This window comes from Streptomyces sp. BK340, from assembly GCF_007827595.1.
Lineage (GTDB): Bacteria > Actinomycetota > Actinomycetes > Streptomycetales > Streptomycetaceae > Streptomyces.
In genome coordinates, this window is the sequence record NZ_VISR01000012.1 from 114,012 (window position 1) to 170,579 (window position 56,568).

General features: G+C 71.8%; 52 protein-coding genes and 1 pseudogene (2 of these 53 running past the window's edge). 31 read left to right on the forward strand and 22 right to left on the reverse strand.

All coding sequences use genetic code 11. The annotated features are described in order from the left end of the window. Positions 1 to 172, reverse strand: the start of a protein-coding gene (locus FB157_RS21970) for a Zn-ribbon domain-containing OB-fold protein (RefSeq protein WP_145882257.1). 248 nt of this gene lie to the left of the window's left edge; the window shows 172 of its 420 coding nt (coding positions 1-172); it begins with the start codon at positions 170 to 172; its stop codon lies off the left edge, out of view. 183 nt (positions 173 to 355) lie between these two features. After that, positions 356 to 1,147, reverse strand: coding sequence for a TetR family transcriptional regulator (locus FB157_RS21975; RefSeq protein ID WP_145882259.1), 792 nt, complete (start codon positions 1,145 to 1,147; stop codon positions 356 to 358). A gap of 256 nt (positions 1,148 to 1,403) precedes the next feature. On the opposite strand from FB157_RS21975, the gene FB157_RS21985 reads away from it, so the two are divergent. Beyond that, entirely contained in the window at positions 1,404 to 2,867 is a 1,464-nt protein-coding gene (locus FB157_RS21985; protein WP_145882261.1) for an HAD-IA family hydrolase, read from the forward strand. A gap of 12 nt (positions 2,868 to 2,879) precedes the next feature. Here FB157_RS21985 and FB157_RS21990 read toward each other — a convergent pair whose 3' ends face one another. Together FB157_RS21990 and FB157_RS21995 are read right to left on the reverse strand one after the other, a co-directional pair. Continuing rightward, entirely contained in the window at positions 2,880 to 4,166 is a 1,287-nt protein-coding gene (locus tag FB157_RS21990) for a cytochrome P450 (RefSeq protein WP_145882263.1), read from the reverse strand. Between the two features lie 16 nt (positions 4,167 to 4,182). Next, positions 4,183 to 5,532, reverse strand: a complete 1,350-nt coding sequence (locus tag FB157_RS21995; protein WP_145882265.1) for a glutamine synthetase family protein — start codon at positions 5,530 to 5,532, stop codon at positions 4,183 to 4,185. A 369-nt stretch (positions 5,533 to 5,901) separates the two neighbouring features. On the opposite strand from FB157_RS21995, the gene FB157_RS22000 reads away from it, so the two are divergent. The 10 genes from FB157_RS22000 (at position 5,902) to FB157_RS22045 (ending at position 16,042) form a co-directional block, all read left to right on the forward strand. After that, positions 5,902 to 6,090 carry a ferredoxin gene (locus tag FB157_RS22000; RefSeq protein ID WP_145882267.1) on the forward strand — a complete coding sequence of 63 codons (189 nt, stop codon included), beginning with the start codon at positions 5,902 to 5,904 and terminating at the stop codon, positions 6,088 to 6,090. Positions 6,091 to 6,093: 3 nt separating this feature from the next. Then, entirely contained in the window at positions 6,094 to 7,302 is a 1,209-nt protein-coding gene (locus FB157_RS22005) for an NAD(P)/FAD-dependent oxidoreductase (RefSeq protein WP_145882269.1), read from the forward strand. A 10-nt stretch (positions 7,303 to 7,312) separates the two neighbouring features. Then, entirely contained in the window at positions 7,313 to 8,125 is an 813-nt protein-coding gene (locus FB157_RS22010; RefSeq protein ID WP_145882271.1) for an acetoacetate decarboxylase family protein, read from the forward strand. Between the two features lie 97 nt (positions 8,126 to 8,222). Next, positions 8,223 to 9,683: an aldehyde dehydrogenase gene (locus FB157_RS22015; protein ID WP_145882273.1), complete on the forward strand. Its 1,461-nt coding sequence runs from the start codon at positions 8,223 to 8,225 to the stop codon at positions 9,681 to 9,683. Beyond that, entirely contained in the window at positions 9,676 to 10,620 is a 945-nt protein-coding gene (locus FB157_RS22020; protein ID WP_145882275.1) for a 3,4-dihydroxyphenylacetate 2,3-dioxygenase, read from the forward strand. Before FB157_RS22015 ends, FB157_RS22020 begins: the two co-directional genes overlap by 8 nt. 10 nt (positions 10,621 to 10,630) lie before the next feature. After that, positions 10,631 to 11,476: a fumarylacetoacetate hydrolase family protein gene (locus FB157_RS22025; protein ID WP_145882277.1), complete on the forward strand. Its 846-nt coding sequence runs from the start codon at positions 10,631 to 10,633 to the stop codon at positions 11,474 to 11,476. 44 nt (positions 11,477 to 11,520) lie between these two features. Beyond that, the gene (locus tag FB157_RS22030; protein WP_145882278.1) at positions 11,521 to 12,144 is read left to right on the forward strand and encodes a TetR/AcrR family transcriptional regulator; all 624 of its coding nucleotides are present in this window, start codon (positions 11,521 to 11,523) and stop codon (positions 12,142 to 12,144) included. 185 nt (positions 12,145 to 12,329) lie between these two features. Then, positions 12,330 to 13,790, forward strand: coding sequence for an APC family permease (locus FB157_RS22035; RefSeq protein ID WP_391333488.1), 1,461 nt, complete (start codon positions 12,330 to 12,332; stop codon positions 13,788 to 13,790). Between the two features lie 60 nt (positions 13,791 to 13,850). After that, entirely contained in the window at positions 13,851 to 15,341 is a 1,491-nt protein-coding gene (locus FB157_RS22040) for an aldehyde dehydrogenase (RefSeq protein WP_145882282.1), read from the forward strand. Next, positions 15,338 to 16,042: a gamma-glutamyl-gamma-aminobutyrate hydrolase family protein gene (locus tag FB157_RS22045; RefSeq protein WP_145882284.1), complete on the forward strand. Its 705-nt coding sequence runs from the start codon at positions 15,338 to 15,340 to the stop codon at positions 16,040 to 16,042. The genes FB157_RS22040 and FB157_RS22045 overlap by 4 nt, the downstream gene beginning before the upstream one ends. Before the next feature lie 5 nt (positions 16,043 to 16,047). On the opposite strand, the gene FB157_RS22050 is transcribed toward FB157_RS22045, so the two are convergent. Next, positions 16,048 to 16,620, reverse strand: coding sequence for a MarR family winged helix-turn-helix transcriptional regulator (locus tag FB157_RS22050; protein ID WP_145882286.1), 573 nt, complete (start codon positions 16,618 to 16,620; stop codon positions 16,048 to 16,050). 155 nt (positions 16,621 to 16,775) lie between these two features. On the opposite strand from FB157_RS22050, the gene FB157_RS22055 reads away from it, so the two are divergent. Then, positions 16,776 to 17,618 carry a hypothetical protein gene (locus tag FB157_RS22055; protein WP_145882288.1) on the forward strand — a complete coding sequence of 281 codons (843 nt, stop codon included), beginning with the start codon at positions 16,776 to 16,778 and terminating at the stop codon, positions 17,616 to 17,618. 259 nt (positions 17,619 to 17,877) lie between these two features. Next, the gene (locus FB157_RS22060) at positions 17,878 to 18,585 is read left to right on the forward strand and encodes a peptidoglycan-binding protein (protein WP_145882289.1); all 708 of its coding nucleotides are present in this window, start codon (positions 17,878 to 17,880) and stop codon (positions 18,583 to 18,585) included. Between the two features lie 294 nt (positions 18,586 to 18,879). Here FB157_RS22060 and FB157_RS22065 read toward each other — a convergent pair whose 3' ends face one another. The 5 genes from FB157_RS22065 to FB157_RS22085 form a co-directional block, all read right to left on the reverse strand. Beyond that, the gene (locus FB157_RS22065; RefSeq protein ID WP_186581630.1) at positions 18,880 to 19,257 is read right to left on the reverse strand and encodes a hypothetical protein; all 378 of its coding nucleotides are present in this window, start codon (positions 19,255 to 19,257) and stop codon (positions 18,880 to 18,882) included. A 458-nt stretch (positions 19,258 to 19,715) separates the two neighbouring features. Next, positions 19,716 to 20,633, reverse strand: coding sequence for a MurR/RpiR family transcriptional regulator (locus tag FB157_RS22070; RefSeq protein WP_145882294.1), 918 nt, complete (start codon positions 20,631 to 20,633; stop codon positions 19,716 to 19,718). Between the two features lie 82 nt (positions 20,634 to 20,715). After that, entirely contained in the window at positions 20,716 to 22,422 is a 1,707-nt protein-coding gene (locus FB157_RS22075) for a glycosyltransferase family 39 protein (RefSeq protein ID WP_145882295.1), read from the reverse strand. 107 nt (positions 22,423 to 22,529) lie between these two features. Further along, on the reverse strand, positions 22,530 to 24,455 hold the full coding sequence (locus FB157_RS22080; protein ID WP_145882297.1) for a phosphatase PAP2 family protein: 1,926 nt from the start codon (positions 24,453 to 24,455) through the stop codon (positions 22,530 to 22,532). A 220-nt stretch (positions 24,456 to 24,675) separates the two neighbouring features. Further along, positions 24,676 to 25,578 (reverse strand): N-acetylglucosamine kinase, encoded by a 903-nt coding sequence (locus tag FB157_RS22085; protein ID WP_145882299.1) that lies wholly within the window; start codon positions 25,576 to 25,578, stop codon positions 24,676 to 24,678. A gap of 260 nt (positions 25,579 to 25,838) precedes the next feature. Here FB157_RS22085 and FB157_RS22090 point away from each other — a divergent pair, with 260 nt between their 5' ends. From FB157_RS22090 to FB157_RS22110, 5 genes are all read left to right on the forward strand, one after another. After that, positions 25,839 to 26,960: an ROK family protein gene (locus FB157_RS22090; RefSeq protein ID WP_145882301.1), complete on the forward strand. Its 1,122-nt coding sequence runs from the start codon at positions 25,839 to 25,841 to the stop codon at positions 26,958 to 26,960. 270 nt (positions 26,961 to 27,230) lie between these two features. Beyond that, on the forward strand, positions 27,231 to 28,562 hold the full coding sequence (locus FB157_RS22095) for an ABC transporter substrate-binding protein (RefSeq protein WP_145882303.1): 1,332 nt from the start codon (positions 27,231 to 27,233) through the stop codon (positions 28,560 to 28,562). A gap of 53 nt (positions 28,563 to 28,615) precedes the next feature. Further along, complete coding sequence (locus tag FB157_RS22100) at positions 28,616 to 29,596, forward strand: carbohydrate ABC transporter permease (protein ID WP_145882305.1); 981 nt, start codon at positions 28,616 to 28,618, stop codon at positions 29,594 to 29,596. 19 nt (positions 29,597 to 29,615) lie between these two features. Continuing rightward, the gene (locus tag FB157_RS22105) at positions 29,616 to 30,494 is read left to right on the forward strand and encodes a carbohydrate ABC transporter permease (RefSeq protein ID WP_145882307.1); all 879 of its coding nucleotides are present in this window, start codon (positions 29,616 to 29,618) and stop codon (positions 30,492 to 30,494) included. A 6-nt stretch (positions 30,495 to 30,500) separates the two neighbouring features. Beyond that, positions 30,501 to 32,330 carry a hypothetical protein gene (locus FB157_RS22110; RefSeq protein ID WP_145882309.1) on the forward strand — a complete coding sequence of 610 codons (1,830 nt, stop codon included), beginning with the start codon at positions 30,501 to 30,503 and terminating at the stop codon, positions 32,328 to 32,330. 4 nt (positions 32,331 to 32,334) lie between these two features. Here FB157_RS22110 and FB157_RS22115 read toward each other — a convergent pair whose 3' ends face one another. Beyond that, positions 32,335 to 32,976, reverse strand: coding sequence for a nucleoside/nucleotide kinase family protein (locus FB157_RS22115; RefSeq protein ID WP_145882311.1), 642 nt, complete (start codon positions 32,974 to 32,976; stop codon positions 32,335 to 32,337). A 119-nt stretch (positions 32,977 to 33,095) separates the two neighbouring features. On the opposite strand from FB157_RS22115, the gene FB157_RS22120 reads away from it, so the two are divergent. After that, on the forward strand, positions 33,096 to 33,836 hold the full coding sequence (locus FB157_RS22120; RefSeq protein WP_145882312.1) for an HAD family phosphatase: 741 nt from the start codon (positions 33,096 to 33,098) through the stop codon (positions 33,834 to 33,836). Then, on the forward strand, positions 33,833 to 36,175 hold the full coding sequence (locus FB157_RS22125) for a glycoside hydrolase family 65 protein (RefSeq protein WP_145882314.1): 2,343 nt from the start codon (positions 33,833 to 33,835) through the stop codon (positions 36,173 to 36,175). Before FB157_RS22120 ends, FB157_RS22125 begins: the two co-directional genes overlap by 4 nt. Before the next feature lie 3 nt (positions 36,176 to 36,178). Here the strand turns inward: FB157_RS22125 and FB157_RS22130 are convergent, their stop codons facing one another. Further along, entirely contained in the window at positions 36,179 to 37,072 is an 894-nt protein-coding gene (locus FB157_RS22130; RefSeq protein WP_145882315.1) for a M56 family metallopeptidase, read from the reverse strand. Then, a complete protein-coding gene (locus FB157_RS22135; protein ID WP_145882317.1) occupies positions 37,069 to 37,452 on the reverse strand; it encodes a BlaI/MecI/CopY family transcriptional regulator in 384 nt (127 codons plus the stop codon). The genes FB157_RS22130 and FB157_RS22135 overlap by 4 nt, the downstream gene beginning before the upstream one ends. Before the next feature lie 168 nt (positions 37,453 to 37,620). Between FB157_RS22135 and FB157_RS22140 the strand changes: the two genes are divergently transcribed. The 3 genes from FB157_RS22140 to prcB all read left to right on the forward strand — a co-directional run bounded on the left by FB157_RS22140 (position 37,621) and on the right by prcB (position 41,077). Next, the gene (locus FB157_RS22140) at positions 37,621 to 39,108 is read left to right on the forward strand and encodes a hypothetical protein (protein WP_145882319.1); all 1,488 of its coding nucleotides are present in this window, start codon (positions 37,621 to 37,623) and stop codon (positions 39,106 to 39,108) included. A 34-nt stretch (positions 39,109 to 39,142) separates the two neighbouring features. Then, the gene (locus tag FB157_RS22145) at positions 39,143 to 40,147 is read left to right on the forward strand and encodes a lysylphosphatidylglycerol synthase domain-containing protein (RefSeq protein ID WP_145882321.1); all 1,005 of its coding nucleotides are present in this window, start codon (positions 39,143 to 39,145) and stop codon (positions 40,145 to 40,147) included. Between the two features lie 75 nt (positions 40,148 to 40,222). Further along, positions 40,223 to 41,077 carry a proteasome subunit beta gene (prcB, locus tag FB157_RS22150; protein ID WP_145882323.1) on the forward strand — a complete coding sequence of 285 codons (855 nt, stop codon included), beginning with the start codon at positions 40,223 to 40,225 and terminating at the stop codon, positions 41,075 to 41,077. A 58-nt stretch (positions 41,078 to 41,135) separates the two neighbouring features. Here the strand turns inward: prcB and FB157_RS22155 are convergent, their stop codons facing one another. The 3 genes from FB157_RS22155 to FB157_RS22165 are packed head-to-tail and all read right to left on the reverse strand — an operon-like array spanning position 41,136 to position 43,074. Continuing rightward, positions 41,136 to 41,816 carry a phosphatase PAP2 family protein gene (locus FB157_RS22155; RefSeq protein ID WP_145882325.1) on the reverse strand — a complete coding sequence of 227 codons (681 nt, stop codon included), beginning with the start codon at positions 41,814 to 41,816 and terminating at the stop codon, positions 41,136 to 41,138. Beyond that, positions 41,813 to 42,415 (reverse strand): phosphatase PAP2 family protein, encoded by a 603-nt coding sequence (locus tag FB157_RS22160; RefSeq protein ID WP_145882327.1) that lies wholly within the window; start codon positions 42,413 to 42,415, stop codon positions 41,813 to 41,815. The genes FB157_RS22155 and FB157_RS22160 overlap by 4 nt, the downstream gene beginning before the upstream one ends. Continuing rightward, positions 42,412 to 43,074 (reverse strand): DedA family protein, encoded by a 663-nt coding sequence (locus tag FB157_RS22165; protein ID WP_145882329.1) that lies wholly within the window; start codon positions 43,072 to 43,074, stop codon positions 42,412 to 42,414. The genes FB157_RS22160 and FB157_RS22165 overlap by 4 nt, the downstream gene beginning before the upstream one ends. 228 nt (positions 43,075 to 43,302) lie before the next feature. Between FB157_RS22165 and efeU the strand changes: the two genes are divergently transcribed. The 4 genes from efeU to FB157_RS22190 all read left to right on the forward strand — a co-directional run bounded on the left by efeU (position 43,303) and on the right by FB157_RS22190 (position 48,752). Then, complete coding sequence (gene efeU, locus FB157_RS22170) at positions 43,303 to 45,333, forward strand: iron uptake transporter permease EfeU (RefSeq protein WP_145882331.1); 2,031 nt, start codon at positions 43,303 to 43,305, stop codon at positions 45,331 to 45,333. Between the two features lie 38 nt (positions 45,334 to 45,371). Further along, entirely contained in the window at positions 45,372 to 46,634 is a 1,263-nt protein-coding gene (gene efeB / locus FB157_RS22175) for an iron uptake transporter deferrochelatase/peroxidase subunit (protein ID WP_145882333.1), read from the forward strand. A gap of 141 nt (positions 46,635 to 46,775) precedes the next feature. Beyond that, entirely contained in the window at positions 46,776 to 47,945 is a 1,170-nt protein-coding gene (locus FB157_RS22180) for a HoxN/HupN/NixA family nickel/cobalt transporter (RefSeq protein ID WP_186581631.1), read from the forward strand. Between the two features lie 267 nt (positions 47,946 to 48,212). Beyond that, a complete protein-coding gene (locus FB157_RS22190) occupies positions 48,213 to 48,752 on the forward strand; it encodes an archaellin/type IV pilin N-terminal domain-containing protein (protein WP_145882335.1) in 540 nt (179 codons plus the stop codon). Here the strand turns inward: FB157_RS22190 and FB157_RS22195 are convergent. The 3 genes from FB157_RS22195 to sthA all read right to left on the reverse strand — a co-directional run bounded on the left by FB157_RS22195 (position 48,749) and on the right by sthA (position 52,852). Next, positions 48,749 to 49,708 (reverse strand): hypothetical protein, encoded by a 960-nt coding sequence (locus tag FB157_RS22195; protein WP_145882337.1) that lies wholly within the window; start codon positions 49,706 to 49,708, stop codon positions 48,749 to 48,751. The genes FB157_RS22190 and FB157_RS22195 overlap by 4 nt on opposite strands. Positions 49,709 to 49,719: 11 nt before the next feature. Then, positions 49,720 to 51,189 (reverse strand): APC family permease, encoded by a 1,470-nt coding sequence (locus tag FB157_RS22200; protein ID WP_145882339.1) that lies wholly within the window; start codon positions 51,187 to 51,189, stop codon positions 49,720 to 49,722. 256 nt (positions 51,190 to 51,445) lie between these two features. Then, positions 51,446 to 52,852, reverse strand: a complete 1,407-nt coding sequence (gene sthA / locus FB157_RS22205) for a Si-specific NAD(P)(+) transhydrogenase (RefSeq protein WP_145882341.1) — start codon at positions 52,850 to 52,852, stop codon at positions 51,446 to 51,448. Between the two features lie 234 nt (positions 52,853 to 53,086). Here sthA and FB157_RS22210 point away from each other — a divergent pair, with 234 nt between their 5' ends. The 3 genes and pseudogenes from FB157_RS22210 (at position 53,087) to FB157_RS22220 (ending at position 54,679) form a co-directional block, all read left to right on the forward strand. Continuing rightward, on the forward strand, positions 53,087 to 54,031 hold the full coding sequence (locus tag FB157_RS22210; RefSeq protein ID WP_261386430.1) for a hypothetical protein: 945 nt from the start codon (positions 53,087 to 53,089) through the stop codon (positions 54,029 to 54,031). Between the two features lie 13 nt (positions 54,032 to 54,044). Continuing rightward, positions 54,045 to 54,265, forward strand: a pseudogene (locus FB157_RS22215) (hypothetical protein); the annotation flags it as partial. A gap of 18 nt (positions 54,266 to 54,283) precedes the next feature. Further along, positions 54,284 to 54,679, forward strand: coding sequence for a hypothetical protein (locus FB157_RS22220; RefSeq protein WP_145882343.1), 396 nt, complete (start codon positions 54,284 to 54,286; stop codon positions 54,677 to 54,679). A gap of 291 nt (positions 54,680 to 54,970) precedes the next feature. On the opposite strand, the gene FB157_RS22225 is transcribed toward FB157_RS22220, so the two are convergent. The 3 genes from FB157_RS22225 to FB157_RS49440 form a co-directional block, all read right to left on the reverse strand. Then, entirely contained in the window at positions 54,971 to 55,375 is a 405-nt protein-coding gene (locus FB157_RS22225; protein WP_145882345.1) for a type II toxin-antitoxin system PemK/MazF family toxin, read from the reverse strand. 467 nt (positions 55,376 to 55,842) lie between these two features. After that, complete coding sequence (locus tag FB157_RS49435; protein ID WP_315903831.1) at positions 55,843 to 56,049, reverse strand: GNAT family N-acetyltransferase; 207 nt, start codon at positions 56,047 to 56,049, stop codon at positions 55,843 to 55,845. A gap of 27 nt (positions 56,050 to 56,076) precedes the next feature. Then, entirely contained in the window at positions 56,077 to 56,361 is a 285-nt protein-coding gene (locus FB157_RS49440) for a hypothetical protein (RefSeq protein ID WP_315903830.1), read from the reverse strand. Between FB157_RS49440 and FB157_RS22235 the strand changes: the two genes are divergently transcribed. Further along, a protein-coding gene (locus FB157_RS22235; RefSeq protein WP_145882347.1) for an XRE family transcriptional regulator crosses the window boundary here: on the forward strand, positions 56,360 to 56,568 show its 5' portion. It continues 400 nt past the right edge of the window; only the first 209 of its 609 coding nucleotides appear in the window; its start codon is at positions 56,360 to 56,362; the stop codon falls past the right edge of the window. The genes FB157_RS49440 and FB157_RS22235 overlap by 2 nt on opposite strands.

Here is a 56,568-nt window from a genome sequence, read left to right on the forward strand (position 1 = left end):
GCTCGCTGCCCTGGCACACCGGACACAGCAGCCGGTGGTACATCGCGGTGCCGCACCAGGTGCAGCGCTGGAAGACGATGGCGTCCTTGGAGTCCACGACGACGGGGTCGAGGACACCCGTCCCCGCGGAGCCTGCCGCCGGATGCGAGGCGCTCGCTGAGTGGTGGTACACGCTGGTCAACTCCCTGCCCTCGGCCGGAATCCGCGCGCCCGGAGCGAACCGCGCGCGAGTGTGCCCGGTTGCCGTGCCGCCGTGCACGTCGACAGAGTATGGCACTCAGTGTCACTCGTAAAGGCACTCCGTACCCCAAATCTGCGGAGGCTTTGTGAGCGAGAGGCCCCAGGGGTGTACGGGTCAGGCGCGACCGACGGCCGACTCGAACTCCTGTACCACCCGCCACAGCGGTGCGTCCCGGCGGGTGACGAGGACGACCACGTCGTCGGGATGCCCGATGCCGAGGCGCGCCGCTTCCGGGTGCGCGCCTTCGGTGTGCGTGACGCCGGAGTGCGCGATCTCCGGGTGCTCGCCGGCCGGGGTGGGGCGTGGGTGTGCCGACGGGGCGAAGGCGGCCTGGACGTATCCCAGGGCATGGTCCACCGCCGTGCCCGCGTCGCCCTTGCCGTCCGAACGCAGCCAGGAGCGCAGGGCGTTGTTGTGCGCGGCGACGACCGCCGCCGCGATGACGTCGGCGTGCAGTGTCCCGTCGTGCTGACCGGCGAACCGCCCGCGCAGGTACTCGGCGAGCGCGCGCTCGTAGCGCCAGACCACGGACAGCTCGTACGCGCGCAGCCCCGGCACCTTCTTGGTGAGCCGGTAGCGCTGTACGGAGAAGGTCGGGTTCTCCGCGTACATCCGCAGCACCAGCCGGGCCGCGTCGCACACCCGCCGGACCGGTTCGTCCGCCTCGTCGCTCGCCGCGAGGAACGCGGTCATGTCGGCGAGGCAGCGCTCGTGGTCGGGGAAGACCACGTCCTCCTTCGAGGGGAAGTAGCGGAAGAACGAGCGGCGGCCGACCCCGGCCAGCGCCACGATGTCGTCCACGGTGGTCTGTTCGTACCCGCGTTCCAGGAAGAGCTGGAAGGCCGCCGCGACCAGGGCGTCCCGCATCGGCGGCTTCGCGGTCGGGGCCGCGCTGCTGGAGCTCATGAACGGGAACGTAGCACTCGGCCCGGATTCATGACACTCAGTGCAGCAGAAGGGGTGTGACAGGGGAACTGAGTGCTCTGATGTCGACTGCACGCTGCTGACCCCGCACATCGCCGGCCCCCTCGGCAACGAGCCGGGCCGCATGGCCGAGCGGGCCGCCCACGAGGTGGCGCGTTACGCCCAGAGCCTTCCGTCCGCTTATGGAGTAGGACCGGAAGAGCTGTCCCGGTCCGCCTGATCGATCGTAAGGAGCGCCATGCCCGTCGCCGCGCGCCGCGTCCTCGTCGTCGGCATCGACGGCGTACGTCTCGACGTACTGCACCGCCAGCCCACGCCGCACCTCGACGCCCTCGCCGCCGAGGGATTCCTCACGCCCGTGGAGGTCGCGGACGACACGCCCACCATGCCCGGACCCTGCTGGGCGACGATCGTCACCGGTGTGGGCCCCGCCAAACACGGAGTGTGGAGCAACGACTTCGGCGGCCACCGCCTCGACGTCTTCCCCGACTTCGCCACCCGCCTCGACCACCACGACGGCCGGCGCACCTTCGTCGCCGCGGGCTGGCGGCCCCTGCTGCAGCCGCGCGACGGCGGACCCCTGTTCCGGGCGGCGTCCCGGACGGCGTTCATCGCTCCGGAGGCCGACACCCCCGAGGGCTGGGAGGGCTGCGACGAGCGGATCACCGGGGCCGCCGCGCAGATCCTGGCCGAGGAGGACGTGGAGGCGTCCTTCGTCCACCTCGGCGCGCCCGACGAGACCGCGCACGTCCTCGGCTGCGGGGCGGCCTACGAGGCGTCGGTCCGCCGCGCCGACGCCCGCGTGGGCCGGCTGCTCGCGGCCGTACGTGCCCGTCGCACGTTCGCCGAGGAGGAGTGGACGTACCTGGTGGTCACCGACCACGGTCACGTCGACGCGGGCGGCCACGGCGGCCGTTCCGCCGAGGAGCGCACAGCCTGGCTGGCGGCGGCGGGCCCGGGTATCGGCCAGGCACCCCCGCGGGTAGGGCACGCCGACGTCGCCGCACAGGTCTTCGCCGCCCTCGGCCGGCACCCGGACCGGCACTGGACCCTGGACGGCCGCCCCTTCGCGGCCGAGCCGCACGCCGTACTCCTCGACATGGACGGCACGCTCGTCGACACCGAGTCGCTGTGGCTGCGCACGGTCCGGGAGCGGGTGCCCGGGATCGGCATCGACGACCTCTTCGACGCCCTCGGCCGGTCCACCGCGGACACCGCACACCACCTGCACCGGCTGACCGGAGCCGACCCGCGGGACCTCGCCGAGCACCTCGACGCACGGTTCCTGGAGACGGTCCAGCAGGAGGCCGCCCCGCTCCCGGGTGCCCTCGAACTCCTCGACACGATCGCGGAGCTGGACCTTCCCATGGCGCTGGTCTCGGCGTCCGCGCGGCCCGTCGTGGACGCGGCGCTCAAGGTGCTGGGCGCCGACAGATTCCGTACGACCCTCGCCGAGGGCGAGACCCCCCGCACCAAACCGGCTGCCGACCCCTACCTCGCCGCCGCCAGGGCCCTCGGCGTGGACCCCGCCGCCTGTCTCGCGGTCGAGGACTCGCCCACCGGGGTCACGGCGGCCGAGGCGGCCGGCTGCAGGGTGCTCGCCGTCCCGTCGTACACGCCGATCCCCGAAAGGCCCCGGCGCACGGTGCGCCGGGGCCTTTCGGGGATCGACCGGGAGGAGCTGTGGGCGGCGGGGCTGTGAGGCCGCCCGCCGTCAGGCGAGGGTGACCTCCACCGGCAGCTTCTTGATGCCGTTGACGAAGTTCGAGCGCACGCGCGGGACGTCACCGGTCAGGCGGATGTCCGCGAGGCGCGGGATCAGTTCCTCGAACATGATCCGGATCTCGGTGCGGGCGAGCAGGTTGCCGAGGCACAGGTGCGGGCTGCCCTTGCCGAAGGTGACGTGGTCGTTGTCCTGTCGGGCCACGTCGAACGCGTACGGGTTGCCGAAGACCTCCTCGTCGCGGTTGCCGGAGGCGTACCACATGACGACCTTGTCGCCCTCCCTGACCCGCTTGCCGCCGAGCTCCACGTCCCGGGTCGCGGTACGGCGGAAGTGGTAGACGGGGGAGGCCCAGCGCAGGAACTCCTCGACGGCCGTGGGGATCAGGGAGGGATCGTCCCGGAGGCGGGCGAGCTGCTCCGGGTGCTGGAGGAGGGCCAGCATGGAGTGGGTGATGGTGTGCCGGGTCGTCTCGTTGCCGGCCACCACCAGGAGCAGGAAGTAGTTGTCGAAGTCCTGCGCGGAGAGCGGGACGCCGTCGCGCGGGGTGGTGTTGACGAGCTTGGACACCAGGTCGGTGCCGTCCTTGCCGCGCCGCTGCCGGGCCAGCTCCCGCCCGTACTCGAAGACTTCGAGCGAGGCGGGGGAACGGAACGGCAGGTCGCGGTACTTCTCGCTCTCCTCGCTGTGCAGCAGGACGTCCGCGTAGTCGGGGTCGGTGTTGCCGATGATGCGGTTGCCCCAGTCGATGAGCTGCTGGTTGTCCTCCGGCGGCACGTCCAGCAGGCGGGCCAGCACGTTGATGGGGAAGTCGGCGGAGACGTCCGCGACGAAGTCGAAGCGGCCCTTGGCGAGCGCCGTGTCCAGGGTCTTCGCCGTCAGGCCGCGCAGGAAGTCGGCGTAGCTGCTGATCACGCTCGCGCCGAACTGCCGCTGGATCAGGCTGCGCAGCGCGCGGTGGCGGACGCCGTCCAGCTCCAGGATGGAGGCCCGCTTCTTGATCTGGTCGTCGTCCAGCTCCTCCAGGTTGACGAACCGGGTCGAGGTGAACGTCTCCGCGTCCCGGTCGACCCGGGCGATGTCGGCATGCCGGGTGACCGCCCAGAAACCGGAGTTGGGCGCCTCCTCGGGCTGCCAGTGCACCGGGTCCTCGTGGCGCAGCGTGTGGAACATCCGCCACGGGGTGATGCCGTCGGTGAAGTTGTCGAGATCGGCGAGGTCGACGTCCGCCAGGAGCATCGGCTCGCTCGCGGCGGCGGTCGGGGTCTCGGTGGTCATCGGTGGCTCCTCGGTGTCACAGGTGGTAGGCGTACTCGGTGAACTCCCAGTCGGTGACGAACCGTTGGAAGCGCTCCACCTCGTTGCGCTTGTAGGAGAGGAAGGACGTCGTGAAGTCCTTGCCGAGGATCTCGGCCAGGGCGGTGTCCACCTCCAGCGCGTCCAGGGCGGCGGACAGGGTCGTCGGCAGCAGCGCGGACCTGGCGGCGTCGTAGCCGTAGCCCTCCAGCGGGGCGGGCGGCTCCTCGCCGGCCAGGACGCCGAGCAGGGCGGCGGCGATCGTGCCGGCGATCGCGAGGTACGGGTTGGCGCTCGCGTCGCCGAGCCGCAGCTCCAGGCGTGCGCCGCTGCCGCGCTCCGGCGGGATGCGGACCATGGCGCTGCGGTTGTCCAGCCCCCAGTCGATCAGCCAGGGGGCGAGGGTGTCCGGGCCGAACCGCTTGTACGAGTTCACCGTCGGGTTGAGCAGCGCGGCGAGTGCCGGGGCGTGGGCGAGGACACCGGCCACGGCGTGGCGGGCGGTGGCGGACAGGCCGTGCGGGCCCGAGGCGTCGTCGAAGGCGTTGCGGCCGTCGGCGTCGTCGCAGGACAGGTGCAGATGGAAGCCGGAACCGCCGGAGTCGTTGAACGGCTTGGCCATGAAGGTGGCCAGCCTGCCCTCCCGGCGGGCCAGCTCCTTGATCGCGGCCTTGAAGCGGAAGGAGCGGTCGGCCGCCGACAGGGCGTCCGAATGGATCAGGTTGATCTCGAACTGACCGCCGTCGAACTCGTGGTTTCCGCTGATCACCCCGATGTTCAGATCGCGCACCTGGCGCAGGGTGCGCAGCAGGTGGTTCTCGGGGTCGGCGCGCAGGCCGGCGGTGTAGACGACACCGGGGTCGCGGGCGTAGCGGCGCCAGCCTCCGGCGGGGTCCGGTTCGCACAGGTAGTACTCCAGCTCCGGACCCACGACCGGGCGCAGCCCGTGCTCCCCGCACCGCTCCAGGACCGTGCGCAGCAGGTCGCGCGGCGATTCGGGCGCCGCCGACCCGGTGGCCGGGTCGACGATCTCCGCGAGACAGGCCGCGACGCCGGGTTCCCACGGCAGCGCGGTCAGCGTGTCGAGGTCCGGTCGTACGGCGATGTCGGGCAGCCCCGCGTCCAGGCCGCCGCTCACCGGGACGACGTCGCCCTGCGGGCTGGTGTGGTAGACGGCCCGGCAGAAGGCCAGCCCGTGTTCCACGGCCCGGGGCAGCTCCGCCAGCAGGACGTCGCGCGCCCGCTCGGTGCCGATCAGGTCGGGATAGGTCACCCGGACGACGTCGATGCCGTCGGCGGCGAGCCGGTCCATGTGGCGGCGGACTTCCTGGATGTCATGAGCGCTCACCGTTGTCTCCTGGGGCGGACGTCGGGCACCTCCGGGACCGTGCTGTCCGGGAGGCGGGTGGCGTGGCGGAGAAGGCCGGGACGCGGCGGGGGAGGGGCCCGTGCGGGGTGGCTCCCGGGCAGCCCCCGGCAGGTTGTTTGAAGCCAAACGGTAGGCAGCGCCATGCCGGGCCGCAAGGTCTCCGCGGCAAGAATTTATCCATCCGGATAGGTATTGACCAGGGGGTGGTGCCTGCCTACCTTGTTTGAAGCCAAACGAGTTCGGGGTGCGGTCATCGCACCCTGTTGGCCGGGGCCCTTCCTGAGCCGGACGGGCCCCACTTCTCCCCTTCACTCCGTTTCGACGCCCTCACCCTCAGGAGGACCGGCCATGAAGGTCGTCGTCGACATGAACAAGTGCCAGGACCACGGCCAGTGCGTCTTCGCGGCACCCGACGTCTTCCAGCTCGACACCGACGGGCGCCTCACCTACGTCAGCGACCCCGGCGACGCCCTGCGCGACGAGGTCGAGGAGGCCGCCGACGTCTGCCCGCTCCAGGCCATCCGGATCGAGGACTGACCCATGAGCGGTCGCATCCTGGTCGCCGGCGCCTCCATGGCCGGCCTGCGCGCAGCCGAACAACTGCGTGCGGCCGGCTGGACCGGGGCGATCACCCTGGTCGGGGACGAACCCCACATGCCCTACAACCGCCCGCCGCTCTCCAAGGAGGTCCTCGCGGGCAGGGCGCCCTTCGAGTCGCTGGCCTTCCGCCCGCGGGCGAGCGTCGCCGACGTCGAGTGGCGCCTCGGCCGCGCAGCCGTCGCGGCCCGGCTCGACGAGCGGAACCTGGAGCTCGACGGCGGTGAGGTGCTCGCGTACGACGGACTGGTCGTCGCCACCGGCATGCGGCCCCGCCGGCTGCGCTGTCCCGGCCCGCTCGCCGGCCGCCACACGGTCCGCACCCTCGCCGACGCCCAGGGCCTGCGTACGGCGCTGACCCGGCCCGGGGCCCGGGTGGTCGTGGTCGGCGCCGGGTTCATCGGCTGCGAGGTCGCCGCCACCGCGGTCGGACTCGGAGTCGCCGAGGTGACCGTCGTCGACCCGCTGCCCCTGCCCATGGTCGGCCCGCTCGGTGAGCTGCTCGCCCGGTCGCTGCTGCGGCGGCACGAGGCGCGGGGCGTACGGTTCCGGCTCGGCACCGGTGTCCAGGGCTTCGAGGGAGAACGAACGGTCACCGGCGTGGTGCTGGACGACGGCTCGGTCCTGCCGGCGGACGTCGTGGTCGAATCGGTCGGTTCGATCGCCAACACCGAGTGGCTGGACGGGAACGGCGTCGACCTGAGCGACGGTGTCCTCACGGACGGGCTGCTGCGGGTCGGCGGCCGCGCGGAGGTCGTGGCCGTCGGTGACGTCGCCCGCTTCCCCAACGCCCGCTACGACGGCGTACCCCGCCGGGTCGAGCACTGGTCCATCCCCGCGGACACCGCGAAGCAGGCCGCGAAGGCCCTGGTCGCCCAGCTCGTCGGCAGTGAGCCGGAACCGGCGCCGTTCGCGCCGCTGCCCACCTTCTGGAGCGACCAGCACGACTTCCGGCTGCAGTCCTTCGGCGCGCCCACGCTCGGCCTCGCCGACGTCCGGGTCCTCGACGGCGACACCGACGGCGACCTCCTCGCCGGCTACCACCGCGACGGCCGCCTGGTCGGTGTCGTCGCGCTCGGCGGCCCCGGAGTCGCGTCCGCCGCCGCCCGCCACCGCGACGAACTGCTGAAGCAGCCCGCCCTCACCGCGTAAGGAGCCCCAAGTGACCAGTGTCCGCGGTTACTTCCACCCCAAGACGGCGTCGGGTGCCTCGTCGCTGATCCCCTCGCCGCCCTGGCGCTACTCCGGTGACCTGCTCACCGTCGAATACCGTACGGATCCCGCGCGGGTGCGCGAACTGCTGCCCGAGCCACTTGAGTTGGCCGACGAGGACCCCGGTGCGGTCGCCCTGATCTGGGCCGACTGGCAGTCCTGCTCCCAGTCGGGTTCGGAGCTGCTCGATCCGGTGCTCTCGCAGTACAAGGAGGCCTTCGCCGTCGTCCGGTGCAAGTACCGGGGGCAGACGTACTCGCGGTGCGTGTACATCTGGGTGGACAAGGACTTCGCGATCGCGCGGGGGCTGCACCAGGGGTATCCGAAGAAGCTCGGGTCCATCCACCAGACGCGGCCGCATCCGTACGGGCCCGCTCCGCGGATCGAGGCGGGGGCCCGTTTCGGGGCGACGCTCGCGGCTGCCGACCGGCGGTTGGCGCAGGCCGTGGTGACTCTGCGGGAGCCGTCGGACACGAACGGGTTCGTCAACGGGCACCCCATGCTCCACCATCGCTGGCTGCCCTCGATCGAGAAGGGCAAGGGGCTGGCGCTGGACGAGCTGATCGAGTCGGGGGCCGCTTCCTTCGAGGGTGGGCAACCGTGGGTCGGAGAGGCCGAGCTGGAGTTGTTCGAGGCGCCGACGGAGGAGCTGGTGCGGCTGGAGATCCGGGAGCCGATCGCGGCGTACTACCGGCAGGTCGGGGTCGTCTGGGATGGCGGGCGGCTGCTGGAAGCCGGTACGTCGGAAGCGTCTGCCGGGTGAGGCCGTCGTCGACGCGCGGGTGGTCTGTGGCTGGTCGCGCAGTTCCCCGCGCCCCTGGGTTGGCTGCACGTCCCTTGGCTTGAATGGAGCCCTGTTCATGACTGACAAGATCACTGTCGCCGGAGTCGCCGTAGACACCCGGCACTGGATCGGCGGCAGGCGCGTCGCCTCCCGCGACACGTTCACCGACCACTCGCCCGTAGACGGCACCGCCCTCGGCGAGATCGCCCGCGGCGGCCCCGCCGAAGCCGGAGCCGCCGTTGCGGCTGCCAAGGCCGCCTTCCCCGCCTGGGCCGCCACCCCCCGTGCCGAGCGGGCCCGGATCCTGCACGCCATCGCCGACGGTGTCGAGAAGCGGATCGAAGAGCTGGCCGTCGTGGAGACCGCCGACAACGGTGCTCTGCTGCGCTCGCACCGCCGGGGCGTCATGCCCCGCGTCGCCCACAACTTCCGGTTCTTCGCCGACTGGCTGCTCCAGCTCGACCACGAGGACTTCGAGACACGGGGGCACAGCAACCACGTCAGCTGGGACCCGGCCGGCCCCTGTGTGCTGATCACGCCGTGGAACGCCCCCTTGATGCTGGCCACCTGGAAGGTCGCCCCGGCTCTCGCCGCGGGCAACACCGTGGTTCTCAAGCCGGCCGAGTGGTCTCCGCTGACCGCCTCGCTGCTCGCCGACATCGCCGCCGAGGCGGGGCTGCCCGCCGGGGTTCTGAACGTCGTGCAGGGGTACGGTGCCGAGATCGGTGACGCGCTCACCTCGCACCGGGACGTGCGCCGGATCAGCTTCACCGGTTCCGTGCCGACTGCCCGCCGCATCGCCGCCTCGGCCGCCGCCAACCTCACCCCGCTCAGCCTCGAACTCGGCGGCAAGTCACCGCTGCTGGTGTTCGCCGACGCCGACCTCGACCTCGCCGTCGACCTCGCGGTGGAGCAGTACGACAACGCCGGCCAGGTGTGCCTCGCCGCCACGCGGATCCTCGTCGAGGAGTCGGTCGCCGAGGAGTTCACCCGGCGCTTCGTGGCGAAGGCCGGACGGCTCACGCAGGGGGATCCGCGGGACGAGGGCACCGACATCGGGCCCAACATCCACCCCCGCCAGCTGGAGAAGATCGACGGGTTCGTGCGCCGGGCGATCGAGGCGGGCGCCCGTGCCGTCATCGGCGGGCACCCGCAGGACGGCCAGTACTACGCGCCGACGCTCCTCACCGACGTCGCCCAGGACTCGGAGATCGTGCAGGAGGAGGTCTTCGGGCCCGTCCTGACCCTGCAGACCTTCGCCACCGAGGACGAGGCGGTCCGGCTGGCCGACGACACCCGCTTCGGCCTCGCCGCCACCGTCGCCACCGGCGACCGTGCACGCGCCGAGCGCGTCACCGGGCGGCTCGTCGCGGGCACCGTCTGGGTCAACTGCTTCTTCGTACGCGACCTGCGGGCACCGTTCGGCGGCTCCCGCCTCTCCGGTGTCGGGCGCGAGGGCGGGACCTGGAGCTTCGACTTCTACTGCGACCTGAAGAACACCGTCACCGCCCCGAAGGGATGGAAGGACCATGGGTGAGATCGTCGGGGCGGGGCTGCTCGCCCACGTCCCCACCATCGTGCTGCCGGAGGCCGACCGGCTGGAGCTGAACGAGGGCAAGGAGATCACCCTCGTCACCGGCCTGCGGCAGCTCCGCGAGGACGTCTTCGAGCGGGATGCCGCCGATGAGTACGACACCGTCGTCGTCCTCGACTCGCACTGGGCGACCACCGTCGAGTTCGTCGTCACCGCACAGCGGCGCCGGGCCGGGCTCTTCACCTCCGAGGAGCTGCCGCGCGGCATGTGCCGGATGCCGTACGACTTCCCCGGCGACCCCGAACTCGCCCACAGCATCGCCTCGTTCGCCGACCGGCACGGCACCTGGATCACCGCGATCGAGGACGACTACCTGCCGATCTACTACGCCACCATCAACCTCTGGAAGTTCCTCGGTGAGGGCCTTCCCGACAAGCGATGGGTGACCATCGGCGTCTGCCAGACCGGTGACATGGAGGACCATCTGCGGCTCGGGCGTGCCCTCGCCGACGGTATCGCCGCCACTCCGGGGCGCCGGGTGCTGCTCATCGCCTCCGGCGCGCTCTCGCACACCTTCTGGCCGCTGCGCGAGCTGCGCGACCACGAGTCCAGCGACCCGGTGCACATCCGCACGCCTCAGGCCCGGGAGGCGGACCACGAGCGCATCGAATGGTTCAAGGAGGGCCGCCACGACAAGGTCCTCGACACCATGGACGAGTTCTGGAGGTTCAAGCCCGAGGCGAAGTTCTCCCACTACCTGATGATGGCCGGCGCCCTCGGCGAGCGGGCCTGCGTCGCCAGGGCCCGCCAGTACGGCGAGTACGAGAACTCCGTCGGCACCGGCCAGGTGCACCTCTGGTTCGACCGCCCGGCCGCCGGCTGGACCGGCACCGGCCGGCCCGCAGCACCGTCCCCGCGCACCCCGCACAGCCGCGTCTAGGAGAACCGCCATGCCCGAGTACCGCCGCATACTCCTCGACGGTGCCGCCGTCCAGGTCACCGTCGACGGAGACGAGCTCGTCGCCGGTGACGGCCGCCGCGTCAGGACCGAGGACGCCGCGCACCTGCCCCCGGTGGTCCCCTCCAAGGTCATCGCCGTCCACCTCAACCACCGCAGCCGCGTGGAGGAGTTCCGCATCGAACTCCCGGACACACCGACCTACTTCCACAAGCCGACCTCCTCCCTCAACTCCCACCGGGGCGCGATCGTCCGGCCCGAGGGCTGCAAGTGGCTCAACTACGAGGGCGAGGTGGCCATCGTGATCGGGCGGACGGCCCGCAACATCTCGCCCGCCGAGGCGGGGGAGTACATCGCGGGCTACACCGTCGCCAACGACTACGGCCTGCACGACTTCCGCGACACCGACGCGGGCTCCATGCTCCGGGTCAAGGGCTCCGACACCCTGTGCCCGCTCGGTCCGGGCCTGGTCACCGACTGGGACTTCCACGGCAGGCGGCTGCGGACCTATGTCAACGGAGAGGTCGTCCAGGACGGTTCGACCGACGAGATGAAGTGGGACATGCACTACCTCGTCGCCGACATCGCCCGCACGATCACCCTGTACCCCGGTGACGTGCTGCTGTCCGGCACCCCCGCCAACTCGCGGCCCGTGCGGCCCGGCGACGTCGTGGAGGTGGAGGTCGAGGGCCTCGGCCGGCTCACCAACCACGTCGTCACCGGACCCACCCCGGTCCGGACCGACGTCGGCGCGCAGCCCACCGAGTCCGAGGAGGTGCTGTCCACCGCGTTGGGCGGCGACTGGGAGTTCCGCGGCATCAGGCCGCCGCGGCGGTGAACGGCGGACCCTGCGCGGCACGGGCGGCGGGTAGGGTCACCGCCATGACCGAATCCGCCGGGACCTCGCAGGAAAGCCGCCCGCCCTCCCGCAAGCGGCTCGGTTACGGCGAGGGTCGCGAGGCGCTGCTCAGGGCCGCCGTGCGGGTCGTCGGGCGCCGGGGTCTGCGCCACCTGACCTACCGGGCGGTCGCCGAGGAAGCGGGTGTCACCCACGGTCTGGTCGTGCACCACTTCGGGTCCCGGGACGCGCTGATCGAGGAGTCCCTGGCCTACGCGATCCGCACCAGCCTCAGCAGCAGCCTCCTGGAACCCGGCACCGGCCGCCCCGAGGACTTCGTCGCCGGTCTCACGGACATGGTGGAGCAGGACGCGGACGGGCAGGCGTACCAGTACGAGCTGCTGCTGGAGGCCCGTCGCCGGCCCGAGCTGCTGCCGCAGGTGCGTGAGCTGTACGCCGAGTACTTCGGTGCCTCGCAGCGCGAGCTGGACCGAATCCTGCCGCCCGGGGCGGACCCGGCCTTCAACCGGCTGGTCTTCGCCGCCCTGGACGGGCTCGTCCTGCACCAGCTGACCGGCATCGCCGACCGCGCGGACACCGAGGCCGGCCTCGCCGAGCTGCGCTCCCTCCTGCGCGACCTGGGCGAGCGGCCCCCGGACGCCGACTGAGCGTGCCCGGTAGGACCCCCCCCGTCGCGGTCGCGGCGGGGGTTTCTCATGCGATCCCACAGGTGGTTTCCGGACCGTAAATTCCCCGCCCCCACCCCTTGCCAGATGGATAGTTCCGGCCCACCATGAGGCAACTCGTTTGGCTCAAAACGAAATCTCCCTCCCCTCCTCAGCAGGTGATCCGAGTGGACAGTCAGACGGTCGACGCAGCGCCCCGGGCCGGAGAGGCCCCGCAGCCCGCAGGAACCCTCAAGCGCAACGCCCTGGGAGTCCTGGGCATCCTCTTCTTCGTCCTCTCCGCCCAGGCGCCGCTCACCGGCATCGCCGGCGCCGTCCCGATCGCCGTCGCCGTCGGCAACGGGCCCGGCGCCCCGGCCGCCTACGCCGTCGCCGGCGCGGTGATCCTGCTGTTCTCGGTGGGATTCGTGACGATGGGCCGGCACGTGGTGAACGCGGGCGCCTTCTACACGTACATCGGCAAGGGCCTCGGCCGGACCACAGGCAGCGGCAGCGCCGCCGTGGCACTCTTCGCCTACTGCACGGTCCAGGCCGCGATGTACGGCCTGTACGGCTTCACGGTCGCCGGCCTGGTCGAGCACTACGCCGGCGTCCACCTCGCCTGGTGGGTGTGGGCCCTGGTGACCATGGCCGTCGTCCAGGCGCTCGGCGCCGCCGGCATCGAGCTCGGTGCCAAGGTGCTCGCCGTGTTCGTGCTGGCCGAGTTCAGCATCCTGCTCGCCTTCGCGCTCGTCACCCTCTTCAAGGGCGGCGGCCCCGAGGGCCTCGGCGTCGCCGACACCTTCTCCCCGAGCGCCGTCCTGCAGGGCGCCCCGGGCGTGGCCCTGATGTTCGCCGTCGCGTCCATGTTCGGCTTCGAGGCCACCGCGATCTACGGCGAGGAGGCCCGCGAGCCGCACCGGACGGTGCCCCGGGCCACCTACCTCTCGGTCGCCGTGGTGACCGGCTTCTTCGCCTTCACCTCGTGGATGCTGGTCTCCTCGTACGGCGCGACGAAGGTCACCGGGGCGGCGGGCAAGGCGCTGGAGGGCGGCGACGCCACCGTGTTCGTCTTCGCGCCCATCGCGCAGCTCTTCGGCGGCTGGGCCGGCGACGTGCTGCCCGTCCTCCTGGGCACCTCCCTGTTCGCCGGCATCCTCGCCTTCCACAACTCCGCCAACCGCTACCTGTTCTCCCTCAGCCGCGAGGGCCTGCTGCCCCGCACGCTGCGCTCGCTCAACAAGCGGCACTCGCCGTGGGTGGCGGGCATCGTGCAGACGGCGATCGCGGTGCTGCTGGTGATCCCGTTCGCCCTCGCGGGCAAGGACCCGGTCCTCACCCTCTTCTCCTGGCTCAGCGGCGTCGGGGTCCTCGCCTGCATGCTCCTGTACTTCCTGACCTCGCTCTCCGTGATCGTCTTCTTCCGCCGTGAGCGCCTCGACACCCGGCGCTGGAACACCCTGATCGCGCCGTCCCTCGGCGCCCTCGGCATCGCCGCCGTGATCTGGGTGGTCCTCGCCAACTTCACGACCCTCATCGGCGGCGACGCCACCACCGCCGCCTGGCTCGTCGCGGCCGTACCCGCGGTGCTGCTCCTGGGCGCCGGGACCGCGCGCGTGGTCCGCTCCCGGACGGCCGGGAAGCGCTGACGCACCCCGCCGGGCCCGGCTCCGTCAGGGGCCGGGCCCCCTACCCTGGACAGGAACACCATGCTGGACGTCACCCATGACGAACTGCTGCGCCGGGCCAAGACCCTCGACCTGCCGGCGCCGCACCACATCGACGGGGCCGACGAATCCGGGGGAGGGACGACCTTCGCCGTCGTCTCGCCCCGCGACGGACAGACCCTCACCGAGGTCGCCGACGCACGGCAGGCCGAGGTCGACCACGCCGTCGCCGCCGCCCGCCGCGCCTTCGACTCCGGCCCGTGGCCGCGCCTGGCACCCGCCGAGCGCGGCCGTGTGCTGCTCCGCATCGCCGAACTCCTCGAAGATCAGCGGGAGAAGCTCGCCCTCACCGTCACGCTGGAGATGGGGAAACCGATCACCGACGCGTACGCCGTCGAACTGCGCGCCGCGATCAACACCTTCCGCTGGTACGGCCAGCTGGCCGACAAGCTCACCGACGAGTCCCCGCACACCGCTCCCGACGCCCTCGCCCTCGTCACCCGCGAACCGGCGGGTGTGGTCGGCGCGGTCGTCCCCTGGAACTTCCCGCTCACGCTGGCGAGCTGGAAGGTGGCCCCGGCGCTCGCGGCCGGCTGCACGGTCGTCCTGAAGCCGTCCGAGTCGTCCCCGTTGTCGGCGCTGCTGCTCGGCCGGATCGGCACCGAGGCCGGACTGCCCCCGGGCGTACTCAACGTCGTCACCGGCGACGGCCCCACCGCGGGCCGCGCGATCGGCCTGCACCCGGACGTCGACGTGCTCGCCTTCACCGGCTCCACCGATGTCGGCCGGCACTTCCTGCGCTACTCCGCGGACTCCAACCTCAAGCGGGTCTGGCTCGAACTCGGCGGCAAGTCGCCCAACATCGTGCTGCCCGACGCACCCGACCTCGACCGCGCGGCCGCCACCGCGGCCTGGGGCATCTTCTTCAACCAGGGCGAGATGTGCACCGCGCCCTCCCGGCTCCTCGTGCACTCCTCGATCGCCGAGCGCGTCACCGACGCCGTCGTACGCAGGGCCCGGGAAATCCGCGTCGGCGACCCGCTCGACCCCGCCACCGAGATGGGCGCCCTCGTGGGCGAGGCCCACCTGGACCGCGTCCTGGACCACGTGACCACCGCCGGTGCCGAGGGCGCCCGCCTGCGCACCGGCGGCGCCCGCACCCTCGTCGAGACCGGCGGCAGCTACCTCGCCCCCACCGTCTTCGACCGCGTCACCCCCGGGATGCGGCTGGCCCGCGAGGAGGTCTTCGGCCCGGTCCTCTCCGTCCTCACCTTCGACGACCTCGACGAGGCGGTACGGCTCGCCAACGCCACCGAGTACGGACTCGCCGCCGGCCTGTGGACGTCCGACCTGGCCACCGCCCACCGGGTCTCCCGCGCGCTGAAAGCGGGCACGGTGTGGGTCAACTGCTACGAGGAGGGCGACCTGACCGTCCCCTTCGGCGGCATGAAGCAGTCGGGCAACGGCCGCGACAAGTCCGCGCACGCCCTGGAGAAGTACACCGAGCTCAAGACGACCTGGATCCAGCTGTGACCCACCGCCCGCTGATCGCCGTACCCGCACGCTTCTCCGCCACCACCTCCGCCCTGCGGTACGCCGCCGAGGTCAACGCCCGCGCCCTGATCGAGGCCGTCTGGCGGGCCGGCGGAGAACCCGTGGGCATCCACCCGGCCGAGAGCGACGTCGCCGCCCGGCTCGTCCGCTTCGACGGCGTCCTGCTCCCCGGCGGCGGCGACCTCGCCCCGCACCGCTACGGCGCCGCCACCACCCATGACAGCGTCTACGACGTCGACGAACTCCAGGACACCTTCGACCTCCGGGTCGCCCGCCACACCCTCGGCGCGGGCCTGCCCCTGCTGGCCGTCTGCCGGGGACTGCAGGTCGTCAACGTGGCCCTCGGCGGCAGCCTGGAGCAGGACATGGGCGGCCCGGAACACGAACACCGGCACCTCGTGCACCCCGTGCGGATCAGGAGCGGCACCTTGCTCGAAGAAGCCACCGGCGCCGGGAAGGCGGACGCCTCCTGCTACCACCACCAGCGAGTGGACCGCCCGGGCGAGGGTCTGACCGTCACGGCCACCGCCGCCGACGGCACCGTCGAAGGGCTGGAACTCCCGGGTGCACAGGGCTGGTTCACCGCCGTGCAGTGGCATCCCGAGGACACGGCGCACGAAGACCCCGCCCAGCAGGGCCTGTTCGACGCCCTGGTGAGCGCAGCCCGTACCCGCCGGTGAGCGCCTCAGTTCCTGGCGCGCCGCCCACTTCGCCGGGGCGCCGGCTCGGCCCCGCCGAGCAGCTCCCGGCGGCGCTCCTCACCGTGCTCCTCGACCTGCAGGACGACCCGCCGCAGCCCCTCCGCGAGGCTGCGGCACTCGGCGTCGCTCAGACCGGCGGTGACGAACGCCTCCTCCTCGTTGAACTGCGGGAACACCCGCTGCATCAGGTCCTCGCCCTTGTCGGTGAGGCTCAGCAGCACCAGCCGCCCGTCGTCCGGATGCCCGGCCCGGGCGAGGAGCCCGCGCGTCTCCAGCGTGCGCGCCACGCCGGTGAGCGTGCCCTTGGAGATCCCGGCCTCCTCCGCCACGTGCCGGGTCTCCGACTCACCCCACACCCACACCACCCAGAGCACGACGAACGCCGTCCAGGTCAGGTCGGAGCCGCGCAGCACCGAGTTCTCCAGGTGCTGCCGTACCGCGGAGGCGGCCCGGTAGATGTTGGCCACGGCCGCCATCTGCTCCCGGCGGATCGGGACGCCGCCGAGCTTCGCCGACGCGAGCCGTTCGGCTTCGGTGATGGATCGCTGGCCGGGCACGGGCGCTCCTCGGGTCGCTGAGCGGGACACCCGCGGCCGGGTCCCCGCCACGGGAGATCGTTCGGCCTCAAATTGTACGGAGGACCGGGCCGGGGGCGGGAGCGGCCATCCCTGGACGTAACCTTTCTGCACGCCAGCTGTCCGAGGAGATCCCCATGTCCGCCGCACGTCCCCGCGTCCTCTACGTCACCGACCTGGCGTACCCGGCCAGCGGGCGCCGCTACGGCGACGAGGACGTCTTCCTGACCTCGCGGCTGCGTGCGCACTTCGACCTCGCCCTGTGCCATCCGCTGGACGCGGCCGCGCTGATGGATGCCTACGACGCGGTCGTCGTCCGCAACAGCGGGCCCGTGCTCGGCTACCAGAAGGAGTACGCCGCCTTCCGTGCGCGTGCGCTCGACAGCGGGGCCCTGGTGTACAACCCGCTCAGCGGCAAGGCGGACATGGCCGGCAAGCAGTACCTGCTCGACCTGAGCGCCGCCGGCTTCCCGGTCATCCCCACCGTCGACCGCGCCGAGGACCTGCACAAGCTGCCCGCGGCCGACCGCTACGTGGTGAAGCCCAAGACCGGCGCCGACTCCCTCGGCCTGCGGATCCTGCCCGCCGCCGGCCTCGTCGGCCTCGCCGACGGCACCGTCCTCGTCCAGCCGTGCGTCGACTTCGCCTACGAGGTGTCCTTCTACTTCGTCGACGACGACTTCCAGTACGCCCTCTACGCACCCGACCCGGAGCGCCGCTGGGAGCTGCGGCCGTACGCGGCCACCGCCGCCGACCTGGAGTTCGCCCGCCACTTCATCGACTGGAACGGCCTCGGCCACGGCATCCAGCGCGTCGACGCCTGCCGCGCGCCGGACGGTGAGCTGCTCCTGGTCGAGCTGGAGGACCTCAACCCCTATCTGTCCCTGGACGCCCTCCCGGAGGAGGCCCGGGACGCCTTCGTCACCGCGCTGACGGCGTCCCTGAGCCGGTTCGTCCAGGGAGCGCTCACCCCGGCCTGACGGTGATCCGCTGCGTCGCGCCCGCCGTCGCGGTCGGATCCCCGGAGGCCAGGTGCGGCGCGGTGCCGTCGCCCGTCCCGGACCACGGGTAGGAGGCGGGCCTGACCGTCCGTCCACCGTGAACGCTCAATGCCTCTTACCGCGTTGAGCGTTTCCAGGGTGCGGGGGGAGGGGGCGGGGCTGAACGGCTGCGGTGTGTGCGCCGTATCTCAGCACGGGGACCGCGGATCCCGTACGCACGGGACGGAAGGAGAGCAGGGTGCCGACACCGCCCGACCCTGAACAGCCGCACCCCGGACCGGTCCTCGAACCCGTCCGCGTCGTACGACTGCGCCGCTTCGACGCCCTCGCGGAGCTGATGCGCGAGATGCTCCCGGAGCGCGAGACGTTCGAGTCCTTCGGCACGGCACCCCTGCCCGGTGCCGGCGCGCCCCGGACATCCGTCACCGAGGACGACACCCAGGAGTTGCCCCCCTTCCCGGCCACCCGGCAGACCCCGCGCGACGGCACCGGCCGTTCGGCCCCGGGGCTCCGGCGTGCCGCCGTCGCCGTGGCCGTCGGAGCGGCCGCGGTGGTCGGCTTCGGCTGCGCCCTCCTGCTCCCCACGCGACAGGAGGCGGACGCGAGCCCACAGCCGTCCCACACCACCACGACCACACCGACGGCCACCGCTCCGGCCGCGCCCGCCACCACACCGGGCACCACCCCGGCCGCCGACCCCGACGGCGCGGGCACCCTCCGGCAGGGCGACACGGGCCCCGAGGTCGCCGAACTGCAGCAGCGCCTGCTGCGCGTCCCCGACGTCTACCGGGACGGCTCGACCGACGGCACCTACGACACCGTCCTCACGGCGGCCGTGGCCCGCTTCCAGCTCTGGTACGGCATCAGCGGCGACGAGACGGGTGTCTACGGCAACGACACGCGCCGCGCACTGGAGTCCCGGACGAGCCTCGACGGCGGAGGCTGAGCGGCCGGGCTCGAACACCGGGCAAGGCCTCGGGAAAACATCGTGGACGACCGGCCGGCGGGCCCCACCATGGGCTCACCCTGCGGCCCGCCGCGGGGCGCACCTCGCACCACGAACGAAGGCCACCCCGATGACCGGCTCCCGCATCCCGGGCCTGCTCGTGCCCGCCGTCCTCCTGCTGGCCCTGGCTGTCGGCGCCTGCTGGTACTGGCGACACCGCAACGACGACTGACGACATGGTGACGACCGACGGCATGCTGACGACAGGCGACGGCAGCGCTGACCGGCGACGCCTCAGCGGGGCATGCCGCGGGCTGCCAGCGCCTCGCTGACCGCGCGGACACTGCGCGCGATGTGCTGCAGCTGAAGCACCTCGGCCGCGTACAGCTTGATCGTGTGCTCGATGACCGACTCGGGCAGGCCGAGGACGGGCAGTTCGGCCCGCGCGGTCTGCAGTGCCGTCCGGGCCACCCGGATCTCCTGCTGGACCTGGATCTGCGCGTGCCGGGCGAGCAGGACGGGGTGCCGGATCAGCGCCGGGTAGCTGGCGTAGCGCGCCGGGACCAGCTCGCGCAGCCACTTGGCCGCCGAGCGTTCCCAGTCGTAGCTGCCGGGCATCTTGACCTGGCAGGGCCAGTCGGGGCTGAGGCGCGTGGTGGTGGTCAAGGACATGGGCAATCGCTTCCGGTGTGCGGCGTCGTGAGGGTGGTCCGACGGTTGGGGCGGCCCCGGCCTAGGGGATGGCCGGGGCCGCCACGGGCGCATCGCCTGGGCGGTGCGCCACCGGGCACCCTGTTCGCCGACGTGGGTAGGGGACGGCGGCTGAGGGTGTCCGTGCGGGGGCCCCGGGCGCGGAGGACCTGCGCGGCTGGAGTGCTTGCGTGCGCATGGGCGGTCCGTCGGCTTTCTCGGGGCGGTGTGCGAGCGGTGAGTCCCGCGGGTGTGGAACGAGCCCGGAGTCGACCGGGCGAGATCCGTGAGCAGTATTTATATATACCGACGGGTTTGCAAGACGTATGAAAACATTCATGCGGGATATGCGTTGAATGATCCTCTGACGGCGAAAGATCCCCGTGCGGGGTGCGTGGGACAGGAAGAACTGCGGGATGCGTCTCCCGCGGGCGCAAGGTTCAGTCCTTCAGGAAGAACTGCTGCTGGTCGGCGACCTGTTCGTACTTCTCCAGGCGGGCCTGGGTGCGCTCCGGATCGGCGTCGGTCATGGCCTGCAGCAGAGCCGCGGCCATCACTCCGGGCGCCGCGTAGGAGTCGAAGACCAGACGGGAGCCGGTGCCGGTGGCGAACGTGACGTCGGCCTCGTCGGCCAGTGGACCGAGTGCCAGGTCGGTGATCAGAGCAACCTTCAGGCCGGCCTCCCGGGCGACCCGGAGCGCGGTGAGCGTCTCCTGCGCATGCCGGGGCATGGCGAACGCCAGCACCCAGGTGCCGCCGGCCTCGCGCGACTGGAGCAGCGCGTCGTAGGCGACGCTGCCGCCGCGCGTCACCAGCCGTACGTCGGGATGGATGCGGCGGGCGGCATAGCCGAAGTACTCGGCCAGTGACACGGAGATGCGCAGCCCCAGCACGGTCAGCGGGGTGGAGCGGGACAGCGCGCGGCCGACCTGGATCACCCGGTCGGGGTCGGCGAAGTCGCGGCGCATGTTCTCCAGGTTCTGGATCTCGGCGTCGACGGCCGCCTGGAGCTCGTTGGCGCGGTCCACCTCGCCGGGCCCGCCCGCCAGCGTGCTCAGCGCGATCGACTGGAGCTTCTCCCGCAGCGCCGGGTAGCCGCTGAAGCCGACGGCGGCAGCGAAGCGGGTGACCGAGGGCTGGCTGACGCCCACGCGGTCCGCCAGCTCGGTGATCGACAGGAACGCCGCCTCGGTGATGTGCTCGATCAGGTACTGGGCCACGCGGCGCTGGCCCGGGGACAGCCGCGGGCCGTCGAAGAGTTCCCTGAGCTGGGAGGTCGGTGCGGCCCCGGCCTCCGGTGCACTTTTGCCCGAGGTGATCGCTGATGCCTGGGCGCGTGCCTGCTGCGGCGAGGGCACCGACCCGTCTCCTTTGTCTCCCACGACCACTCAACATAGCTCACCGACCGTCATGACCAGGGGCTGTCACGGGCAGGCAGGCTCACCGCCGGTACAAGGTGATCGAATGACCCACTTGATCGATGGGTCGGCTGGACTCGATCAATTCGGCCAGTCGGCCACGTGCCTTGGCCACGGCGGAGTCCGACACGACGAGCAGTCCGTGCACCCGGCCGGACGGCACCGTGCGCGGATCGGCGGCACGGATGCCGTAGTACGACGGCACACCGCTGCCCTTGTAGACCAGCCACACCCGCTCGCCCGGGTACCGCTGCCGGAGGCGGTCGGCGAGCCGGCCGAGGTCCTGGCCCCAGTCCACGTTGGAGTCGTGCAGCAGCCGGTGGGTGTCGGCCGGCCCGCCGAACGCCTCGTTGGCATAAGGCAGGTAGTACGGGAACGTGCGCAGCGAACTCACCGCCACCCACAGCACCAGCAGCCCCGTCAGCACACCCGACCGGCGCCACCGCAGCGCGGGCACACAGGCTCCCGCCACCGCGAGGAACACCGGCACGAACAGCGCGTACCGGGTACCGAAGTCCCGCGAGCCCGTCATCGCCGCCGCCAGCAGCACCACGGGCGGCAGCAGCAGATAGGGGGCGGCGGGCCGCAGCCGTCGCACCGTCAGTACGGCCGCGACACCGGCCGCTCCCAGCACGAGCAGCCCGAGCGGAGTCTTCACCAGCAGAGCCGCGGGCAGGTAGTACCAGAGCGATCCCGTGTACAGGCGCCCGAACAGGTAGCCCTGCCAGGGGTAGTCCTCCAGGCCGAACTGCACCCGCATCCCGGCCCGGTACGCCTCCGGCAGCGGCAACAGGTCCGTCACGCGCCCGCGCAGCCCGTGCACGGCCGGCACCGGCTCGGCGGGCGTGAACCGCAGCCCGGGATCGACCGCCAGATACGTGACCCACACGACGGCGACGGCCACCAGCGCCACGGCCGCCGCCCCCGCGAGCCCCAGGAGCACCTTCCGGCGCCGCTCGGCACCCCGCCGGGCGGCCCACACCGACACCGCCGCGAGCAGCATCACCACGGGGATCGCGGGCAGGGCGCTCATCTTCGTCGCCACCGCCGCCCCGAGAGCCGCCCCGCAGAGCGGCAGGTGCAACCGGGGCCGGTCCCGGGCCCGCCACGCCAGCCAGGCGGACGTCAGCACGAACCCGGCCGCCGGCACGTCCAGCGTGGCCAGCGAGCCGTGCGCGATCACGTCGGGCGAGAAGGCGTACAGCGCGAGCGCCGTCAGCCCGCCCGCGGCCCCCCTCAGCTCATGCGCGAACGCGAACACGACCAGCCCGAACAGTAGGGTCAGCGCGATCACCGGCAGTCGTGCCCACAGCATCAGCCGCCATGGATCGTTGCCCGACTCGTACAGCAGATGCCGGCCCACCTCGCCCTGCGTGCCGGTGTACGCCGGGTCGTAGTGCGGGTCGGCCACCGCCACCCCGGCCGCGATCAGCAGCTTGCCGAGCGGCGGGTGCTCGGGGTTGTAGCGCAGCCGGTGCTCATGCACATAGTCGGTGGCCGTCGCCACGTACACGGGCTCGTCGATGGTGGGCGTCTGCCGGACCGCCGTGGTGACCATGGCGGCGGCCATCTGGGCCAGCAGCAGCGCCACCAGGAGCGGCACCAGCCACCGCCGCCGGCGGCGCAGCCCGGCGAGCAGACGGTCCCGGGCCGTACTCCGCCGGGGACTGTCGTCCGCTGGGGCCTCGGCTACGAGGACCTGGGCCGTGTGCTGTGCGCGCGCCATCATCCGCCCCACGGTGGCGCCGGCCGTGCGGTGGCGGGAGTCAGGCCCGGCAGGACCTGGCCGGGGCCGGATCATGGTCCTACTGTCGCACCGCTCCCGCCACAGGGGCGTCACCGCTTCACGAGTCGTACCGACAGACCTTCTGCCGTGTACACGGGTACGGCCCGCAGCGCGTCGGAGTTCAACTCCACGCGGCCGAACTGCCCGCGCAGCCGGGGCACGTCGAGCACCGGCAGCGTGCTGCCCGCGGCCGGCGGCCGCTCGGTGTCCAGCCGCAGCGACAGCACGGCCGAACGGCCCAGCACCGCACGGTGCTTCACGGTCAGCGGCGCCCTGGCGCCCGAGCGCAGGGTGACCTCCAGGGCGCCGGAGTCCTGGGCGTACCCGCCGCGCACCCGCAGCCGCTCGCCGACCCGCAGGGTGCCGCCCGAGACCCGCACGTCCCCGTGGCCGAGTGCGTCCTCGGAACCGGCCGAAAGCACACCGGACTCCAGTACCGTCCCGCCCGTGTACCGGTTGCGGCCGGTCAGCGTCAGCGTGCCGGTGCCCCGCTTGGTCAGGCCGCCGCACCCGTCGATGTCGTTGCGCCAGCTGTCGGCCGCCGAGAAGCCGCCGGCGGTGGGGTCCAGGGTGACGGTGACGCCGGAGTCGAAGGCGCCGTAACCGTCGGCCGCGGCGAACAGGTCCAGCCGCCCCCACTGCTCGACGCCGTCGAGCAGCACGTACCCGGCGGGCAGCCCGGTGGTGCGCAGCACCTCGCGGCGCTGGTCCGCGTCCAGGTACGGCAGCCGGGTCTCCAGCAGCACCTCGGCGCCCTTCGGCACGGTCAGCGGCGCGTCGTGGCCCTGCCGGGTCAGCACGTACGTCAGCCGGGGGCGGACCGAGCGGGCGTTGGCCCCGCGGTCGGCGTACGGGTCGGTGTCCGGGTGCGCGTAGGCGTACAGGGTGTCGGTGGTGGTGCCGGTCTGCGCGGTGAAGTAGGCGAGGGCCTGGGCGCGGGCGGCGGCCTTCAGCCCGGCGTTGGCGGGGTCGGCCAGCGTGGCCGCGGCGAGCGCGGTGGCCATGACGCGGCCGCCGATGACGTCGACGGTGCTGTGCATGCCCGCCACGATCCGGGTGTGGCTCAGCTCGAAGGCGCGCGTCACCAGCTCCTGGAACCGCTCGGGCACCGCGTACGCGTAGGCGAGGGCGGCCAGGTGGAAGGCGTTGGTGTGGCCGCTCGGGAAGCCGCCGTCGTCGGCCGGAGACGTGCCGCGCTGGCGCAGCAACTGCGGCGCGACCACGACATCGGACTCGTACACCGGGTAGCCGAGCGCGTCCTTCGCGCCGGTGTCGACGACCTCGCCGTCCTCGTTCATGCGCCACGGACGCGGGTACTGGTAGGCGTACTTGGCCGGGTTTCCCGAGGCGTACGGACCGCGCACGGTGTCGACCAGTTCGGCGACCTTGCCGAGCGCTGAGTCGTGGGCGCCCGCGCCGAGCGCCGAGCCGGCCGGGGCGTCCGCGGGCACCGTGTCGCTCACGGTGGTCGCCGGGGTGCCGTCGGGCGCGCTCGTGATCGAGGTGACCGCCTCTGCGCCCGCCCTGTAGAGGCCGGCCAGCGGGCCGAGACCGGCGATCATCGCGTAGCTCTGGTGCTGGCGGTCGTAGACGAACGCCTCCTTCGCCTGCGCGTCGGTGCGCCCGGTGGTGATCCGGGCGCAGTAGAGCATGTTGGCGCGCAGCACCTCGGGGCGCAGCGGGGTGCCGGCGTCCCAGGCCGGGCCGGTCTTCCACACCTGGGCGAAACCGCCGAGGATCCGGACCACGGCGTTGGTCTCGGGAGTGAGGTTGGCCAGGACGTTGGTCCGGTAGTCGTCGACGAACGCGGCGGGGACGGTCGCGGCCTCGGCGTCGGCGGCGGACAGCCACGCGGCGAAGGCCGGGGCGGCGAACACACCCGCCGACGCGCCCATCGAGGTCTTGAGGAAACCGCGTCGGCCCAGGGCGGTTCCACGGGCCGGCGAGGAGGAGCGGAGCCCGGCGGGTGACGGCATGCGTGTGCCTCTCTTGAGTTCTTCGGCCGGACGGCGGCCGGGGGAGTGGCCCACGGGACCGCCCGGCGCGCACGGCCGAGACGCCCGGCCGCGATGTGCCGAAGTGTGCGATCCCGTGGGAAAGAAGTTGAACGAGTGAATATCTAGGCCGGGGCGGTGTCCCGTCGGGGAGTCCACGGCGACGAGGGCGTGTGCGGCCGGTGAACGCGGGGCGCGCCGCTCACAGGATCGAACGCGCCAGCGCCACCGCCCCGTTGACGGGCGGCACCCGCAGCGGGTGCGGCCGTGCTCCGGGCAGGGCGTGGGAGAGTGCGGCGGTGAAGGCGCCGTACAGGAGCGGCTGGGCGAGGACGGTGCTTCCCGCGACCACCACGTCGTCCACGGCGAGGCCGCGGTCGGCGAGCCGGACGACGAGCGCGGCGAGGGAGCGGCCCCCGGCCGCTATCACCTCGTGGGCGAGCCGGGAACCCGCCTCGGCGGCCGAGAACAGGACCGGGGCGCGCCGGCCCCACTCGGCGGAGACGTCGGAGGCACTCTCCAACGCCGCGCCGAGCGCGGGCACTTCGGGTACGTCGAACGCGGCGAGCAGTGCGGTGGCCAGCGCGTCGGGTGCCTCGCCGCGGTCGTGGGCGGCCCAGCAGGCCCGCGCGGCCTCCCGGACCAGCCCGGCGGAGCCGCCCTCGTCACCGAGGACCGCGCCCCAGCCGCCGACCTGCACCGGCGTGCCGTCGGCCGCGTGACCGACCGCGACCGATCCGGTGCCCGCGACCAGACCGACCCCCTTCTCCAACCCCGCGGCGGGGACGAGGAGTTCGGCGTCGCCGACGATCAGCGCGGGCACGTCCAGGACATCGCCCAGGGCGGCCCGGATCCCGGCGCACTGGCGCAGTGTCTCGCAGGCGTGCCCGCCCACGGCGAGGGCGGCCGGCCGGAGTCCGGCCGGCAGGGCGTCGTCGAGCAGTGCGGCCAGCCAGGCCGCGGCGGCGGCAGGGGTGTGCGGCCGCCAGCCGCTGCTGGAACGGACGCGGTCGGCGACCAGCTCGCCCCCGGCAAGTGCCCGGAGGTGGGTCTTGGTGCCGCCCACGTCGATCCCGACCACGAGGGGATGCGGAACGTCCTGCACGGATCCTCTTTCGTCGTCCGCAGGGAGCTGTGCTGCAGGAGCCGTGCTCCCTGGTGCTGTGCTGCGACGGCGGGCGAACCGCGCCTCGATGAAGGGCTGCAGAAGGTGTCGGGAAGCCCCGGGACGGGCTTCGGCGGCGGTCACGGCAGGCGAGTACCGTGAGTTCGTTAGGAAATTAACTAACGAAGTAGAGTGCGTCAAGGGGCACGCAATCCCGGCGTCCCTCACCAGCAGACTGCGGATCGAATCCGGGGGAGAGCATGATCCTGAGCGAGAGCGCCCGTGCGGTGTTCGCCGTCCTGGCCACGGCCGGCTCCGCCACCCGCCCCCGGCTGGCGGCCGACGCGGGCCTTTCGAAACCGACGGTCTCCGCCGCCGTGGCCGAACTCGAGGCCGCGGGGCTCGCCGCCCACTCCGGTACGGCCTCCAGCGGCACCGGCCGCACCGCCGCCGTCTACCGTCTCGGCCCGGCCGCCGGGACCGTGCTCGCCGTGGACCTCGGCCCCACCCACACCCGGGTACGCGGCTGCGCCCTCGACGGCAGCCTGCTCGCCCAGGCCACCACCTCCCGGGCCGATGCCGCCGACGCCGTGCGCGAGACCCTCGCCGCGCTGCCCGCCGGTGCCCCGCTGCGCACCATCGTCGTCGCCGTCGGCGACGTCACCGCACAGGACCGGGACGGCACCGGCATGCGGCCCGCGACCGCCAAGGCCGGGCCCGCCTACGACGCCATGGCCGTCGCGCTGCCGCCCGGTGTCCCCGTCCACCTCGAGAACAACGTGAACTGTGCCGCGCTCGCCGAGCTGCACGAGGGCGCCGCCCGCGGCCGCCACACCTTCGGCTATCTGCGGATCGGCGTGGGTATCGGCCTCGGCATCGTCGTCGGCGGCCGGGTGCTGCGCGGAGCGAACGGCGCCGCGGGCGAGCTGGCCCGGCTGCCCTACCCCTGGGACGACGACCGTGAGCCGCGCCGCGAGGCCCTGGAGGATTACGTCGGTGCGCACTCCCTGCTGCACCGGGCCGCGGAGGCCTGGCGGTCCGCCGACGGTCCCTGCCCCCGCACCACCGAGCAGCTCTTCGCCCTCGCCGCCGAGGGCCGGGCGACGGCCCGCGCCGTCGTCGCGCGCCACGCCGCCGACGTGGGCAGGCTGGCCGCCGCCGTCGCCGCCGTGCTGGACCCCGGGCTGATCGTGCTCGGCGGCAGCACCGGCGCGGACCCGCAGCTCCTGCCGGGTGTCCGGGCCGAACTTGAGCGGCTGAGCTGGCCCACCGAGGTGGTCAGCAGCACGGTCGGGGACCTCGGCACCGTCGCGGGCGCGGCCGGGCTCGCGGTCGCACGCGGAGTCCAAACCGTGACCGAGGGCGTGCGGGCGAAGGATTGACGGCCTCCGACTCGGTCTGCCAATGTCCGGACAAGCGCTTTCTAAGCCGGGCGGGACCCCGGCTCGAGGGTGGGCGTCCCGACCGTACGCGACGTGCGGCAGCCGGGCGAGGGCGTGCTCGCCGGGCGACGGCCGTCAGGGCCGGGGACCGCACCCGTCAGGAGTGCGCGGCCGGGCGAGGCCGCATACCGGAAAGCGATTCCAACACCAAGGCGCCCGAGCCGAGTTGACCGGCTCCGGAATCCGTCACGCACCTTCAGGGAGGACCCGGTGGGTCACCAGATCTCGCGCAGAACCCTCTTCCGCACCGCGAGCGGACTGGCCGTCGCCGGCGCGCTCGGCTCCACGCTCGCCGCCTGTGCCGGCGGCACCGGGGCGGGCAGCGACAGCGGCAGGCTGACCATGACCTGGTGGGGCAGCGACGACCGGCACGCCGCGTACAAGAAGGCCCTCGCCTACTTCCAGAAGAAGAACTCCAAGATCGAGATCGAGACCCGTTACCAGGGCTACGACGGGTACTTCGACAAGTTCAACACCCAGGTCGCCGGCGGCAGCGCCCCCGACCTGCTGCAGATGGACACCGCGCTGGTCGCGCAGTACGCCCGCAAGGGCATCCTCGCCCCGCTCGACTCCTACGTCGGCAAGTCCCTTGACCTGACCGGCTTCTCGAAGACGCTCCTGGCCGCCGGCACCGTCGACGGCAAGCTGTACGGCGTCCCGTCCGGCATCGGCGTCAACCAGCTCACCGTCAACCGCTCCGGCCTCGAGCAGCTCGGCCTGAAGCTGCCCGACCGCGAGTGGAACTGGAACGATCTGAAGAAGATCGCGACCGACGTCTACAGGAAGAGCGGCGGCAAGCAGTACGGCGTCGACGACGGCGGCGGCTCCACCCTGCAGTGCTTCGAGATCTTCGCCCGCGAGAAGGGCCGGCAGTTCTTCTCCGACGACGGCAAGAAGCTCGGCTTCACCGCCGACATCCTGCAGGAGTGGTGGGAGTTCTGGGCCGGGATGCGCCGGGACCACGCCTCCCCGCCGCCGGCCGTCACCTCGGCCGCGCACAACGACCTCACCAAGAACGCGGTCGTCATCGGCAAGGCCCTGTTCACCTTCGACTCCGGTGTCTACGGCGCAGGCGGCTCGATCACCGACGCCCAGCTGGACTTCCTGCCCACCCCGCAGGGCGACTGGTCCGGCGCGCGCGAGGGCAACTTCGTCAACGGCGGTGTGCTGCTGAGCGCCACCAAGGCCGGCACGCAGGTCGCCGACTCGGTGAAGATCATGGACTTCTTCGCCCAGGACGCCACCGCCATCAAGGACATGCAGCTGCTGCGCGGCATCCCGCCGACCGAGAAGGCCCGTTCGCTGATCGCCGGCGGGCTGACCGAGACCGACAAGCTGAACATGGCGAACGCCGACTACGTCTCCCGGCGGGTCGCCAAGGCCGCCGGCGCGCTGCCCGCGCCGGTGCCCCCGCCCAAGGGCGCGGACCAGATCTGGGACCTGCTGTTCCAGTCCAACCTGGCGGTCGCCTTCGGCAAGAAGTCCATCAAGGCGCAGCTGAGCGAGTTCTTCGACCAGGCGCAGTCGATCCTCGCGGGCTGACCGCCCGCCCCAGCACAGTCAGGCACCGGGAGAGGGCCAGGGAGAAGATGAGCATGACCACCACCAGGACCGACGAGGTCGTGGGGGAGGCCCCGGCGGCGCCGGTGACCCCCGCCGACCGGCGCGACCGGGAACGGATGCGCCGGCGCGCCGCCAGACGGCGCGGCGGAGGATGGTGGCCGTACCTCTTTCTGGCCCCCTGGTTCGTCGGGCTGTTCGGCCTGACGGTCTACCCGATGCTGGACTCGCTGTACCTGTCCTTCACGGACTTCGATCTGCTCTCGTCCGCCAAGTGGGTCGGCACCGAGAACTACTCGCGCATGTTCACCGACGACCCGGTGTTCTGGGACTCGGTGCACGCCACCCTGCTGTACGTCCTCGTCTCCGTGCCGCTGAAGCTGGCGCTCGCGCTCGGTGTGGCCATCCTGCTCAACCGCCCGCTGAAGGGCATCGGCGTCTACCGGGCCGCCTTCTACCTGCCCTCGCTGCTCGGCGGCGCGGTCGCCGTGGCCATCGTGTGGCGGCAGGTCTTCGGCGGGGACGGCCTGTTCAACGACTTCCTCGGCTGGTTCGGCATCAAGGGCCAGGACTGGATCTCCAGCCCCGACACCTCGATCTACACGCTCATCCTGCTGGCCGTCTGGCAGTTCGGCACCCCGATGGTCATCTTCCTCGCCGGCCTGAAGCAGCTGCCGAAGGATGTCTACGAGGCCGCGGCGATCGACGGCGCGGGAACGTTCACCAGGTTCTTCCGCATCACGCTTCCGCTGCTCACCCCGATCGTCTTCTTCAACGTGGTCCTGCAGATCATCGACGGGTTCAAGACGTTCACCCCCGCCTACGTCGTGAGCAACGGCACCGGCGGACCGCTCAACTCGACCATGCTGTACTCCCTCTACCTGTACAAGAAGGGCTTCACCGACCTGCAGATGGGATACGCCTCGGCGCTGGCCTGGGTGCTGTTCCTGGTCATCGCGGGCTTCACGGCGGTCAACTTCATCGCCAGCCGTTACTGGGTTCATTACGACGACTGAGCAAGGAGTTCTGTCCACCATGTCCGCCATCACGCCCGGCGTCTCGCCGCTCGGCAAGCTGCGCTCGCTCACCGGCCCCCGCCGCATCCTCCTGCACACGCTGCTCATCGGCGTGGCCCTGCTCATGCTCTACCCGCTGCTGTGGATGCTCAGCAGCTCGCTCAAGCCCGACACCGAGATCTTCACGCACCCCGGCCTTGTGCCGGAGAAGGTGCACGCCGCGAACTACGCCGAGGGCTGGAGCGGTTCCGGCAACTCCTTCTCCCTCTACATCACCAACTCGCTGATGGTCACGACCGGTGCGGTGATCGGAAACGTGATCTCCTGTTCGCTGGCCGCCTATGCCTTCGCGCGCCTCGAGTTCCGCGGCAAGAAGATCCTGTTCGGCGTGATGCTCGGCACGCTCATGCTGCCCATGCAGGCCACTCTGATCCCGCAGTACACGATCTTCTACAACCTGACCTGGATCAACACCTTCCTGCCGCTGATCGTCCCCAAGTTCCTCGCCACGGACGCCTTCTTCATCTTCCTGATGGTGCAGTTCATCCGCTCCATCCCGCGCGAGCTGGACCAGGCCGCGATGATGGACGGCGCCAACCCATTCCAGATCTACTGGAAGATCATCCTGCCGCTGATGAAGCCGGCCCTGGTCACCACCACGATCTTCACCTTCATCTGGACCTACGACGATTTCCTCAGCCAACTCGTCTACCTCCAGCAGAACGACCGGTTCACCGTCCCGCTCGGCCTCACCCTGTTCCTGGACAAGACCAGCGGCTCCTCGTACGGCGCCATGTTCGCCATGTCGACGCTCGCCCTCCTCCCGACGCTCATCTGCTTCCTCGTCTTCCAGAAGAGACTGGTGGAAGGCATGGCGACCTCCGGCATGAAGGGCTGATCCCCCGTGTATCTCCCTCACCAGCGCGGCCCGTTGCACGACCTCCCGGACACCCCCGAGGCATACGACGCGGTCCTCGCCGACGTCACCGAGCAGGCCCTGTCCCGCCTCACCCCCGAGGGCAACCTGGAACACCCCGACGCCGGCGACGACATCGGCGACACCTCCCTCGGCATCACCTCCCTGCTCGCCCTCGCCTGGCAGCGCGGCCGGGACCCCCGGCTGCCCGAGGCGGTGCGCCGCAGCCTCGCCTTCCACCTGCGCGAGCGTGTCTACACCGACGACAACCCCGGCTACCCGAACCTCCGCATCACCGACTCGGGCCTCCCGTACGCCCGTTACGTACTGGAAGCGGGCGCACACCCCATCGGTGACTGGCCGAGCACGGTGTGGGCGCTGCTCCAGGCGGTCAACGTCCTCGACTCGGCCGACGGCCTCCTGGAGGACGAACAGCGCACGGCGCTCACCGAGCTGGCCCTCGGCTACTGGCGCCGGCTGACCGAGTCGACCTTCTTCAACCCGCAGGAGGCGGGCAACCAGGCCATCGGCTGCGTGGTCGGCGGCCTGATGCTGGCCCGCCATCTGCCCGCTTCCGCCGGAGCACAGATCGGCTCCCGGGCACTGGAGCTGTACACCGACGAGATCCGCGCCCACCGGGTCCGCGACCGGGGTGCCCTGCTGCCGCCCGAGCACGGCGGCGCGTACGACAACAACTACGGCCCGATCTCCCTCTCCTTCCTCGCCCAGGCCCACCGGGTCAGCGGCGAGGAGGTGTTCGCGGAGGACGGGGAGGCGCTCGCCCGCTACATCGACGCCCGTCTGACGAACGGCGGCTTCGACAACGGCGGCCCCCGCTACAGCGAACAGCACTCCGGGTTCGAATCCGTCCTGGGCCTGCGCTACTTCAGCGCACGCGTCGGCGCGGACCTGGGCCGCTACCGGGGCGACACCCGCTGGGGGCGGCACGCGGTCCAGCGCGACGGCCGCGTCGACGGACACTTCGCCTTCATGCTGGTCTGGCAGATCCAGGACACCAGCCACTGGCACCGCGTCCCGTCGACCGCACCCGCCCGCCACCAACTGCGCCGCGGCACGGTCTCCGTCGCCTTCGACAGCCGCATGACCCCCTCGCTCGTCGAGGCCGCCGGCACCTATTACCTGCCCGCAGCCGTGCGCCGCCAGCACGGGTTCGGCCCCGTCACGGACGGCTTCCTGCTGTGCCGTCCGATGGGCGAGGTGCGCGTGCGCGACGTCCGCGCCGACGGGCTCGCGGCCAAGCTGGTCACCAAGCCGGTCGTCGGCCGCGACCATGTGCTGCGCCATGTCCGCTCGCTGTACGTCACGGACGGCACCAGCCTCTGGGTGACGGTCGCCGTCGAGCGGCTCGACGGGGCGCCGTACCTGCTGTCCGGGCTGCCGTACGCCGCCGACGACGGCGACCGGGTGCGCCGCGTGGCCGAGGGCGAGGTCGTCGCCGCGGCCGGGCTGCGCCTCACGCATCCCGCGGACCCGGGCCCCGACCACTTCGACGCCCGCGCCGAACTCACCCAGGAGCAGGCGGCGTTCGCCCTCACCGCCGACCCGCGCGGCTACGGCAACCCCGACGAGGGCTGGCGCCACCTGGTCGGCTCCACCGCACTGGAGGCCGACCCGGCACCGTGCGCTCCACAGGACCTGCACGTGTTCGCCCTGCGCTACGGGCCCGGCGGCCCCTTCTCGCCCGCCTTCGACAGCGACGAGCGGGGTCTGACGGTACACACCGAGGCGTTCACCGCGGTGGTCGGCGATCCGGCGGGTGATGCCGCCGGCGAACCCGTACTCACGCTGAGCGTCTGAGGACCTAGGGCAGCACGCCGGGCGGCACGATCAGGTCCGCCCGGTCCCGCGTCGTGGCGATCAGGTCGGCGTTGCGCTGGTCCGTCCCCAGGACCCAGGCCACGGCCGCATCGCGCTCCTTGCCGAACTCCTCGTGCCGGGCGACCAGCCGCCGGATCCGCTCCTGCTCGTCGATCTCGCAGTACCACACCTCGTCCAGGCACGACCGCACCCGCGCCCACGAACCCTCCGCCAGCAGCAGGTAGTTGCCCTCCGTCACCACCAGCCGGGCCGTCGGCGGCACGGGGACCGCGCCCGCGATCGGCTGCTCCAGGACCCGCTCGAACCCGGGCGCGTACACCACCTCGCCGGTCTCCTCGCGCAGCCGCCGAAGCAGTGCCGCGTACCCGGCCGCGTCGAAGGTGTCCGGCGCGCCCTTGCGGCCGCGGCGGCCGAGCCGCTCCAGCTCGACGTCGGCCAGATGGAAGCCGTCCATGGGGACGTGCGCCACCCAGGGCGGGCCGTCGGCGTTCAGGGCGCGCACCAGGTGCTCGGCCAGCGTCGTCTTTCCCGAGCCCGGTCCGCCCGCGATCCCGAGGATCGCGCGCCGCCCGTCCTGGGTGAGGGCACGGGCGCGGGTGAGCAGGTCGTCGAAGGTCAGCGGCACACAGCAGAGTGTGTCACCGGCGGCGACGACGGTGAGAGCCGGGCCGCAAGGTTCGAAAGTCTGGCTCGTGTGGCGCTCGCCACCCACTGGAGCGCACTCCATGGGGAAGGGTGCTGGGTATGACTCAGCTCGGTCTGCCCGACACCATCCTGGCCTGTCTGTTCGACCTCGACGGGGTCGTCACCAAGACGGCCGTCGTGCACGCGGCCGCCTGGAAGGAGACCTTCGACGCGTTCCTGCGCGAGCACGAGGGCCCGCAGGCCCGGCCGTTCGACGAGATCGCCGACTACGACGAGTACGTCGACGGACGCCCGCGCGCCGACGGCGTCCGCTCCTTCCTCGACTCGCGCGGCATCCACCTGCCCGAGGGCGGCCCCGGCGACCCGCCCGACGCCCGCACCGTGCACGGCCTCGGCAACCGCAAGAACGATCTGCTGCTGGAGCGGATCCGCACCGGCGGTGTGGAGGCCTACGAGGGCACTCTGCGCTATCTGGAGGCCGTCCGCGCACAGGGCCTGCGCACCGCGATCGTCTCCTCCAGCGCCAACTGCCGGGACGTGCTGCGGGCCGTCGGCGCCGAGCACTTCTTCGACGTCCGCATCGACGGCGTGGTCGCCACCGAGCGGAACCTGCCGGGCAAGCCGCACCCCGACACCTTCCTGGCCGCCGCCCACGACCTGGGCGTCGAGCCGGCGCAGGCGGCCGTTTTCGAGGACGCGCTGGCCGGTATGGACGCGGGCCGCTCGGGCGGCTTCGGATACGTGGTCGGCGTCGACCGGTCCGGACAGACCGACGCCCTGTACGCACACGGCGCGAGCACCGTCGTCAAGGATCTCGCCGAGCTGGGAGGCAAGCAGTGATCACCCACCGGTCGTACACGGTCGAACCGTGGGCCGTGCGCGAAACGGAACTGAACCTCGACGTCCTCGCCCAGAGCGAGTCGGTGTTCGCGCTGTCCAACGGCCACGTCGGGTGGCGCGGCAACCTGGACGAGGGCGAGCCGCACGGCCTGCCCGGCAGCTACCTCAACGGGGTGCACGAGGTGCACCCGCTGCCGTACGCGGAGGCCGGCTACGGCTATCCGGAGTCCGGGCAGACGGTCATCAACGTCACCAACGGCAAGATCCTGCGGCTGCTGGTGGACGACGAGCCGTTCGACCTGCGCTACGGCCGGCTCGTCGCCCACGAGCGCGTCCTGGACCTGCGCCGCGGAGTGCTGGAGCGGACCGTCGAGTGGACGTCCCCGGCCGGCTCGACGGTCCGGGTCCGCTCGACCCGGCTGGTGTCGCTGACCCAGCGGGCGGTGGCAGCGGTGGGGTACGAGGTGGAGGCCGTCGGCCGCCGCAGCCGGGTGGTGATCCAGTCCGAGCTGGTCGCCAACGAACAGCTGCCCGGCTCGAACGGCGACCCGCGCGCGGCGATGGCGCTGCAGTCGCCGCTGGAGCGGGAGGACGACCTCGCCGTCGGCAACCGGCTGCGACTGGTGCACCGCACCCGGCGCAGCGGCCTGCGGGTGGCTGTGGCCGCCGACCACGTGGTCACCGGTCCCGAGCGCACCACGACCCGCAGCGAGAGCGGCGGCGACGTCGCCCGGCTCACCGTCACCTCCGTCCTGGAGCCCGGCCAGACGCTGCGGGTGGAGAAACTGGTCGCCCACGGCTGGTCCGGCACCCGCTCGCTGCCCGCGATGGCCGACCAGGTCGACGCCGCCCTCGCGGCCGCCGCGCACGACGGCTGGCAGGGACTCCTGGACAGCCAGCGGGCCCACCTGGACGACTTCTGGTCCGGCGCGGACGTCGAGGTGGACGGCGACGAGGAGATCCAGCAGGCCGTACGGTTCGCTCTCTTCCACGTCCTGCAGGCCGGGGCCCGTGCCGAGCAGCGGGCGATACCCGCCAAGGGCCTCACCGGCTCCGGCTACGACGGGCACGCCTTCTGGGACACCGAGATGTTCGTGCTGCCCGTCCTCACCCACACCGCCCCGGAGGCCGTCGCCGAGGCGCTGCGCTGGCGGTACAACACCCTCGACGAGGCGCGCGAGCGCGCCACCCAACTGGGGCTCGGCGGTGCCGCCTTCCCCTGGCGGACCATCCAGGGCGCGGAGGGCTCGGCGTACTGGCCGGCCGGCACCGCGGCCTTCCACGTGAACGCGGACATCGCCGACGCGGTCGTCCGCTACGTGGAGGCCACCGGCGACACCCGCTTCGAGCGGGAGGCGGGAGTGGAACTGCTGGTGGAGACCGCCCGCCTGTGGCGCTCGCTCGGTCACCACGACCACCGCGGGGCCTTCCACATCGACGGCGTCACCGGCCCCGACGAGTACAGCGCGGTGGCCGACGACAACACGTACACCAACCTGATGGCCCGCCAGAACCTGCTCGCCGCCGCCGACGCCGTCGAACGGCACCCGCGCGAGGCGGAGCGCCTGGGTGTGGACGCGGAGGAGAGCGCGGCCTGGCGCGACGCCGCCGAGGCCGTGCACATCCCCTACAACGACGAACTCGGCGTCCACGAACAGCACGCCGGATTCACCCGCTACCAGCGCTGGGACTTCACGCACACCCGCCCCGAGCAGTACCCGCTGCTGCTGAACTTCCCCTACTTCGACCTCTACCGCAAACAGGTCGTCAAGCAGGCCGACCTGGTGCTGGCCATGTACACGTGCGGCGACCGCTTCGACGAGGAGCAGGTGGCCCGCAACTTCGCCTACTACGAGCCGCTGACCGTACGCGACTCGTCCCTGTCCGCCTGCTGCCAGGCCGTCGTCGCCGCCCAGGCGGGCCATCTGCGGCTCGCCTACGACTACACGGCCGAGGCGGCCCTGATGGACCTGCAGGACCTGGAGCACAACACCCGGGACGGACTGCACATCGCCTCGCTGGCCGGGACCTGGATGGCGCTGGTCGCGGGCTTCGGCGGACTGCGCCGCGACGGCGAGGGACTGCGGTTCGCGCCGCGTCTGCCCGAGCGGCTGCGCCGCCTGGCCTTCGGCCTCCAGTTCCGCGGCCGCCGCCTCAGGGTGGAGATCGGTGCGGACAAGACGACGTACGCGCTGCTGGACGGGGAGCCGCTCACGCTCCACCACCACGGGGAGGCGCTGCGGGTGAGCACCGACGAGCCCGCCGTCCGCTCCGTACCTCCGGTCAGCCCGCGCCCGGACCCCGAGCAGCCCCTGCACCGGGCTCCGAACGCCGGCTGAGCGTCAGTTCGGCGTCCCGGACAGCAGGCCGAGCAGGTCGCCCGTCGCGTCGGCGGCGAGCAGAGCGGCGAGGGTGCCCAGGGCGAGCACGGCCAGCGCGGCGGGCCACAGCTGCGGGGGCGGGCTCGTCTGGAGCGCCGCGATCCGGCGGGAGACCGCACGGTCGGTGAAGTTCAGGGTGCACGCCGGGCGGGCCCGCCCGGCGGTGAGGGCGGCCCGGGCCAGGGCACGGGCGGTGGTCCGCCGGTTCCCGACGGCGGTCGCCGCCTGCTCGTCCGCCCAGCGCTCCACGAGGAAGACCACGGCCGAACGAACCGGTGCGAGCAGCGGGTTGGCCGCCTCGGCCAGGGTCGCCGCGGTCACCAGCGGCCCGTGCCGGTGGGTCAGATGCGCGCGCTCGTGGGCGAGCAGCACCCGTCGCTCGTCAGGCGCCAGCGCGCTCAGCATCGCCGAGGTGACCAGGATCCGGCCCGGCCGGCCGGGGATCGCGAACGCCTGCGGCACCTCGGAGGCGGCGACGATCAGCTCCGTGTCCGGGGGCTGCCCCGCACACAGCCGTCGCAGGGCCCGCCGGGTGCGCCGCTCGGCGCGCACCGCCCGGTGCACCCGCCACACGACGACGGCCAGCGCCACCGCCGCGGCGACGCCGATCACCTCCGGCACCGGATCCACCAGCCGACGCCCGTCCTCGCGGGCCTCCCGCACCACCGGCGGCGCGTCCCCGACCAGCGCGGCGGCCAGCAGCACCAGCGTCCAGGTCGTGGCCGCGGCGGTCAGCACGGCGGCCGACGTCAGCACGCGCGCCGCGAGTGCGGGCGCCACGCGGCCGCCGATCACCGGCGCGGCGCCGGACAGCAGCAGCGACAGCAGCAGTGGGGTGTAGACGTCGAACCTCATGCGCCGCCTCCGGCGAGCAGTTCCCGCAGCGCCCGCTCCTCCTCGGGGCTCAGGCCGGTCACGAACTGCTGGAGCGCCGCGATCGGGTCCGGGACCCGGTCCAGGGCCTCGTGCATCGCCTCGGCGGTCAGCTCCGCCGCGTTCTTCGCGGGACGGTACGCGCCGCGCCGCCCGTCGGCGTCCCGCAGCACCAGGCCCTTGTCGTACAGGCGCTTGAGGATGGTGTGCACGGTGTTGTAGGCGAGTCCGCCGCCTATCCCGGTCTGGATCTCCGCCGGTGTCAGCGGCCGCTCCGTGGCCCAGAGTGCGGCCAGTACCTCGCTCTCCAGCGCCCCGGCGCTGCGCCGCTCCGCCCTGTTGCGGGACCCTGTGCCAGCCATGCCCCAACCTTACAGCGCGTAGTGCCGTCGACCGGATGGCCCTGTTCTCCCGACATGGGCCCGCGATCCGCGTTAGTTTGTCGGTGTTTTCCCCGATCCCGGTTCTCGGTCCTATGGGCTGTAGGGTGCAAGTCAACCCTACGAGCTGTAGGGGGAAGAGGGGTAATCATGATCGGCAGCGCGCACGCCACAGCCGACACGGCCCGGCGAGAGCGCTCGGGCCGCCCGTCCGCCGGCACCGGACGGGCCCGCGTCACCTGGCCGCTCGCGGCCGTCGCGGCGGCCTTCGCACTGGCCCAACTGCTCCTGGTCCGGCCCGGCATGGGCCTCGGCTGGGACGAGACGGTGTACGTCAGCCAGGTCAGCGGACACGTTCCGGCCGCCTTCTTCAGCGCACCCCGCGCGCGGGGCGTCTCCCTGCTGGTCGCGCCCGTCGCCGCCTGGTCCTCCTCGACCGCGCTGCTCCGGGTCTACCTCGCGCTGCTGTCCGGTCTCGCCCTCTTCCTGGCCCTGCGCGCCTGGCGGGGCCTGTTCCCCGTCCCGGTGCTCGCCCTCGCCGGCGCCCTGTTCGCCTCCCTGTGGGTGACCCTGTTCTACGGTCCCCAGGCCATGCCCAACTACTGGGTGGCCGTCGGAGCCCTCGCCGCCGTGGCCTGCTTCCTGCGCGCCCGCGCCGACCGGGCCGACCGCGCCGCACTGTGGGGCCTGGGCGCGAGCGCGGCACTGCTGGCCTGGATGCGCCCCGTGGACGCCGTCTGGGTCACCCTGCCGCTCCTCGCCCTCGCCCTGGTGCGCCGCCACTGGCGCCCCCTCCTCGTCCTCCTCACCGGGCTCGCCGCCGGAGCGCTCGAGTGGGTGATCGAGGCGTACGTCAGCTACGGCGGCCTCGCCCGGCGCCTCGCCGACGGCTCCGCGATCCAGGGCGGACTCGGCCTGCACTTCGCCGTCGTCGACCAGTTGCGCAGCCTCGGCGGGCGGGCGCTGTGCCGGCCGTGCACGGGAGCGCTGCCCAGCCCGGTGATCACCGTCTGGTGGTTCGTGCTGCCCGTACTCGCCGCGCTCGGCCTCACGGTCGCGGTCCGGGCCCGGCGCACGACACCGACCCTGCTGTCTCTCGCCTGCGCGGCCACGGCAGCCGTCCCCTACCTGTTCCTGATCGGCTACGCGGCGCCCCGCTTCCTGCTCCCCGCCTACGCCCTGCTGTCGATCCCCGTCGCCGTCGCGCTCGTCCATCTGGTGACCGCGCCCGCCCGGGCCTGGCGGCCGGTGGTCGCCGGCCTGCTGGCGCTCGGGCTCGCCGCCCACCTCGCGGTGCAACTCGCCGTCCTGACACGCACCGTGGACCGCACCACCGACGCCCACCGCGACTGGTCCCGCACCGCCGCAGCGCTGCACGGGCTCGGCGTCCGCTCGCCCTGCCTGGTCACCGGGCACGAGGCCATCCCGGTGGCGTTCTACGCCGGCTGTTCCTCGGCGGCGACGAGCGGGCACAACGCCAACAGCACGGCAGGGGCCATCACCCGCACCGCGCGCCACACCCCGGTCGCCGCTCTGGTGCCCGCGGGCTCCCGGCCACCCCGGTACGCCCGCTCGTGGCCCTCCGTGCCGCTCGACGGACTGCTCCTCTACTACGCCGTACCGGAGGGCGGCCCATGACCTGGCGCCGTGGCAGACACGGGGGAGGCGGCCGATGACCCAGCACGCCGTACAGGAGGCACCGCGGGACGCGCTCGACCCCGGGGCCGGCGCGCTCCCGACCGCTCCCGCGGACCTCGCCGCCGGCCGCCGCCGGGCCTGCTGGCACACGTTGGCCTGCCTCGCCGTCCTGCTGGGCGCGGCCTACGTGGCAAGACGGCACTGGCCCACGGTGGAGACCGGGGCATTGCGGCTGGCCGTGGCCGACGAGGGGTGGCTGCTGCTCGGCGCGGTGGCGGCGGTCGGCACCTGGGCGGCCTCGGCGCTCGCCCAGCAGGGCGCGGTCGCCCGACGGCTACCCGGACCGCGGCTGCTCGCGGCCCAGTTCGCCGCCTCCGCCGCCAACCACCTGCTGCCCGCCGGGCTCGGCGCCGGCGCGGTGAACCTGCGCTTCCTGATGCGCTGCGGGCTGCCGGCGGGCCGCTCGGCCGGTGCGCTCGCCGTCAAGGCCACCGCCGGAGCCGTCGTCCGTCTCGTCCTGATCGCGGTGCTCGCTCCGCTCTGCCCGGGCCTGCTGCGGGTCCCGCACGTCTCCCCGGCCGCGGTCGCCGCCGTGCTCGGCGCCGCCGTCCTGCTGGTGGCGCTCCTGGCCGGTCCGCTGCGCCCGCGCTGCCGCCGCGCGCTCGCCTGCGTGCTGGCCGACATCCGTACCGTGCACGCCTGCCCGGCCCGTGCCGCCGCCCTGTGGGGCGGCTCGCTGGCCTTCACCGCCCTGCACTGCCTGGTGCTCATCTCCGTCGCCCAGGCCGTCCAGCTGCCCCTGCCCCCGCTCCAGGTGGCCCTGCTGTACCTCGCCGCCAGCTGCGCGGCCGCCCTGCTGCCCACCCCGGGCGGGCTCGGCTCCCTGGACGCCGCCCTCGCCCTCGCGCTGACCGTGTCCGGCGCGCCCGCCGCGACCGCGGCCTCCGCCGTACTCGGCTACCGGCTGCTCACCGTGTGGCTGCCGCTGCTCCCGGGCCTCCTCGTACTGGCGGTGCTCGTCCGGCGCAAGGCCCTGTGAGCGGACGGGAGTTTCCCGGACGCCCGCGCCAGGTAGGAGACGAACGGGGCCTGGCGGCACAGGAGGGGGAACGGCATGACGGAGCGTCACATCGCGGGGCGGCCGGCGGAGGAGTTCTTCACGCCCGGCAGCTCGTCCTTCACCGAGTTCCTGGCCGCACACCGGCCCGCCCTGCTGCCCACCGCCCCGCCGTTCCCCGACGGGGTCCGCGCCGCGCCCGGCAGCATCCCGCACGGCACCACCGTGCTCGCCCTCACCTTCCGCCACGGCGTGCTGATCGCCGGCGACCGCCGGGCCACCATGGGCAACCTCATCGCGCAGCGTGACCTGGAGAAGGTGCACCCGGCCGACGACCACACGGCTGTCGCCTTCGCCGGAACCGTCGGCCTCGCGCTCGACATGGTGCGGCTCTATCGGGTCGAACTCACGCACTTCGAGAAGATCGAGGGCACCCCGATGTCCCTGGCGGCCAAGGCGACCCGCCTTGCGGCCATGATCCGGCAGAACCTCGCCCAGGCCATGCAGGGCCTCGCCGTCGTCCCGCTGCTCGCCGGTTACGACGCCACCGCACCCGAGGGCGGCCGCGGCCGCATCTTCTCCTTCGACGCGGCCGGCGGTCTGTACGAGAAACAGCACTTCCACGCCGAGGGCTCCGGCTCCCCGTACGCCCGGGGCGCGCTGAAGAAGCTGTTCCGGCCGGACCTCACCCGCCGCGAAGCCGCCCTGGCCGCGCTCCAGGCGCTGTACGACGCCGCCGACGACGACTCGGCCACCGGCGGCCCGGACCTGAACCGCCGTATCTTCCCCATCGTCTCGGTCATCACCGAGGACGGTTTCGAGCGGCTGCCCGAGGCCGAGACCGAGGAGCTGAGCCGCGAGATGGTCCAGCAGCGCAGCGGCCGCCCGGACGGCCCGCACGCCGCAGCCTGACCCCAGGGCCTGTCCGGCCATCCCCGGGCCCATGTCCTCGGGGCACGTCGGGACGCGTTCAGTCCGGGCCCGGCTCGCCGTCGCCAGGGGTGGTGCTCAGGCGCGGGAGCAGCCACCAGGCCGCCGCGCACAGCCACAGGCCGAGCCAGCCTGCGGCGAACAGCCAGCCGCCGAGCACGTCGGTGAACCAGTGCACGCCGAGGAAGACCCGCGTCAGGCCCACCCCAGCCCCCCAGCAGGCGACCGCGAGGCAGAGCGGTATGCGGCCGTACGGGGCGCGCAGGCACAGCGCGGTGATCACCAGACCGGCCGTCAGCGCAGCCGTGGTGGCGTGCCCCGACGGGAACGCCCAGCCGGAGGCGTGGGTCTGCCAGTCGGACAAGGGCGGGCGGGCCCGGTGGAACAGCTCCATGACGCCGTACCGGGCGGCCTGGCCGGTGGCGAGGCAGGTGGCCATGAGCAGCGCGCCGACCAGCCGCTCCCACCGGTCGCGGCCGGTCAGCAGCCCGGCCACGACGACCACCGCGTACGGGAAGACTCCCGTGCCGGTGGCGGTCAGCCCGCGGGCGACGGCGACGGCCATCGCCGGCCGGTGGCCGACGGACCAGGTCAGCAGGCCGTGGTCGAAGAACAGCGGGGAGCCGTGCCGGCCGTGGACGATCAACGCCAGTACGGCGAACGCCGCCCAGGCGCTGATCGCGAGGCTGCCCGCCAGTGCCGCGAGGGTCTTGCTGTTCATGACACCAGCAGCGGACGCAGTCCGGTCTCCGCCAGCCGTTCGGCCAGTCCCCGCGACCGACGGCGGAGCACGGTCATCACCAGAGCGGCGACCAGGCCGCCGGCGAGGGCTCCCACGAGAACGTCGTGCGGATAGTGGACGCCCACCCAGACCCGGGAGGCCGCCATGGCCACGGCGAACCCGGAGGCGAGGAGCCCCAGCCGGCGGGAGACGAAGAACAGGGCGACCGCCGCGGCGAACGCGATCGCGGTGTGATTGCTGGGGAACGACCAGTCACCCGGCGCCGGACACGCCTCCAGGGTGTGGAAGGGCAGGCCCCGGCAGGGCCGGTCCTCCCGGACCAGCGCCTTCAGCCCGGCGTCCGCGCCGAAGGCCACCAGCACCGCCACCGGCACGGCCAGCGCCGTCAGGCCCGCCGTGGCGTCGACCCTGCGGGCCCGCCACCAGCCCACGACCATGAGCAGCGCGAACACCGCCAGGCCGTACGTCGACCACACCGTGACGACGTCGTCCAGCCGGTCGGGGGCGCGGTGGGCGAGATCCACCACGTCCTGGTAGAGCGGCCCGTCGACCGACGAACCCGTGAGCGCAAGGATCATCCGCGTGCCTCCTTGGCGGCCCTGCGGGAGCGCAGCACCTCGGCGGCGAGCGGGACGAGCGACACGACGACGATCAGTGCGATCACCGGCAACAGGTACTTGTCCACGTTCGGGATCGAGGAGCCCAGCGCGTATCCGGCCAGGGTGAGGCCGATGCTCCACGCGAGTCCGCCCGCCACCTGCCAGAGAGTGAACGTCCGGGCCGGCACGCCCAGCGCGCCCGCCATCGGGTTCAGCACCGTCCGTACCACCGGGACGAAGCGGGCCAGCACGATCGCCTTCGCGTGTCCGTAGCGCTCCAGCAGCTCCTCGGCGCGTTGCGCGCCCTCGTGCAGCCGGGCCGACCGGCTGCGGGCCAGCAGGGTGCCGCCCGCCTTGCGGCCGAGCAGGTACCCGCACTGCGAACCCGCGAGCGCGCCGACCACCGCGGCGGCCAGCAGTGGCCCGAGCGAGAGGTGCACGCCCCGGTCGGACGTGCCCGTGCACAGCAGCCCCGCCGTGAACAGCAGGGAGTCGCCGGGCAGGAAGAAGCCGATCAGCAGGCCCGTCTCGGCGAACAGCACCACCCCGACGCCGATCACGCCGAAGGCGGCCAGCAGGGAGTGCGCGTCGAACACGTTGACCGCGAGCTGTGACGACAGATCTGAGGGGGTGGCCATCGCCGCACGCCCTTTCCTCGGTTACTTCTGACTCGGTTGCTTCTTCTCGACTGCTTCCGACTACACATGTGTAGACCGTCTACCGAACTGTAGACGATTCGAGTGTGTACGTAGTTCCCGGCCTTTGCCCGCCCATTGCCGCTTCATGACTGACTGACTACACCCCTGTAGTCATGATGGTCGACGAAGGTAAGGCATGCCTTCACTAAGTTGGGAGGGCTGCCGGGCATGTGGGACGACGCGTTTCCGAGTTTCCTGATCGGACTGAGGGAGGGACTCGAAGCCGGCCTCATCGTCTCCATCCTCATCGCCACACTCGTGCGGGCCGAGGCGCGCTCGCGGCTGCCGCAGGTGTGGACGGGTGTCCTGGCCGCGATCGCCGTCGCGATGAGCTTCGGCGCGGTCCTCACCTTCACCGCCGCGTCCCTCTCCGCGACCGCCCAGGAGGCGTTCGGCGGCACCCTCAGCGTGATCGCCGTCGCGTTCGTCACCGCCATGGTGTTCTGGATGCGCCGTTCGGCCCGCGGCCTCTCGGGTGAGCTGAGGGAGAAGGTCACCGGCGCGCTCGCGATGGGCACCGGGATGCTGATCCTCACCTCCTTCCTCGCGGTCGGCCGCGAGGGCCTGGAGACGGCCCTGTTCCTGTGGACCACCGCACGGGCGGCCGGCGAGTCGGCCGGCCCGCTGACCGGCGCCGCCATCGGCCTGGTCCTCGCGGCGGGCCTGTGCTGGGGTCTGTACCGCCGGGTCCTCAAGATCAACCTGACCAGGTTCTTCACCGCCACCGGCGCCGTCCTCATCGTCATCGCGGCCGGAGTCCTCGGCTACGGACTGCGCGACCTCCAGGAAGGCGGCGTGCTGCCCGGCGGCACCGCCTACGCGGTCGACCTCACCGGCAGCATGGACGCCGGCTCCTGGTACAGCACCCTGGTCCAGGGCGTGTTCAACCTGACCCCGGCCATGACCTGGCTGCAGGTCGTGGCCTACGTCGCCTACCTCGTCGTGGTGATGACCCTGTTCGTCCGCGGGGTCCGCGCCACCACCCCGGAGCCCGCCGCCGAGCGCTCCGGGCCCGAGCCGAAGGCGGCCCGCCCGCAGCGGCGCCGGCCCGTGTGGGTGATCCCGGCCGCCGTGGTCGCCGTACCCGCCGTGCTCGCCGGACTCGTCGTCGCCCTCTCCCGGCCCAAGCCCGCGGGCGACCAGACCGTCGCCGTGTCCGGGACCGAGTGCGGCAAGGGCTTCACCGCGCCCAGGCCCGGCCGCCGGACCTTCCGGATGCACAACACCGGCGGCAGGACCTCGGAGGTGTATCTGATCGATCCGTCGACCGGTGCGGTCTACGGCGAGATCGAGGGACTGGCCCCCGGCACCACCCGCGACCTGGTCGCCACCGTCGCCGGCGGCACCTACGCCTGGCGCTGCGTCCCCACCGACGGCAAGGCCGTCACGTCCAGGGCGGTACGGGTCAGCGGCGGCGGAGCGGCCAAGCCGGTCGTCCCCGTCTCCGAACAGGACCTCGCCGCACCCCTGAAGGCCTACAAGACCTACGTCGAGCAGGGCCTGGCCACGCTCGTGACCCAGACCCGCACCCTTGACGACGACATCGAGGGCGGCCACCTCGACCGGGCCCGCACCGACTGGCTCACCGCCCACCGCACCTACGCCTCCCTCGGCGCCGCCTACGGCACCTTCGAGGACTTCGACCAGAAGATCGACGGGCGGCCAGACGGACTGTCCGACGGGGTGCGGGACAAGGACTTCACCGGCTTCCTGCGCCTGGAGCACGGCCTCTGGCACGGGGAGCCGGCCAAGGACCTGCGTGCGCCCGCCCAGCAGCTCGCCGACGCGGCCGCGGGACTGCAAAAGGCCTTTTCGGCCCAGGAATTCGACCCTGGCGACCTGCCGTTGCGCGCCCACGAGATTCTGGAGAACACCCTCCAGTTCGAGCTGACCGGCGACACCGACCAGGGCAGCGGCACCGGCCTCGCCACCGCCGACGCCAACCTCGCCGGCACCCGTGAACTGCTCGGCGTCCTCCAGCCGCTGCTGACCGGCCGCGCACCCCGGCTGCTCCCGACGCTCGACACGGACATCGCCCGGCTCCAGAAGCTCCTGGACGCGGCCCACGACGGCACCGGCTGGACCCCCGTCGGCCGGGTCGCCGCCACCGACCGGCAGCGCCTCGACGGCGCCACCGGGCAGCTGCTGGAAGACCTCGCCCCGGTCCCGGACCTCCTCGAGATCCGGAAGTCCGCCTGATGACCACCGCGCACCCGCACCCCGAAGGGAACCCTCCGATGCCCTCTGCCGACACCCCCGCCTGCCCGGCCCGCCGTTCCTTGGTGCGGACCGCGCTGGGCGCCGGAGCCGCCGGTGCGGTCCTGGCCGGCGGCGGCTTCGCGCTCGCCGGGAGCGGCGGCACGGCCCAGGCGCAGGACACGGGCACGGACAGCGGTGCGAAGGTCCCCTTCCACGGCGCCCACCAGGCCGGCATCGTCACCCCGGCGCCGGCCGCGGCCACCTTCGTCTCCTTCGACGTCATCACCGAGGACCGCAAGGGCCTCGCCGACCTGCTGCGGACCATCACCGAGCGGGCCCGCTTCCTCACCTCCGGCGGCACCCCCGCCGACCTCGGCGTCGGTGCGCCGCCCTCCGACAACGGCATCCTCGGCCCCGAGGTCCCCTCGGACGCCCTGACCGTCACGGTCGGCGTCGGCGCCTCCCTCTTCGACGACCGCTACGGCCTCGCCAGGGCCAGGCCCGCCCGGCTGACCCCGATGCGGACCTTCCCGAACGACAACCTGAACGCGGCCGAATGCCACGGCGACCTGTCCCTCCAGCTGTGCGCGAACAGCCAGGACACCGTGCTGCACGCCCTGCGTGACATCGCCCGGCACACCCGCGGCGCCATGCAGATCAAGTGGCGCATCGACGGCTTCCAGAACACCCCGCGCCCCACCGGAGCCCAGCGCAACCTGCTCGGCTTCAAGGACGGCATCGCCAACCCGGACGTCACCTCGGCCCGCGAGACCGACCGGCTGATCTGGGTCGGCGCCGGGCAGGGCGAGCCGGCCTGGGCCGAGGGCGGCAGCTACCAGGTGATCCGGATCATCCGGATGCTCGTGGAGTTCTGGGACCGGGTCTCGCTGACCGAGCAGGAGAAGATGTTCGGCCGCCGCAAGGACACCGGCGCCCCGCTCGACGGCGCCAGGGAGACCGACATCCCCGACTACACCAAGGACCCGCACGGCACCGCGATCCCGGTCGACGCCCACATCCGCCTCGCCAACCCGCGCACCGCGAAGACCGACAGCTCCCGCATCCTGCGCCGCGGCTACAACTACGACCGGGGCGTGGACAAGGTCGGCAACCTCGACATGGGCCTGGCCTTCTGCTGCTACCAGCAGGACGTCAAGCGGCAGTTCGAGGCCGTACAGACGCGGCTGATCGACGAACCCCTGGTCGACTACATCTCCCCGACGGGCGGCGGCTACTTCTTCGCCCTGCCCGGCGTGCGCGACGGGCGGGACTGGCTCGGCCGCGGCCTGCTCTCCGTCTGAGCGTCCCTCGGCCACGGTCTTTCCCTCCCCATGGGAAAGGCCTGCCGCGGGCTTTACTGCACATTAGTTGCAACTGCGGGAGGATGGCACAAGGCTGTGCAACGCAGCCGTAGCCGCTGCACCGAAGGAACACCCTCCCCCATGACGGCCGCCCCTGGTTCCGCTCCGTCCCTCCCCGCTCAGGGCGACGCCCCGCGTTCGGCCTGGCACCGCGTCCGTGGCTCCATGACGCGGCAGGAGTGGACCAGGGTCGGCGGTATGGCCGCCTTCGTGCTCGCGCTGCACGTGATCGGCTGGGGCACGCTGGTCGGGATCGTCGCCCCGGATCACCTCAGCGCCGGCACCGGAACCGCCGGCACCCCGGCGACGTTCGGCATCGGCATCGGCGTGACCGCCTACACGCTCGGCATGCGGCACGCCTTCGACGCCGACCACATCGCGGCGATCGACAACACCACCCGCAAGCTGATGGGGGAGGGGCAGCGCCCGCTGTCGGTCGGCTTCTGGTTCTCGCTCGGCCACTCCAGCGTCGTCCTCGGCCTGACACTGCTGCTCTCCCTCGGCATGAAGGCCCTGGACGGACCGGTCCGCGACGACCACTCCCGGCTGCACGAGGTCACCGGCCTGATCGGTACGACGGTCTCCGGCACCTTCCTCTACCTCATCGCCGGGATCAACCTCGTCATCCTGGCCGGCATCTGGAAGGTGTTCCGGCAGATGCGCTCCGGCCGGTTCGACGAGGCCGCCCTGGAGGCGCAGCTCGACAACCGGGGCTTCATGAACCGCCTCCTCGGCCGGGTCACCGGGTCGATCACCAAGCCGTGGCAGATGTACCCGCTGGGCCTGCTGTTCGGCCTCGGCTTCGACACGGCCACGGAGATCGCCCTGCTGGTCCTCGCCGGTTCCGGCGCCGCCTCCGGCCTGCCCTGGTACGCGATCCTCTGCCTCCCCGTCCTCTTCGCGGCAGGCATGTCGCTGCTCGACACCATCGACGGCTCGTTCATGAACTTCGCCTACGGATGGGCGTTCTCCAAGCCGGTCCGCAAGGTCTACTACAACCTCACCGTCACCGGTCTGTCCGTCGCCGTCGCCCTCGTCATCGGCACCGTCGAACTCCTCGGCCTGCTCGCCGACAGGCTGGACCTGCACGGCGCGTTCTGGGACTGGATCTCGGGCCTCGACCTCAACACGGTCGGCTTCGTCATCGTCGGCCTGTTCTTCGCCACCTGGGCGATCGCCCTGCTGGTGTGGAAGGCGGGCCGCGTCGAAGAGAAGTGGACGGCGGGCCTGGCGGAGGGGTCCGCGGACTAGGGGTTTCGTTTGGATCAGCCCGGGTCCGTGACGCCCGGCACGGCACCTCGCCGCGTTGTCGGACCACCCGGGTACGCCCGGTACGCGGGTGCTCCTCCGCCTTGCGATGCACCGCACCGGACGCCGCGGCCTGATCCAAACGAAACCCCCTGGCGCTCCGTCAAGATCGCATAAATTCCCCACGTCACCCATGGTGCGCGGCTCCCTTGCGGCGGCACACTGCGCTGCCGGCGTGATCCGCTGCCGGCGCCTCGGGAGGGACCAGGGATGTACGCACTCGCCTCGCAGCCGATGCCGGCGCCGGACTCTGCTCTGTTCGACCTGACGTGGGGGCTCGGCGCCACCGTGACGGGCTGGGTGGCGCTGATCAATCCGCGCGGCATCCTCGAATGGATCGCGCTGCGGCGGGGCAACGGCGGGAAGGTGTGGCCGGGCCGCGTGGCCGGTGGCGTGTTCGCCGTGCTGGGCCCGGTGGAGGCGATCAAGGGGATCCACCATCTGCTGGCGCTGAAGGGTGCGGAGCGGCCCACGGTGTTCCACCGGACGTCCGGTCTCTCCCCGGTCCTCGCCACCGTCATGATCGTGGCCGTGGTGCTCGTCGCGGTCCATGCCTGGCGCACCAACGAGTTCCTCCAGGAGGCCTGGACGGCGGGCGGCCTGCCCCGAACCTGTGCCGTCCTGGCCACCCTCGCGGCCCTGTTGTTCGTCGCCTTCACCGTCTTCGGCTTCCTGACGGCCGGCATTCTCTGCTCCGCCGCGGCCGGAGTGGCTACGGTCGGCCTCGTCCTGCTCCGTGGCCGCGTCTAGGCCCGCACCCCGAACTCCTTGCGCCACTTGGTCAGTTGCTGCGCCGGATCGCCCGTGAACGACCACGGGGTGCGGGTGGCGCGGCGGCCCAGCAGCCGGAGCAGGGACGCGGCGACGTCCGCCGTGCCGGCCAGACAGGCCGCGTGCGCCAGGTGGCTGAGGTCGCGCAGCTCGGTCGGGGCCGGATTGCTGTCCGGGCGGCCCCGTACCCAGCGCTCCCAGGTGCGCCGTACGTCGTTGACCGCGCCGTCGTGGTCCCAGTGCTGGCCCAGGCCGACCGAGCCCTGCCGGCCGGAGGCGGCGTCGAGGGCATAGCGGTACTCCTCGACCCGGGCGTACTGGACCAGCACCGGCAGCGGGCAGCCGGGCGGTGCCACGCCGGCCGCGTCCCGGGCGAAGTCGTACATCAGGCCGTGCGTGCCGTGCCAGCGGGCCGAGTAGTAGTGCAGGACCTGCAGGTGGCCCTCCACGGTGTACGGGTCCCGCCGGTGCAACTCGTCCCACCAGCGGGCCAGTTCCTGCCGCCGTACCCCTGTCGGATACAGCCGGGCGACGGAGATCAGCGACACCCACGGCGTCGGGTCCTCGGGGCAGGCCTCGGCGGCGTGCAGGCAGGCCAGCACCGCGGCGTCGATGCGGTCCCGGTCGATCGGCACACCCCGCCCTGCGGAGATGGCCAGGTGGAACGCCCGGGCCGTCTCCGTCGCCGCGCGCAGCACCTGCGCGTCCGCGTTGCCGGGCTCGGCGGCCAGCCACGACTCCACCGTCGAACTGCTCGCGCAGGCCTGCGCCAGCAGCCGCACCCGGTGGCCGCGCAGCGTCCGGTCCTCACCGGTGACCCACAGCAGGTCCCTGAGGCCCTGCCAGCGGCCGATGACGATGTCCTGCCGGGCGGAGGTGAGCCGCCCGTCCCCGCAGTCGGGGTCGAAATCGGGCGTGAAACGGTCTCGCGCCATCGGGATCTCCCTCAGAAGTCGGTGGGGAGACCCTCGTGCGGCCGGGACGGCACACCGGCGCCGTCGGCAACGTACTCCGCCTCCACGGTCCGGGTCGCGTCCAGCTTCGCTGGCCGGTAGTAGTCGCTGCCCTGCCGCCAGTACCAGAGCATCGGAACGAGCCCGACGGCCAGTCCGCCGATGCCGATCGCGATCGCGGCGCCGCTCAGCTCGCCCAGCGACTCGACGAAGATCCAGAACATGAACACGGCGCCGAACAGCGGCCACAGCCCCCCGAGCAGGAAGTTGGCCGGCGACTTCAGCAGCATCTTGCGGTAGGCGACGACCACCGCGAGACCGGCGAGGCCGTAGTAGACGGCGATCTGCAGGCCGATCGCCGAGATCGCGTCGGAGAGGATCTCGCCCACCGAGCCGAGCGCGTTGGAGGCGATGAACATCGCCAGCGCGACCCCGCCGACCACCACGATCGCCACCCACGGGGTGTTCCAGGTGCGGTGCACCCGGCCCAGCGCGGTCGGCATCGTGCGGTCGCGGCCCATCGCGAACAGCGAGCGCGTGACCTGGATGAGCGTCGTCTCCAGCGTGGCGATGGTGGACAGCATCACGGACACGATGAGCAGCTTGCCGCCCCAGCCCGGCCAGATCTCCTCGCCCAGCACCGCGAGCACGTTGGCGTCGTTCTCCTCGATCTGCTTCGAGGTCAGGATGACGTTCACCGCGATGGTGAACACCTCGAACAGCAGGAAGACGATCCCGACCCCGATCAGGCCGGCCAGTCCTGTCGTACGACGGCTGTTGCGGGTCTCCTCGCTGAGGTTGCTGGTGACGTCCCAGCCCCAGTAGTAGAACGCGGCGAGCAGTGCGCCGGACGCGAACCCGCCCATGCCGTCGAAGTGGGAGAAGCCCAGCCAGGACCAGTCGAAGGCGCGGGCGTTGTCCGTGTGGAAGACGGCGAGTACCGCGAACAGTGCCAGAATTCCCAGCTCCACACCGGACATGAGCAGCTGGGCGCGTACGGTGAGCCGGGCCCCGCCGAGCACCACGCCCAGCATGACGAGGAACCACGCCGCGCCGACCACCGTGGACAGCGCCGTGTTGTCGGCGAGCTTTGCGTCGAAGAGGGCCAGTGTCATCGATCCGGCGGGCAGCGAACCGGCCACCATGAAGATGGTCGCCGAGATCACCAGCGCCCAGCCGCTGATGAAGCCCAGGAACGGATGGAGGGTGCGGCCCACCCAGGAGTAGCTGGCGCCCGCGTTGACGTCGATCCGGCTGAGGTAGCTGAACGCCAGGGCTATGCCCAGCATCGGTATCGCGCAGTACAGCAGGGCGGCCGGGCTTGCCAGTCCCACCGCGCCGACGAGGACGGCGGTGGTCGCGGCCAGCGAGTACGCCGGCGCGCTGCCGGCGACCGCCATCACCACGGTGTCGAACGTGCCGAGGACATTGGCCTGCAGCCCTCTGCCCCTGTTGTTGCTCATGGTCGTGCCGCTTTCCGTTTGTGCACGGCGCACGGGCGCCCGGCCCTACGGCGTGCAGGTGGGGGGTGGACCCGCCTCGTACCCGAAAAGGGATGGCCTCGGGTCGGGAGCCGGTCAGGAAGAACGGGGGTGGATGAACACACCGTGCTGCCGAGCGTCGGCGGACGGTCACCGTGTGTGGGTGTGACTATAGCGGCACTCATTGACCTTTCAAGATGACCAACCGGTAACGTCCACTGACCTGTTCTGATACCGCTCAGTCGGCCACATGGTCGATCTGGCGCAACCGGTTCGTCGCGTCCAGCGCGGCGACTTTGTACGACTCCGCCAGCGTCGGGTAGTTGAAGACCGCGTCCACCAGATAGTCCACCGTGCCGCCGCAGCCCATCACCGACTGGCCGATGTGAATCAGCTCGGTGGCGCCGGTGCCGAAGCAGTGCACGCCGAGCAGGGTGCGGTCCACCGGGGAGACCAGCAGCTTCAGCATGCCGTGCGAGTCCCCGATGATCTGGCCCCGGGCCAGCTCCCGGTAGCGGGCGACCCCGACCTCGAACGGGACGCGGTCCTCGGTCAGTTGGTCCTCGGTCCGGCCGACGAAACTGATCTCCGGAATCGTGTAGATACCGATCGGCTGGAGGCCGAGCATCTGTCCGACCGGCTCCCCGCACGCGTGGTATGCCGCCGCCCGGCCCTGCTCCATGGAGGTCGCCGCGAGCGCCGGGAAGCCGATGACGTCACCGACGGCGTAGATGTGCGGCACCTCGGTCCGGTAGTGCTCGTCGACCTCGATACGGCCGCGCGCGTCCGCCCTCAGCCCCGCCCGGTCCAGGTCGAGCCCGGCGGTCAGGCCCTGACGGCCGGCCGAGTACATCACCGTGTCGGCGGGGATCTTCTTGCCGCTCTCCAACACCGTCAGCGTGCCCCGGGCATGGCGCTCGACGGCGGCGACGGTCTCCCCGAACCGGAAGGTGACGGCGAGGTCCCGCAGGTGGTACCTGAGCGACTCCACGACCTCGACGTCACACAGATCCAGCATCCCGGGCCGCTTCTCGACGACCGTCACCTTGCTGCCGAGCGCGGCGAACATCAAGGCGTACTCCATGCCGATCACACCGGCGCCCACGATCACCATCGAGCGCGGCACCCGCTCCAGCGAGAGCACGTTGTCCGAGTCCATGACCGTGCGCCCGTCGAACGCCACGCTGTCCGGGCGGGCCGGCCGTGTGCCGGTGGCGATGACGATGTGCTCGGCGCTCAACAGCCGTTCATGACCGGTGACCTCGTCGCGCAGGGCGACGGTGTGCGGGTCGGTGAACCGGCCGGTGCCCGAGTGGACAGCCACGTGGTTGCGGGAGAGCTGGCTGCGGACGACGTCCACCTCGCGGCCGACCACGTGCCGGGTGCGCGCGGTCAGGTCGGCGACGGTGATGTCCTCCTTGAGCCGGTAGCTCTGCCCGTACAGGTCGCGCTGGGTGAGACCGGTCAGGTAAAGCACGGCCTCGCGCAGGGTCTTGGACGGAATGGTGCCGGTGTGCAGGGAGACCCCGCCGAGCATGTCGGGGCGGTCGACGACGGCGACCCGGCGGCCGAGCTTGGCCGCGGCGATGGCGGCCTTCTGCCCGCCGGGTCCGGATCCGATGACGAGCATGTCGAAGTCGGGCATCTTCCGGAGTCTGACAGCCGCCGGGCACCGCACGGAAGGCCTGCGTCGCAGCCGGGCGTGCAGGGGTGCCGACGACAGGCGCGCGGTACGCCATGAGCCTGTTGACGGCGGTTCACCGCTCGACGTCGGTGCCCATCCGGCACGACAGAGTCAGAGGAGGCGCCAAGTCCAGCACCACGGAGTCCAGTGGCCGGCGGGCCTCTCCTCGTGCCCCGCCGTGCGCTTGATGACCACTTGCTGATCCGTGAGGACGAGCACTTGGTCACCGGGGACGAGCATCAAGGGATGGTCAAGCACGTAGATCGCACCTGGATCGAACCGCAGTTCGTTCAGAAGGATTGCCCTTTCGGCCGTCACTGGCTCACCCTGCAACCTCATGCAGACAGGATGGGGCATCCGGGTTTCGCGGGCGCCGCTGACCTGGGGTTGAACCTCAGCCATCGCGCTGGCCAAACGGAGCAACACAGCACGCCTACGGCTCCGATCTCAGCAGAGAGTAGAAGCGTGAACGGCACGGGCGAGAGGGCGACGGAGCCTCGAAGAACGCGATTCGACAACGTGCACAAGTGGTCTGCCACGCTAGCTGCTGTTGCAGCGCTTGCTTTCTCGGTCTACAACTTCACTGAACTTCAAAAGAAGCCCCGAATCGATGTGACACTTCCTCACCTGTTCCGCACTGGACCGAGAGGCAACGGAATCGCGTTCGAGATTCAGCCGACGGTGTCGACCAGGTTCAAGACGCAGGATGTCGAGGTGATTCGTGATGCACGTCTGCAACTGAATCCCGTCGGATCAATTTCTTCTACAAAGAAGCCGATTTTCTATTGGCATGAAACCGGGAAATATGAATATGACCCGACTTCAGACCATATCAATTACCAATGGGCCAGCGATCCCGCCCCGTTCGTCGTCAGTCAGGATCAACCTCAGCAGCCCACACTCAACTTCTGGGCCGACAACTGGACCTTCCAGTCCGGCCAGTACGAGGGATCACTTCAGTTGAGCAGATCAGGGAATCACAATCCCTTGATCAAGAAATTCTGCCTCATCGTTTCAAAGGAGGCCGTCGATGAATTCCACGGCGCTGCGCCGCGACAGATTTTCTTTTTCCGCGACGACCTGCCCCAATTCCAGTCTTCTGGCGAATCTCGAGACTGCTACCGGAGGGAAACGGATTGACGGTGGCTAACACAAAGAGTTGGATCAGTCCGGCCCGTCGCCGGTAGACCGGGGCCGAGCTGGCTCGAAACACCACCTGATCACCGAAGGGCACGGCACGCCGATCGTGGTACTTTCCGCGCCCGCGGCATCGTTCCGGCCATCGCCCACCGCGGCACCCGACACGGCACCGGGCTTCTCAAGCTCGCCTGCTGCCTCATCACTCACCGGCAGATCCAGTCCTGTGCTAGCTGATGTCAGTACGCTGCAGGTGTGACAGAACCGGTGGCCGGCAGGCCAAGGCCGCGGAGGCCGAGAGAGCTCAGCAATGTCAACGAGTTCCTCGACGAGGTGAGGGTCCGCCCAGGGATGTGGGTGCGCCGCAGCTCACTTCAGCATCTGGACTCCATGCTGACCGGCTACGCGGTCGCCTCCGAGATCCATGACATCGATGAACGTTTCGACTTCTGGAACGGCGGCCCCTTCTCCCAGTGGCTGTGGAAGCGGCTGAGCATGGCTTACCCCAGCGCACTGGGCTGGGCCGTCGAGATCGAACGAGCAGCTGAGGAGGCCGGCACTCATCCGATGGAGATGTTCTTCTCCCTCTTGGACGAGTTCCGTGCTGAACAAGGTGGATCACGGAGTCCGAAAGAGGGATGCAGCCCCTGACGGGCGCCTCACTTCCAGTCGAGCCCACAACTCACTCTTCAGATGTGCCCCGTCAGGAGCCACCACATCAACACTTCTACCGCCCGCCTTCGCACACCGGCCGACGTCGCGACGTTCCTCGATCCCGGCTCCACCCAGACCAAGATCAAAAAGACGAGTTGAAAATCTGCACGCCCTAATACTCCAGCCGTAGATCGTGATCTTGCTGGTGTGGGACGCCGTGGAGATGGCCAGCGTTGATCATCTGGACGAGATCGCCCACACCATCGGCGGCGTCCGTCCCTTGCCCGCCTACTCCAGTTCACCGAGGCGGAGGGCATCCTTCATCTCGCTGAGCTTCGCGGCTGCCGTCGCGGTCCACTCCTGCGGCTGTCCAGCAACACGGAGGGCGTCCTCGATCTCCCTGAGCTTCACGGAGGGCAGCACGCCTGCCCGCTCGACCAGGTCGTCCCGGGACATGATGGTCAGCCACGTGCAAGGGGTGAAGCCTGGACGCGGGAACGCGAACCGCAGCACGCCTTCAAAGGGCAGTCCTTCCGTGGCGCCCACGGCCACTTCGATGCCCAGACCGCTGATGTCGACGCCCGCCGGAGCGACGACCTGCATCGCCCGGAGCCCGGACGCCTCGTCTCCCGGCAGCAGCACGACCGGCCGTCGCTCATCAAACTCGACCCACCAGACTTCGCCGTGTTGCATATGTCCTCCTGGCACGATCTGCGGCGAGGGCGCTGTGAAAACGGGTGCGGCCACCGTTGATCACCGGTGTGTGAAGACTGAAGATCATGCGGTGGCAGCAGGTCACAGCGTAGACGCCACAGTCACTACCGCCGCCAAGCCACCCTTCACCCATGAAGATCACGATCTACGGCTGGAGTACTAGGCACTTCATGCGAAGTGCCCCCAGCAGGATTCGAACCTGCGCACCCGCCTCCGGATGCCACCTCGCACCCGCGCGCCACCACAACCTCCATGCCGCCATCGGGCGTGGTCCACCGGGGCAACTCCCAGTTCCTGGACCACATCCTGACCAGCCCGGCGCCGCCCTCGTACGACTACGACACCGTCCACACCAACACCGAGTCGGCCGACCGGGCCGGCGGCCACGGCCCGCAGATCGTGCGGCTCGGCCCCTGGCCGCCCCGTCCGCGGCGGCTGCCGGTGGCTCAGGCCAGGGGCAGCCGCATGATGGTCAGGTCGAGCCACCGGCCGAACTTGGTGCCGACCTCCGGGACCGTTCCGACGTGCTGGAACCCGAACCGCTCGTGCAGCCGGATCGACGCGGTGTTGCCGGCCTCGATGTCCGCGATGACGACGTGGTGGCCGGCCTCGCGGGCGGCTGTGACGAGGGTGGCGAGCAGTGCGGAGCCGATGCCGAGCCCGTGCCGGTCCTCGCGGACTTAGACCGAGTCCTCCACCGTGTGCCGGTACCCGTCCAGGCTCCGCCACGGGCCGTAGGCCGCGAACCCCGCCACTTCGTCCGCCACCTCGGCCACGAACGCCGAGCCGCGCTCCAGGTGAGCGGCCAGCCAGGCCGCCCCTTCCGCGGGGGACTGCGGGCTCTGCGTCCACAGGGCCGTCGAGTGCTCGACCGCGTGGTTGCGGATCGCGCGGATCGCCTCCGCGTCGCCGGAGCGAGCCGGCCGGACCGTCACGGCCCGGCTTCTCTCGTATATTGGATTCATGTCCAACATAGTAGATCCTCTGGTGGGACGGATCGCGGCCCGTGTCCGCACCGAGCGGGAGCGTCGCCGCTGGACCCTGGCCCGGCTCGCGGACGCCTCCGGTGTCTCCCAGGCCATGATCAGCAGGATCGAGCGCGGCGAGAGCAGCCCCACCGCCGTCGTCCTCGGCAAGCTGTCCGCCGCCTTCCAGCTCAGCGTCGCCTCCTT

Bases quoted from the DNA above. Each gene is read 5' to 3' on its own strand.
- FB157_RS22225 (WP_145882345.1), bottom strand. From the start codon at position 55,375: ATGCAACACGGCGAAGTCTGGTGGGTCGAGTTTGATGAGCGACGGCCG.
- FB157_RS21985 (WP_145882261.1), top strand. From the start codon at position 1,404: ATGCCCGTCGCCGCGCGCCGCGTCCTCGTCGTCGGCATCGACGGCGTA.
- FB157_RS22120 (WP_145882312.1), top strand. From the start codon at position 33,096: ATGACTCAGCTCGGTCTGCCCGACACCATCCTGGCCTGTCTGTTCGAC.
- FB157_RS22040 (WP_145882282.1), top strand. From the start codon at position 13,851: ATGCTGGACGTCACCCATGACGAACTGCTGCGCCGGGCCAAGACCCTC.
- FB157_RS22005 (WP_145882269.1), top strand. From the start codon at position 6,094: ATGAGCGGTCGCATCCTGGTCGCCGGCGCCTCCATGGCCGGCCTGCGC.
- FB157_RS22025 (WP_145882277.1), top strand. From the start codon at position 10,631: ATGCCCGAGTACCGCCGCATACTCCTCGACGGTGCCGCCGTCCAGGTC.
- FB157_RS22195 (WP_145882337.1), bottom strand. From the start codon at position 49,708: ATGGCGCGAGACCGTTTCACGCCCGATTTCGACCCCGACTGCGGGGAC.
- FB157_RS21975 (WP_145882259.1), bottom strand. From the start codon at position 1,147: ATGAGCTCCAGCAGCGCGGCCCCGACCGCGAAGCCGCCGATGCGGGAC.
- FB157_RS21990 (WP_145882263.1), bottom strand. From the start codon at position 4,166: ATGACCACCGAGACCCCGACCGCCGCCGCGAGCGAGCCGATGCTCCTG.
- FB157_RS22080 (WP_145882297.1), bottom strand. From the start codon at position 24,455: ATGCCGTCACCCGCCGGGCTCCGCTCCTCCTCGCCGGCCCGTGGAACC.
- FB157_RS22155 (WP_145882325.1), bottom strand. From the start codon at position 41,816: ATGAACAGCAAGACCCTCGCGGCACTGGCGGGCAGCCTCGCGATCAGC.
- FB157_RS22090 (WP_145882301.1), top strand. From the start codon at position 25,839: ATGATCCTGAGCGAGAGCGCCCGTGCGGTGTTCGCCGTCCTGGCCACG.
- FB157_RS22020 (WP_145882275.1), top strand. From the start codon at position 9,676: ATGGGTGAGATCGTCGGGGCGGGGCTGCTCGCCCACGTCCCCACCATC.
- FB157_RS22145 (WP_145882321.1), top strand. From the start codon at position 39,143: ATGACCCAGCACGCCGTACAGGAGGCACCGCGGGACGCGCTCGACCCC.
- FB157_RS22075 (WP_145882295.1), bottom strand. From the start codon at position 22,422: ATGATGGCGCGCGCACAGCACACGGCCCAGGTCCTCGTAGCCGAGGCC.
- FB157_RS22065 (WP_186581630.1), bottom strand. From the start codon at position 19,257: ATGTCCTTGACCACCACCACGCGCCTCAGCCCCGACTGGCCCTGCCAG.
- FB157_RS22165 (WP_145882329.1), bottom strand. From the start codon at position 43,074: ATGGCCACCCCCTCAGATCTGTCGTCACAGCTCGCGGTCAACGTGTTC.
- prcB (WP_145882323.1), top strand. From the start codon at position 40,223: ATGACGGAGCGTCACATCGCGGGGCGGCCGGCGGAGGAGTTCTTCACG.
- FB157_RS22160 (WP_145882327.1), bottom strand. From the start codon at position 42,415: ATGATCCTTGCGCTCACGGGTTCGTCGGTCGACGGGCCGCTCTACCAG.
- FB157_RS22135 (WP_145882317.1), bottom strand. From the start codon at position 37,452: ATGGCTGGCACAGGGTCCCGCAACAGGGCGGAGCGGCGCAGCGCCGGG.
- FB157_RS22100 (WP_145882305.1), top strand. From the start codon at position 28,616: ATGACCACCACCAGGACCGACGAGGTCGTGGGGGAGGCCCCGGCGGCG.
- FB157_RS22200 (WP_145882339.1), bottom strand. From the start codon at position 51,189: ATGAGCAACAACAGGGGCAGAGGGCTGCAGGCCAATGTCCTCGGCACG.
- FB157_RS22130 (WP_145882315.1), bottom strand. From the start codon at position 37,072: ATGAGGTTCGACGTCTACACCCCACTGCTGCTGTCGCTGCTGCTGTCC.
- FB157_RS22140 (WP_145882319.1), top strand. From the start codon at position 37,621: ATGATCGGCAGCGCGCACGCCACAGCCGACACGGCCCGGCGAGAGCGC.
- FB157_RS22180 (WP_186581631.1), top strand. From the start codon at position 46,776: ATGACGGCCGCCCCTGGTTCCGCTCCGTCCCTCCCCGCTCAGGGCGAC.
- FB157_RS22190 (WP_145882335.1), top strand. From the start codon at position 48,213: ATGTACGCACTCGCCTCGCAGCCGATGCCGGCGCCGGACTCTGCTCTG.
- FB157_RS22015 (WP_145882273.1), top strand. From the start codon at position 8,223: ATGACTGACAAGATCACTGTCGCCGGAGTCGCCGTAGACACCCGGCAC.
- FB157_RS22105 (WP_145882307.1), top strand. From the start codon at position 29,616: ATGTCCGCCATCACGCCCGGCGTCTCGCCGCTCGGCAAGCTGCGCTCG.
- FB157_RS22055 (WP_145882288.1), top strand. From the start codon at position 16,776: ATGTCCGCCGCACGTCCCCGCGTCCTCTACGTCACCGACCTGGCGTAC.
- efeU (WP_145882331.1), top strand. From the start codon at position 43,303: ATGTGGGACGACGCGTTTCCGAGTTTCCTGATCGGACTGAGGGAGGGA.
- FB157_RS49440 (WP_315903830.1), bottom strand. From the start codon at position 56,361: ATGAATCCAATATACGAGAGAAGCCGGGCCGTGACGGTCCGGCCGGCT.
- FB157_RS22030 (WP_145882278.1), top strand. From the start codon at position 11,521: ATGACCGAATCCGCCGGGACCTCGCAGGAAAGCCGCCCGCCCTCCCGC.
- FB157_RS22000 (WP_145882267.1), top strand. From the start codon at position 5,902: ATGAAGGTCGTCGTCGACATGAACAAGTGCCAGGACCACGGCCAGTGC.
- sthA (WP_145882341.1), bottom strand. From the start codon at position 52,852: ATGCCCGACTTCGACATGCTCGTCATCGGATCCGGACCCGGCGGGCAG.
- efeB (WP_145882333.1), top strand. From the start codon at position 45,372: ATGCCCTCTGCCGACACCCCCGCCTGCCCGGCCCGCCGTTCCTTGGTG.